Genomic DNA, 57,671 nt, shown 5'->3' on the forward strand with positions numbered 1-57,671 from the left:
CGCCGCCTGGCTGGCCGGGGGCTCCCTGGCCCGGCCGGGCGCCACGCCGTCCCGGCCGGCCGGCACGCCGCCGTCCGGCCGCGCGGCGGCACCCACATCGCCGGCGCCGCGCACGGCCCCGGCTCCCCGTTCCACCCCGGCCGCAGCCGGCACGGCAGCAGCCGGCTCAGCAGCCGGCTCAGCAGCCGGCTCGGCCCCGGTCCCGCCGCGCCAGGTCTCGCCGAACACGGTGTCGGCTCCGGTGATGCCGAACCCGGCCGCGGCAGGCCCGACCTCGGCCCCACCGAGCCGGCCCTCGAGCCAGGGAAGAACGGGCCGGGCCGCCCCACCCGCCGCGGTCATGGGACGCGTCACGGGACCGGTGTCCCCACGATCGGTGCCGGCGCCCGCGGTCCCGGTCCCGAAACCCCCACCGACGGGACGACCATCGGCGACCACGACACGGCGCAAGCGCCGCCGCGTGCTGCTCGGCGCCGGCCTGGCCGTGGTCACCGTGCTGGCCGCCGCCGGGGTGGCGTACGCCCAGTACAGCCGGAACACCTCCGGGGAGGAGAACCCGAACGGCGCCCTCTCCTCCACTCCGCTCAGCGCCACCAGCGCGCCGCCCGCCGACGAGGTGTGCACCGACGAGATCAAGAGCAACCGCCGCTGGGTCTGCCTCACCTCGGCGGTCGTCGACAACGGCAAGATCACCATCGACTACGAGGGCGATCTCGCCGGATCGAAACCGGACGTCAGCGGCGGTTACCACCTGCACATCTGGGGCGGCGACGGCACGTACCCGCCGGACCACGCGATGGGCTCGCACGCGCCGAAAAGCGAGCGGGGCGAATGGTACGTCGAGGATCGCCGGCCGTCGGTGCTCGACGTGGACGACGACCGTTACGTCCGCGCGATCGGCGACGCCCCGAAGGTGTGCGCCCGCATCGCCCTCGCCGGGCACGGCCTGGTCGAGGACAAGTCGGGCGGCTATCAGACCGGCAACTGCGTACCCATCACCCGGAAGTGACGCGGTAGATCGCGCCCGCGGCGTCGTCGCTGACGTAGAGGGCGCCGTCCGGGCCCTGCACGGCCATCACCGGGCGGCCCCAGCGGGAGCCGTCCTCCAGCTGGAAGCCGGTCAGCAGCGTCTGCTGCGGGCCGAGCGTCCCGTCGCGCCAGGCGAAGAACGACACCTCCGGCGGGCGCGGCGGGTTGCGGTTCCACGAGCCGTGGATGCCCACCAGGGCGCCGGGGCCGTACCCGCCGGCCGGACCGGGCGTGGTCGCGAAGCTGAGGCCCAGCGGCGCCGAGTGCGCGCCCATGCCCTGCTCGGTCGGGGGCAGCGCGGCGCAGTCCAGCTTCGAGCCGTCCCGGTTCAACTCGAAGTCACGCGTGTACGGCCGGTTCGTGTAGCTCAGCGGCGAGTCCTTCTCCCCCGGCGAAAGGTCCGGTTCCGGGTTGCAGTACGGGTACCCGAGATCCCGCCCGCGCTCCAGACGGGCCAGCTGCTCGAACGGGTGGTCGTTCACGTACTCCTGCATGACCTTGCCCTGGTCCGGGCCCTCGTGGGGGTATGCCACGTTGTCCCGGTGGTTGACCGCCGTCCACACCCCGCCGTCCGGGTCGACCGCCAGCCCGGTCCCGTTGCGCACCCCGCGCGCGAACGTCTGCGGCTGCCCGCCACCGGCCGGCGCCCACAGGATGGAGGCCCGCTCCGGGCTCGCGTCGCGGTCCTCGGCGGAGATGTTGCCGGTCGAGCCGACCGAGATGTACAACTCGCCGTCCTTGCCGACCGCGACGCTCTTGAGCGCGTGCGCGTAGGCACCGCCCAGCTCGGGACTCTTCGCGTCGGGCAGCCCGCCGACCACGACCTTGCGGCCGGAGACCGCACCCGCGCTGTAGGTGAAGCTGTTCACCTGATCGCTCTCGGCCAGATAGAGCGTGTCGCCGTCGAAGGCCAGCCCGTGCGGCTGGTTCAGGCCGCTGATCAGCGTGTGCTGAGCGGGCGGCTCGTCGCCCTGCCCCGGTGTCAGCTCGATGACATCACCGTGTTTGGGCCGGGAGACGAGCAGCCGGCCGGCCGGCGTCCAGGCGAGCAGCCGTGCGGTGGGCACCCGCGCCCAGACGGTCACGGTCCACCCGGGCGGAGCCTGCAGCTGCCGCTCCCGGTCGAACGGTGAGCTGTCGGTGCCGGGCAGCGCCCGCACGGTAGTGCTCGCCAGCGGCGGCACCTCGGCGGAGACCGAGGTGGACGGCGCGACCGTGGCACGCGGCGCGGAGACCGCCGGCTCGTCGGAGGAACACCCCGCCAGGGTGAGCACCATGCCGCCGGCCACCGCAACCGCCACGATCCGTTTCATCGGCCAATCATGCCCGCCGCCGGCGGCAGCGCAACCGAGGGGAGGGCGTCAGGACGCCACGAGCGGCTTGAGAGCGGCACCCACCTGCGACACCACACCCGGCCGGTGACCGTTGCGAATCAAGTTGATCGTGATGCCGTCGATCCCCGCGTCGAGGACCCGCTCCTTCAACTGCTCGGCGACCTGCTCCGCCGTACCCAAGAAGGCCCGGTTGCGACGATCCTCCGGGATCATCTCGCCCAGCTCCTTGACCTCCTGCTCGTCCTCTCCCACCAGGCCCATCGCCAGGTAGCTGGTGGCGAGCGTCGCCGGGTCGCGGCCAATCTCCTCGCACCGCTCACGCAGCACCGCGACCTTGTGCGCCAGCACGTCGACGTCGCAGATGATGTTCATGTGGTCGGCGAAGCGCGCGGCCAGCCGGAACGTCTTCTGCTCGCCGCTGCCGCCCAGCATGATCGGGATGTTCGGCCGCACGCGCGGGTTGTTCATGGCTCCCCGGGCCGTGTACCACTTGCCTTCCAGCGACGCGGGCTCGCCCTTGAGCATCGGCGAGATGATCGTCAGCGCCTCCTCCAGCCGCTCGAACCGCTGCCCGAACGTGCCGAACTCGAAGCCGTAATCGTGGTGCTCCCGCTCGAACCAGCCCGCGCCGATACCGAGGACCGCGCGGCCGTGCGAGACCACGTCGAGGGTGGTCACGGTCTTGGCAAGAAGGGCCGGATTACGGTACGTGTTCCCGGTGACCAGCGTGGACAACTGGATCGTCGACGTGTGCCCGGAGAGCGCGCCGAGCGTCGTGTACGCCTCCAGCATCGCGTTCTCCGGAGCCCCGATGCCCGGCAGCTGATAGAGGTGGTCCATCACCAGGACGGTGTCGAAGCCGGCGGCCTCGGCCTCCCTGGCCTGCGCGGCGACAGTGTCGAACGTGTTCTCGACCGGGCCGGGGTAGGTGAAGTTCGGAATCTGGTAGCCGAGCCGGATGGTCACGGTGCCTCCGCAATGTAAGAGGGCTATCACTTGCTAATGTAAGAGCCTACTCACATCGGAGGCAAGCGTGTCGGCGAATCGCGGGTACCACCACGGTGACCTACGCGCGGCGCTGATCGAGGCCAGTTTCGGACTTCTCGCCGAGAACGGCCTGCACGGTTTCTCCGTGGCCGCGGTCGCGCGCCGCTCGGGGGTCAGCTCCGCCGCTCCCTACCGGCACTTCCCCGACCGGGACCACCTGCTCAGCGCCGTCTCCGCAACGGCGGCACAGGACATGCGCACGGCGATCGCGTCCGCCGCCGACCAGGCCGGCTCCGACCCGGCCGCCCGCCTGGCCGCGGCCGCCGGCGCCTACGTGCGCTACGTCGCGGCCACCGGCGCCGGCTTCCATGTGATCTTCGCCGCGGGGCTGTACGCGATCGAGGACGACTCCCGCCGCGAACACACCCGAGCCCTGATGGACACCCTGCTGGACCTCGCCACCGCCACCGCTGTCGGCTCGCACACCGAGGCGGTCCGGCTGGTCGAGGCGATGATCGCGGTGGCGCACGGATACACGTCACTGTTCGCCGACGACTTCTTCGCCCGCAACAACAGCACGGCCGACGAGATCGCCGCCCGTGCCGTCGAGGCCACCCGCCTGCTGATACCGGCCGGGACCTGACCGCAATCCCCACCATGCTGGGGTGATGAACATTCCCGGTGGAAAATCCACGGTCACGCCCTACGTCGCGGCCCGCAACGCGGCGCGCTTCCTCGAGTTCGCCGAGGAGGTCTTCGAGACCGGCAAAGCCATGCGCGTGCTCAACGAGGACGGCACGATCGGCCACGCCGAGATCCGGATCGGCGACTCGGTCGTCATGGTGTTCGACTCCCGGCCCGAGTGGCCGGACACCCCCGCCCTGCTCAGCGTGTACGTCGACGACGCCGACGCGGTGATCGCCCGCGCCCTGGACGCCGGCGCCACCCTGCTCACCGAGATCCGCACCTCCGGGATCGTCGGCGACCGGGGCGGCCGGATCGTCGACCCGGTCGGCAACATCTGGTGGATCCAGACGCACCTGGAGGACGTCGGCCCCACCACGATGACCGAGCGGTTCGGCGACCCGGCCGAGCTGGCGATCATGCGATACGCCCAGCAGTCCTTCGACGAGGAGATGCGCCGCCGCGCGTGAGCGTCATCCGGCGGCCGGTGCACCGCGAATCACGTTCATGACCACCGACGAAACCGAGGGTTCCCTCGTCGACTTCTATCGTGACCTGCACGCTCATCCCGAGCTGTCGATGCGCGAGCACCGCACCTCGGCCCGCCTCGCCGAGCGCCTGCGGGCGGCCGGTTTCGAGACCACCGAGGGCATCGGCGGCACCGGTGTGGCCGGGGTGCTGCGCAACGGCGACGGCCCCACGGTGATGCTGCGGGCCGACATGGACGCCCTGCCGATCGCCGAGGAGACCGGCCTGCCGTACGCCAGCACCGTCCCCGACGTGATGCACGCCTGCGGGCACGACCTGCACGTGACCGGCCTCGCCGGCGCCGCCGCCCAGCTGGCCCGGGCCCGCGACGGGTGGTCCGGGACGCTGCTGGCCGTCGGGCAGCCCGGCGAGGAGACCGCCGAGGGCGCGCTCGCCATGCTGCGTGACGGCCTGTTCCAACGGTACGGCGAACCCGACGTGATCCTCGGCCAGCACGTCGGGCCGGCACCCGCCGGAACACTCGGGCACCGCTCCGGGCTGTTCATGTCCGCCGCGCTGGACGCCGAGATCCGGATCTTCGGGCAGGGCGGCCACGGGTCGATGCCGGAGAACTGCGTCGATCCGGTCGTCACCGCCGCCTACCTGGTGACCCGCCTGCAGACGGTGGTGTCCCGGGAGATCGGCGCCCGCGAGCCCGTCGTGGTGACGGTGGGCCGCATGCGGGCCGGCACCAGGGCCAACGTGATACCCGACCAGGCCGTGCTCACCCTCAACCTGCGCGCCCGGGACCTGCACGTCCGGGACCGGGTGCTGGCCGCCGTGCGCCGGATCGCCGAGGCCGAGTGCGCCGCGTCCGGCTGCCCACGCCCACCGGAGATCACCACCTCCGGTGACTTCCCGGCGCTGCACAACGATCCGGGCCTGGTCGGGCGGGTCCGGGTGGCGCACCACGCGGTGTTCGGCACCGAGGCGGTCCTGGAGTACGAGCCGCTGCTGGCCAGCGAGGACTTTCCGCACTTCGGAGCGGGCGGGATCCGGTACGCCTACTGGTTCGTCGGTGCGACGCCGCAGCCGGTGTGGGACGCCGCGCCGGGCGACCGGCCCGAGGAGAAGCTGCGCGGGGTGCCCGGCAACCACACCGCCCGGTTCGCCCCGGACCCGTCGACGGTACGCACGGTCGTCACCGCGATGACCACGGCCGCACACGCCTGCCTCGGCTAGCAGGGCCGGACGCGGACCGCCGGGGTGAAGACGTCGGCGTCGTCCTGCGAGCCGCTGAAGGTGACCCGGACGCCGGCGTACTCCGGGCGCACCCGCCACCGGAACTCGTTGCCGGAGCGGGTGAGCAGCGGCGTGGCGTCGACCTCCTGCCAGGCCCACTCCGGGCCGGTCGACCGGTAGAGCACGTCGTCCTCGATCATCCAGTCCGCGCCGAGACCACCGGTGACCTCGGGAATCCGGTAGCCGGTGGTGGCGTCGCCGTCCGCGTCGATGAAGACGTGGTGGTAGGAGAAAGTCTCGTTGAAGGTCGCGGCAAACGTCGCCGTGGTCCGCGCCGCGCACGCCGTGTAATCCGTGATCGGCCCCTCCGGCGCGGGTCCCGCCACCGTGGCCGTCCGGGACGGAGCCGGCCCGGCGGCCGGGGCCGACGCCGGCGAGGACGGCCCCGAGGGCGAGCCGGACGAGGCGGAGGACGGCGCGGTGGACTCGAACGACGGCGGCTCGACGATCGGGAACCCCTCGGCCGCCTTGTCGGCGGCCGCCGAGTTCCGGCCGAAGCCCAGCTCCGGGAAGGGGAAACTCGCCGCCAGGCCCGCCAGGACCAGCACCGACACGACCCCGGCCAGCACCGGCAGCCAGCGACGCCGCCGCCGGCCGGGCACCCCGGGCGCCGGGGCGGGCGAAGGGGTGGGCGAAGGGGCGGGCGAAGAGTGCACCGGTGAGGAGGACGCGATCACCGATGGCCGCCGCTGCGGGAACATCCGCCGCAACGACGCGGCCCGCTGGTCGGCGAACTCCTCCCCGTCCTCGGCCGGCCGGCCCTCATGCGCAGCGTCCACTCCCACGACAAACTCCTAATTGTCTTAAATGCTTGTCGATGTCCGCGGGCACGGTACACCGGCAATGCGACAATGCGGCGCGCAACCCCACAGAAACAGCGAGGAACACCGAATGACCCTCTACGGACCCGGCGGCGCCGACGCGCGCGAGCCCCGCGGGCGCGGGCTGCATCCCGCCGTGCTCGCCCTCGTGGCCGCGGCCGGCACCATCACGGTCGCCGCGCTCGGCTACTGGGTTCTGCGTGACCCCGCCGAGGCGCCGCAGCCGTCCGCACCCGCCGCCGCGCCGGGCGCCGCGTCGTCGGCCGCGGCGACGACCACCGTGGCGGCCGGCCGCCGGCTCACCACCGGTTCCTGGGTGCTGGCCCTCGCCGCCGACCGCAAGACCCGCCTGAGCGCCGACGACGACTTCGCGGCGATGACCCGCACCGACCCGATGGTGCTCACCGTGGTGCCCGGCCTGGCCGACGAGGACTGCTTCACCTTCCGCGGCGACGACGGCAAGTACCTGCGGCACTACGACTACCGCCTGCGCTTCGACGACCTGTCGGACGAGGACCTGTTCCGCGCCGACGCCACGTTCTGCCTCGAGGACGGCCTGCCCGCGGGCACCGTTCGCCTGCGCTCCAAGAACTACCCCGGCCACGCCCTGCACCGCCGCGACGAGAAGCTCTACATCGACGAACCCGACGGCACGAAGGACTTCAGCGCCGACAGCACCTTCACCATCCAGGAGCCACCCAACTCGTGAGTGTTTGGTTCGCGCAGGCGGGGCAATCAAGCAGGGTATGAAGCGGGGTCTACGAGCGGCCGTGGCCGCTGCCGGTTCGGCTGTGGCGGCGGTGGCGGTGCGGGATCTGCTGCAGCGCGACCACGCGCTGCTGCGCAACTTCCCGGTGGTCGGGCACGCCCGGTATCTCATCGAGGCGATCGGGCCGGAACTGCGGCAGTACGTGGTGGCCGGGAACGACGAGGAGCGTCCGTTCACCCGGGACCAGCGGCGCTGGGTGTACGCGTCGGCGAAGCGCGAGAACAACTACTTCGGGTTCGGCACGGACAACGACATCGAGTACACGTCCGGATATCCGATCATCAAGCACCGCACGTTCGGCCGGGCCGTACCGCCGTCCTCGCCGCAGGCCGGGTACGAGGCGCACGTGCCCTGCGCGAAGGTGCTGGGTGAGGCGCGGGACCGGGCGAAGCCGTTCCGGCCGGCGTCGATCGTGAACATCTCCGGCATGAGCTTCGGCTCGCTCTCCGGCGCGGCCGTGGAGGCGCTGAACCGGGGTGCGGCGCTCGCCGGCTGCCTGCAGAACACCGGCGAGGGCTCGCTGTCGGCGCACCACCGGCACGGCGGCGACCTCGTGCTGCAGATCGGCACCGCGTACTTCGGCTGCCGCGACGAGCAGGGCCGCTTCGACCTGCGGCGGCTCAAGGACCTGGTGGCGTCGGCACCGGTGAAGGCTCTGGAGATCAAACTCAGCCAGGGCGCCAAGCCGAGCCTGGGCGGGCTGCTGCCCGGCGTCAAGGTCTCCGCGGAGATCGCCGCCGCGCGCGGGATCCCGCAGGGCGTGGACTGTGTCAGCCCGTCGCGGCACGCCGAGTTCAGCGACACCGACAGCCTGCTCGACTGGGTGGAGATGCTGGCCGCCGAGACCGGTCTGCCGGTCGGCATCAAGTCGGCCGTCGGTGACCTGGAGTTCTGGGACGAGCTGACCGGGCTCATGGCGAGCACCGGCCGGGGCGTCGACTTCGTGACGATCGACGGCGGCGAGGGCGGCACCGGCGCCGCGCCGCTGATCTTCACCGACTCCGTGTCGCTGCCGTTCCAGGTGGGCTTCACGCGGGTCTACCGGCTGTTCGCCGAGCGCGGCCTGCACGAGAAGGTGGTCTTCGTCGGCGCCGGCAAGCTGGGGCTGCCGGACAACGCGATCGTGGCGTTCGCGCTCGGCTGCGACATGGTCAACGTGGGCCGCGAGGCGATGCTGGCGCTCGGCTGCATCCAGGCGCAGAAGTGCCACACCGACACCTGCCCGACCGGCGTGGCCACGCAGAACCGCTGGCTCACCCGCGGGCTGGACCCGGCGCTGAAGTCGGTGCGCGCCGCCAACTACGTCAAGACGCTGCGGCGGGACCTGCTCAAGGTCGCCGAGGCGTGCGGGGTGGAGCACCCGGGGCTGATCGAGGCCACGTCGGTGGAGATCCTCGACGGCCGCACCGCCGCGACCGGTCTGGATCAGGTCTACGGGTACCGGCCCGGCTGGGGCCTGCCGTCGCCGGCCGACCGGGAGACGGTCATCGCGCTGATGACCGCCACCGAACCGCAGGGCGGCAGCGCGCCGCCGTCACCGCAGGCCGCGGGCGTCTCCGGCTGATCTTCTAGGATGCCTGGGTGATCCTCGGGCGCGGTGCGGAGCTGGCAACAGTGGAGGCTTCGCTGACCGGCGCGGCGTCCGGGCGAGGCGGGGCGCTGGTGGTCCGCGGCGAGGCGGGGATCGGCAAGTCGGCACTGCTCGAGCACGCCACCGGACGGGCGAGCGACCTGGGGTTCCGCGTACTCGGTACGGCTGGGGTGCAGGCCGAGGTGCTCATCGCGTACGCCGGGATCCATAGGCTGCTCCGCACCGCGCCGGACCTGGCCGATCAGGCCGCGACCATCCTGGATCTGCCGGACACGCTGCCGTTCCGCGCGGCAACCGCCCTGCTGGACGCCGTGGCCGCGGCCGGTGGACCGATTCTGATCACTGTCGAGGATCTGCAGTGGCTGGACGACGCCAGCTGGGACGCGCTCGCCTTCGCCGCACGCCGGCTGGGATCGGAGCGCGCGGCGATGCTGCTCACGGCACGCGACGGGGAGGACGTCGGGCGCCGGCTGGCGGGTGCGGGGCTTGCGGAGGTACGCCTGGAGCCGCTGAACCGCGAGGACTCGCGCGCCCTGCTCGATCGCGTCGCGCCCGGCCTCACCCCGGCTCTGTCCACGCGTGTGCTGGACGCCGCCGAGGGCAACCCGCTCGGCCTCGTGGAACTCGGTGAGGCCGCGGCCCGGTCCGGCGCCGGCGCGCTGCTCCCCAACTCCCTGCCGCTCAGCGAACGGCTGGAACGAACGTTCTCTCTGCTCGTCGGCGAACTCCCCGAGGTCACCCGGACCCTGCTGCTCGTGGCCGCTCTCGACGACGGCGACGACCTGGACGAGATCGTCCGCGCGTGCCGGCTCCTGGAATCCGCGACCGCCGGGCCGCAGGACGTGGACCCGGCAGTGGCGACCCGTCTGGTCACCGTGGACGACCGGTTCCGGCTGCGGTTCCGGCATCCGCTGCTGCGTTCCGCGCTCTATCAGTCGGCCTCCGCCGCCCGCCGCCGCGAGGTGCACGCCGCGCTGGCCGAGGCGCTGACCGCGGAGCCGGACCGCACCGTCTGGCACCGGGCCGCCGCCGCGAGCGGCCCCGACGAAGGGCTCGCCCGGCAGCTCACCGAGATCGCCACGCGGGCCCGGCACCGGGAGGCGGCCGGGATCGCGCTGACCGCTTTCGAGCGTGCCGCGAGGCTGAGCCAGGATCCCGCGGCCCGCGGCTACCGGTTGCTCGCGGCCGTGGACATGGCCTCCGAGCAGGGCGACACCGCGGCGAACAGCCGCCTGCTGGCCGAGATCAGGCCGCACGAGCTGACCCCGGCCGACCGGGCGGTCCACGAGATGCTCCGGGAGGTGCACCACGGCACCCACTGGTCGGGCAGCGACCGGCTGAACCGGATCGCCGGGGCCCTCGAGGCCCTCGCCTCGGCGGGTGACGCGGAGAAGGCGATCCGCCTGCTCGACACGATCGCGCTGCGGACCTTCTACTCGGAGCCCGACCCGGCCGTCCTCGCCCGGGTGACCGCCGCGGTCAAGCAGCTCATGGCCGTCTCCGACGATGCGCAGCTGCCCGGGTTCCTCGCGCTGATCGCACCGGTCAGCCACGGCGACGAGGCACGGCGGCGGATCCGGGACCTGCTGACGGCGGGCGGGACCGACCCGTACACCACCTACCACCTCGGGATCGGGGCGAGCGCGGTCGGCGACTGCCCCACCTCGTGCGAGCTGTCGGCGGTCGCCGTGGCCGGGCTGCGCGAGCAGGGCCGCCTCGGTGTGCTGTACCGGGCGCTGATCACCCACGTCACGAGCTGCATCTTCCTGGGCGACGCCCGGACCGCGCTGGCGCTGCTCCCGGAGGCCGAGTCGCTCGCGCGTGAGCTCGGCGCGCCGAACTGGGTGCTCACCGCGTGGATGGCGGCCGGTGTCGCGGAGGCTCTGAGCGGCGACGTAGCCGCGGCCGAGGCGCATGCCGCCGCCGCGGCGGGTCCGCTGCTGAACTACGGGCGCAACGCGCTGCTCTCCGGCGTCCGGCACATCCGCGGGGTCGTGGCACTCGGGTCCGGGCGGCCCGCGGAAGCGTTCCACGAGCTGCGGCGGGTGTTCGACCGGGCCGACGACGCATACCACCCGAGCACCTCGTTCAAGCTGGTGGCCCACCTCGCGGAGGCGGCGGCGGGGTGCGGCGCGACCGGCGAACTGCGGCGGATCATCGAGGAGCTGAGCCCGGCGGCGGAGGTGAGCCGCGACCCCGCGCTGCTCAACGGCCTCGGTTACGCGGAGGCCGTGCTCACCGACACCGCGGAGGGCTACGAGAAGGCGCTCGGCGACGACCTCGCGCGGTTCCCGTTCGAGCTGGCGCGGCGGCAGCACGCGTACGGTGCCTGGCTGCGCCGCCGCCGTCGCCCCGCCGAGTCCCGGCCGCACCTGCGGGCCGCCGCCACCACGTTCGACGCGCTCGGCGCCACGGCCTGGGCCGACCGCTCCCGCGCCGAGCTGCGCGCCTCCGGCGAGTCGGTGCGCCGCGCCTCCGACACCGGAACGGAGCTGACTCCACAGGAGACCCAGATCGCCCGGCTGGCCGCGCAGGGGCTGAGCAATCAGGACATCGCCGACCGGCTCGTGCTGTCGCCGCGTACGGTCTCCACCCACCTGTCCCGGATCTATCCGAAGCTGGGCATCCGGTCCCGCGCGGAACTGGCCCGGGTGCTGGGGATTACATAGTTATACGTACGCGAACGGCCGCCCCCGGCTCCTAGATTGAGGGCATGCCACTGGGGGAACGGCTTCGCGGGTTCCGGCACACCGCCGGACTGACCATGGAACAGCTCTCCGATTCGTCCGGGGTCAGCGTCCGCGCGATCAGCGACATGGAGCGGGGACACATCCGGGCGCCGCAGCCGCGTACGCTCGCCGCGCTCTCCACCGCGCTGGGCCTGACCGACGACGAGCGCGAGCGGCTCGAGGAGGACGCCCGCGCGCTACGGCTGCACACCGCCGGCGCCCGGCCCCGCTCGTTCGAACCGCCCCGCGCGGTCACGGATTTCGTCGGGCGGGACGCGGAGTTCCGCCGGGTCACCACCGGCTGCGATCCGATCGTGGTGGTGCACGGGCAGCCCGGCGTCGGCAAGACCGCCTTCGCGCTGCGCCTGGCCGAAGCACTCCGCGACCGGTTCCCGGACGGCTGCCTCTATCTGGACCTGCGCGGCCTGGACCCGGAGCCGCCGTCCGCCGGTGAGGTGGCCACCCACCTGCTGAAGGCGTTCGACGTGCACCCGCGCCGGATCGGCGACACCGGCGAGCAGCGGTGCGGCCAGCTCCGGGCCCTCCTGCGGGACCGGCGGTGCCTGCTGGTGCTGGACAACGCCGCCGACGAGACCCAGGTGCGCCCGCTGCTGCCCGGCGGCGGTGCGGGGCGGACCGTGGTGACCAGCAGGCGCGCGCTCGCCGGTCTGGAGAGCGTTCTCCGCGTCCCGCTGAAACCGCTGGAACCGGCCGAGTCCGCCGAGCTGCTGAGCTCGATCGCCGGCCGGGACGACGACATGACCGCGGTGGCCCGGCTGTGCGGGCACCTTCCCCTCGCTCTGCGGATCGCCGGCACCCGTCTGGCGAACCGGCCCGCGTGGACGGCCGGCCACCTGGCGTCGCTGCTCGCCGACGAGGACCGGCGCCTGGCCACGCTGCACATCGGCGACACCGGGGTGGCGGCCGCGTACGCGCTCTCGCACGCCCAGCTCTCCGGTGAGGGCCGCGCGCTGTTCCGGCGGCTGGCGCACCTGCCCGACGACGACTTCGGAGCGCCGATCGCCGCCGAGCTGATCGCGGCCGATCCGCACGACGCGGGCGACCGCCTCGACGAGCTGGTCGAGCTGGGTCTGCTCGAACACTCCGGCGCCGACCGGTATCGCCTCGCCGGCCTGCTCCGGATCTACGCCGCCGAGCGGCTGCGCGCGGAGGAACCGGCCGCCAAGCGGGCGGCGACCCGGCTGCGGATCGAAAAGTTCTGCAGGTCGTCCTGCCTGGTACCGGTACCGGCCCGCTGATTGCATCGGGGCATGTCAACTCATGTTCCCCGGCGCACCGTCCTGGCGGGCGCCGCGGCGGTTGCCGCCGCCGGTGCCGCCGTCGCCGTCAGCGGGTCGCCCGCCGCCGCCACCGGCAACGGCCCCAAGCCCACCATCGTGCTGGTGCACGGCGCCTTCGCCGACGCCACCGGCTGGTCCGACGTGATCACCCGGCTCACCCACGCCGGCTACCCGGTGATCGCGCCGCCGAACCCGCTGCGCGGCGTCGCCTCGGACTCCGCGTACCTGCGGGACTTCCTGACCACGGTGACCGGGCCGGTGGTGCTGGCCGGTCACTCGTACGGCGGCGTCCTGATCACGAACGCGGCGACCGACAACGCGAGCGTCAAGGCCCTGGTCTACATCGCCGCGTTCGCCCCGGACGCCGGCGAGACCGTGTTCGGCCTGCAGAACCAGTTCCCCGGCACCCTGCTCACCCAGGACCAGCTGGAGTTCCGGCCCTGGCCGGGCGGGATCGACGGGTACGTGCGCAAGGAGGCGTTCCGGGCGGTCTTCGCCGGTGACCTCCCGGCCTCGACCACCGACGTCATGTGGGCGGCGCAGCGCCCGGGCGACACCTCCAGCCTCCAGGAGGCGTCCGGCGCGCCGGCCTGGAAGACGATCCCGTCGTTCTACCTGGTGGCGAAGGAGGACAGGCTCATCCCCGCGGCCGCGCAGCGCTTCATGGCGCGGCGGGCCGGTGCGCACACCGTCGAGGTGAAGGCCTCGCACGTCGCCATGATCTCCCAGCCCCGCATCACCGCCGACCTGATCCGGAGGGCCGCCCGATGAGCTTCGTGACCACCGCCGACGGTACGCAGATCTTCTACAAGGACTGGGGCACCGGCCGCCCGGTCGTGCTCAGCCACGGCTGGCCGCTGAACTCGGACAGCTGGGAGGCGCAGCAGCTGTTCCTGGCCGACAACGGCTACCGGGTCATCGCGCACGACCGGCGCGGGCACGGCCGGTCGACGCAGACCTGGGACGGCAACGAGATGGACACCTACGCCGCTGACCTGGCCACGCTGATCGAGCACCTGGACCTGCGCGACGTCACCCTGGTCGGCTTCTCCACCGGCGGCGGCGAGATCACCCGCTACATCGGCAACCACGGCACCGGCCGGATCGCGCAGGCGGTGCTCGTCTCCGCCGTCCCGCCGCTCATGGTCCGCCGCGACGACAACCCCGGCGGCGTGCCGATCGAGGTGTTCGACGGCATCCGGGCCGGTTCCGCCGCGGACCGGTCGCAGCTGTACAAGGACCTCGCCGACGGGCCGTTCTTCGGCAACAACCGCGACGGGGCCGAGATCTCCGAGGGCATCCGCGCGGCGTTCTGGCTGCAGTCGATGGCCGCCGGGCACCGCAACGCCTACGAGTCGATCGCCGCGTTCTCGGCCACCGACTTCCGCGACGACCTCGCCAAGTTCGACGTACCCACGCTGGTCATCCACGGCGACGACGACCAGGTCGTCCCGTTCGAGGTCGGCGGCAAGGCCTCCGCCGCACTCGTCAAGGACGCGCGGCTCATCGTCTATCCCGGTGCGCCGCACGGCATCACCGACACCCACAAGGAGCAGCTCGGCAACGACCTGCTCGCCTTCCTCAAGGAGATCTGATGGCGACGATCGTCCTGATCCACGGCCTCTGGGTGACACCGCGCAGCTGGGAGCAGTGGATCCCGTACTACGAGGCGAAGGGCCACACTGTCGTGGCGCCGGCGTACCCCGGTTTCGAGGTCGAGGTGGAGGCGCTTCGGGCGAACCCGGAGCCGATCGCCACCGTGACCGTTCCGGAGACCGTCGCGCACCTCGAGAAGGTCATCGCCGAGCTGCCGGAGAAGCCGATCCTGATCGGCCACTCGTTCGGCGGGACGCTCACCCAGCTGCTGCTCGACCGCGGGCACGGCGCGGCCGGTGTGGTGATCGACTCGGCGCCGCCGGAGGGCATCCGCGTCACGCCTCCGTCGCAGATCAAGTCGCTGTTCCCGATCCTCAACAACCCGGCGAAGCGGCACCAGGCGGCCGGGTTCACCGCCGAGCAGTGGCACTACGCGTTCGCCAACACGCTCTCCGAGGAGGAGTCGCGGGCGTCGTACGAGCGGTACGCGATCCCGGCGCCGGGCAGCTGGGTCTGGTCGTACGGGCTGATCGCCAACTTCAAGCCCGGTAAGCAGGAGACCTGGGTCGACTTCCGCAACAACGACCGGGCACCGCTGCTGTTCATCGCCGGCGGCGCGGACCACATCATGCCGCCGTCGGTGAACCGGTCCAACGCCGAGCACTACAGGGCGCCGGACACCGTCACCGAGTACTACGAGTTCCCCGGCCGCTCGCACTGGACCTGCGCCGAGCCCGGCTGGGAAGCGGTCGCCGACAAGGCCCTCGACTGGGCCCTGGGCCACGCGCGGTAGGTGACGCGCCGGACGAGGGTCTCGAACGGCCCTCTCCGGCGCATCCGCCCGGCGATCAGCACGGTGGCCGCCCAGGCCGCGGTCGCCAGCAGCGCGGTGGTGGTGACCGTGAGCCGTCCGGAGAGGTCGAGCAGGAACGGCGTGAAGACGATCGCCCAGGTGACCGACTGCGCGAGGTAGAACGTCATCGACCGCTGCCCGAGCGCGATGATCGACCTGCTGCGCCAGCCGGCCAGGGCGAACAGCGCGGCATATCCGAGACCGCCCAGCGTGCCGGTCGCGCTGTGCAACGCGGCCGCCGGCTCCGGATTCGGCAAACCGGAGACGCCCGACAGCCACAACGCGATCGGCTGTGCACCCAGCACCGCCGCACCCAGCCCGGACACCGCCACCACGGCCAGCAGGCGCGACGGGCGTTCGAGCAGGCGCCGCCGGCCAGCCCACAGCCCGATCGCGAACGGGCACAGGAAACCGAGCGGCCCCAGCAGCGCCACGACCGCCGCCACCGGCAGACGGGACGCGATCATCGTCGCCGGATCCGGTGGCAGCATCGACACATCCGGCCCGGCGAGGCTGATCGTGGACGCGTCGCCGCTCGGCAACGCGGTGATCACGAAGAACACCGTGGCGGCGCCGAGCAGCCAACTGTCCTTCCACCGCACCATCCAGGCGCCGATCACGAGCAGGACGCCGTACGCCGCCAGGATGTCGCCGACGTAGAAGAGCAGGGCGTCGGCCAGGCCGACGACGATCAGCACGGCGCTGCGGCGCCAGAGCAGATGACGTACGCCGGCCGCGCCCCGTGGTCGCTGCCGGCGCACGATCTGCGCCACCCCGTACCCGAAGAGCAGCCCGAACATCGGGAACGCCCGCCCGTCCACGAACGTCGACAGCAGCCAGATCACCACCCGGTCCACGACCGTTCCGTCCTGCGGGTAGCCACCCCGGACCTCGGCCGCCGGCAGGAAGTAGTGGGTGTTGGCCAGCGCGATGAACAGCAGCATCACGCCTCGTGCCAGATCGGGCCCGGGTGCCCGGTCGGCTGTCGCGGTGGGTCCTGGCAGGCTCATGCCCCGACGCTACGAACGGCGGCGCCCGCACACAGCGGCCGTGAGTCGACGCCGGGGTCTACTAAAGTCAGATGTTGATCTTTATGCTCCGTCCGTGTCACAGCATCCCGACGTCGTCTTCGAGGCCGGCGCCGCCTATCCGGCCCTGGTGTCGCTGAAGTCCGCGCTGGCCCGCCACGACTGGCCGGGCGCCCGCGCGGTGCTCGACGCCGCGACGCCCGGCAGCCGCACCAGCCTCATCGATCTCGCCGCCGACGAGGCACCCCGGGACTTCCTGGAGAACGTGTTCCGCGACGATCCGGCCGACGGCGCCGCGGGTGCCCTGCTCGGTGCGCACCTGACCAGCGTCGGCTGGAACATCCGCGGGTCGGGCCGGGCCCGCAACGTCAGCCGCGAGCAGTTCGCCGCATTCCACGAGTGGCTGCGCAGGGCCGAGCAGGTGCTGATCGAGACGACCGCGCGCTGCCCCGGCGACCCCGCGGGCTGGTCGCGCCGGCTGACCACCTCCCTCGGACTGCAGACCGGCGAGGCCGAGTTCCGCCGCCGGTACGACCGGGTCGCCGAGGCGGACCCGCACCACTGGCCGGCGCAGACCAGCATGATCCAGCGGTTGTGCCCGAAGTGGGGCGGCTCCTGGGAGAAGGTCCACCGGTTCGCCCACGAGGCGTCAGCCGCCGCGCCGCTCGGGTCGCTCTCCGGTTCCCTGGTCGCCAAGGCCCACATCGAGCACTGGTTCTCGCTGGTGGTCGACGACGAGGCCGCGGCGATCGCCTACCTGCGCACCCCGGCAGTACGGGACTCGATCTACGACGCGGCCCGCCGTTCGGTCGGAGCCCCGCAGTTCCGCCCGGAACTCGGCTGGGTCCGGGCCGCCAACGAGTTCGCGTTCCTCTTCAGCGAGCTGGGCGACCGGGGCGCCACCGCCTGGCTCTTCGGCGGCCTCGGCACGCTCGCGACCCGGCTCCCCTGGCAGTGGGTGCGCGGCGACGCGGTCGAGACCATCCGAGCACGGCGGGAGTGGGCCCGATGATCCAGCGGTTCGACGTGGACGGCGTACCGGCGCTGTTCACCCCGGTGGACGGGCAGCTGCACGCCGGCCTGGCGTTCCGGGCCGGCCTCGCGGACGAGTCGCTGGCCCGGCTCGGCATGACCCACCTGGTCGAGCATCTGGCGCTGAGCTTCCACGGCGTCGCCGACAACCACAGTTACAGCGCGGCCGGCGACGAGATCACCCAGTTCCACATCGGCGGTTCGGAGACCGACGTCGTCGCGTTCCTCAACGGCGTCTGCGCGGCCCTGAGCGACCTGCCCCTGCACCGCCTGGCGGTCGAGAGGGACATCCTCACCGTCGAGCAGCACGGCCGGCAGCCCTCGATCGACGAGCCGCTGGCGGGTCACCGGCACGGTGCCCGCGGTTACGGCCTGCGCGGTTATCCCGAGATGGGCCTGGCCTCGATCACCCCGGACGGCGTACGGGCGTGGGCGGCGCGGTTCTTCAACCGGGCCAACGCGGTGCTGTGGATCGCCGGGCGCGGCGTGCCGGCCGGTCTGCGGCTGGCGCTCCCGGACGGGCAGCGGCAGCCCGTCCCGGTCGCGTCGTCGGCCCTGCCCGTGCGGCCGGCGTACGTCACCGGGCCGGACGGGGTGCTCGCCTGGAACGCGGTGGTCCGGCGCCGGGCCGCCGCAGGGGTCTTCGCCGGTGTCCTCCAGCGAGCCATGTTCCGGTCGCTGCGCGGGCAGGCGGGTATCTCCTACGTCGCCGGCGCGACCCATGACGACCGGGGCGACGGCACCACGGTCGTCACGGCAACCGCCGACGCGCTGCCGGAGAAGCAGAGCGCGGTGGTGGGCGGATTCGTCGACGTGCTCGCGACGCTGCGATACGTGGGCGCCGACCCGGCCGAGGTGGCGGCCGTCGTGCAGCAGCGGTGTGAGGGACTCGCCGGCGCCGGACGGGCGGGACGGCTGCTCCCGGGGCAGGCGGCCGACCTGCTGACCGGTCATCCGGTGCGCACCGCCGAGGAGGCCGGCGCGGACCTCCGTACCGTGAGCGCCGCTGACGTGCGGGAGGTGGCCGCCGAGGCCTGGGCCGACGGCCTGCTCATGGCACCGGGCGGGGCCAACGCGGGCTGGACCGGACTCGCCGCGGTGCCCACCCGCTCCCCCTTCGCGGTCACCGGCACCGGGTACCCGGCGCTCGGCGACGACGAGATCCGCATCGTGGTCGGCCGGCCCGGCGTCAGCCTGATCTCCGGCGACGAGGAGTGCGTGACGGTCGCGTTCGACGAGTGCGCCGCCGTACTCGCCCGCCCGGACGGCGGGCGGACGCTGATCGGCAACGACGGCCTCACCGTGACGATCGAGCCGACGCTGTTCGAGAACGGGCCCGCCGCGGTGGCGAGGGTCGACGCGCACGTCCACCCCGGCCTGCGCATCGACCTGCCGGCCCGGGACCCCGACTCGATCCCGCAGCCGCCCGAGACCGAGGAGTGCTGCGACGACGACTGCTGTGACAGCGACTGCTGCGACGGGGACTGCTGTTCCGACGACGACTGCGCGGGCGAGTGCTGCGAACAGTGCTGCGACGACGACTGCTGCGGCAGTGACTGCCGTGACGGGGACTGCTGCTCGGACGACGGCTGCCCGGGACCGTGCTGCACCGGCGGTCGCGTCGGCCGGGCCCTGCGCCGCCTGCGCCGGCGGTGAAGAAACTCAGGTTCCTGGGAGCGCTGCCGATCTGACACATCACAGGCGCAGGCAGCGAAGCGAAGGAACCCCGGGTTTGATGCCACAGTTGCCCCGGCCGGGCCGTACGGTCAACCAGCTCGTCGTCGCCGTGCTCGGCGCGGCCCTGGCGACGGCGGCCCTCGGCGTGCTCGGCACCTGGGTGGCGCTGCCGAACTGGGCGCTGTGGCCACTCACCGTCGGCGGCGTGCTCCTCGCCGCCCCGGCCTGCCTGGTCGCCGCGAACACCGGGACGGGTGCCGGCCGGTTCTTCTGGCGGCGCCTCTGGCTCGCGGTGACGATTCTCGGGGCGGGCTCGCTCAGCCAGTGCTTCGACAAGCTCCACGATCCCGGCAAGGCCGTCGCGATGAGCCCGCTCACCGGCGTCCTCTATCTGACCGCGATCGGCGTCGCCACGGTGGCACTGCTGCGCCTGCCCGGGCAGCGGCGCACCTGGCGTGCCACGGTCGCCCTCGGGCTCGACGTCGCCGTCGTCGGCGCCGCCGCGGCCCTGATCATGCTCCAGGTGCTGACGATCCTGCCGGTGCCGATGATCGACGGCGCGGTCGCCGCCGCGCTGCGCGGCATCATCCTGGCGACCGCCGCCGCCGCGGTGCTCGCCGTCATCAAGGTCGACATGAGCGGCTCCGGGCCGGTCAGCGGGCGGGCGCTGTGGATCCTCAGCCCGGTCGGCCTGCTCGCGCCGGTGTCGTTGCTGGTCGCGCCGGTCGCCGTGCAGTGGCACCACCTGAGCGCCACGGCCGTCGTGCTGCCGCCGTTCGCGGTGATGGTCACCCTCGCCGCGCGGGCGCAGACCCTGGCCAACCTGGCGGGACCGGCTGCCGAGACGCTGGCCGGGACGCGGCCGCACCGGCGTACGAGCGCGGTGCCGTACGTCTCGGTCGGTCTGACCGCGACCATGCTCCTCGGCGTGACCATGCACCTGGGCTATCTGCCCGCCGGCCACGCGGCCGGCACCGTGGTCCTGATCCTGCTGGTCGTCGTCCGCCAGCACGCCGCCCTCGCCGACAACACCCTGCTGCTGGACCGCCTCGCCGACCAGGCCCGCTACGACGATCTGACCTGCCTGCCGAACCGGCGGTACTTCACCGACGCCCTGCACCAGCGGACCGCGTCCTCGGTCGTCGCGGTCTGCGACCTGGACGACTTCGCCGCGCTGAACGACCGCCTCGGTGACGACGCCGGCGACGCGGTGCTGCGCCAGGCCGCCGAGCGGATCACCCTCACGGTCGGCGGTGACGCCCTGGTCGCCCGCCTGGCCGGCGACGAGTTCGGCATACTGCTGCCGGGCGAGGCGGACCGTGCCGCACTCGCCGACACCCTGCTGCACGCCTTCCGGGCGCCGCTGTCGGTCGACGGCCACGACCTGCTCGTCACGGTCACCGTCGGTGTCGCCGCCGGGGACGAGGACACCGTCGCGGACCTGTTGCGCCGCGCCGAACTGGCCCTGCAGGCCGCCCAGCGGGTGGGCGCCAACCGCTCGGAGTCCTACAGCGCCGGCCTCGACGCGACCGCCCAGCATCACGCGCACCTCGCCGCCGCGCTGCGCCAGGGGCTGGAGAACGACGAGTTCCGGCTCGTCTACCAGCCGATCGTCGAGTTGCCGGAGGGCCGGATCCGGGGCGTGGAGGCGCTGATCCGGTGGCATCCGGGTGGCGGCGACGCGGTGTCGCCGGCCGAGTTCATCCCGGTGGCCGAGCAGACCGGCCTGATCATCGACCTGGGCGCGTGGGTCCTGGAGACGGCGTGCGCCGACGCGGCGGCGTGGCATCGCACGTACGGCGGCGGCGCGCCCCGGGTCAGCGTCAACGTGTCCGCCCGCCAGCTGCTCGACCCCGAGCTGCCCGGCCTGGTCGCGGCCGCGCTGCGGCGGCACGGCCTGCCGCCGCACATCCTCACCTGCGAGATCACCGAGACGGCGGTCTTCGTCGGCGGCGCGGCACTGACCACCGTGCACGCGCTGCGCGAGCTGGGTGTCGGCATCGCCCTCGACGACTTCGGCACCGGCCACTCGTCGCTCACGCTGCTGCGTACCTGCCCGGTCACGACGCTGAAGGTGGACAAGTCGTTCATCGACGAGCTCAACGGCAGCCCGCAGCAGGAGGCGATCGCGGCGTCGCTGAGCGGCATCGCCGACACGCTCGGACTGGGCGCGGTCGCCGAGGGCGTGGAGACCCGCGACCAGGCCGAACGGCTGCACGAGCTCGGGTACCGATACGCGCAGGGCTTCTTCTTCGCCCGCCCGGTGCCGGCCGGCCAGATCGACGCGAAGCTCGGGGCACCGACCACGGTCGCATGACATTTGTCATCGCCTCCGCGTGCAGCCGCGCACCGGAACCGGTGTGTGACGGCACTGCCCGGCGCGCCCGGCCGCCGACAGACTCGAAGCATGACGACAACGACATCGGCGGCGGTCGAGGTGACCGGGGTGCACCGCCGATACGGTGGCCCTGACGGTTTCGAGGCGGTGCGCGGCGTCTCCTTCGAGGTTCGGCGCGGTGAGCTGTTCGCGCTGCTCGGCACGAACGGCGCGGGCAAGACCTCCACGATGGAGCTGGTGGCCGGTTTCACCCGGCCGCACGCCGGCACCGTGCGGGTGCTCGGCCATGACGCCTTCGCGGAGCGGCCCGTGGTGCGCCCGCAACTGGGGATCATGCTGCAGGAGGGTGGCTTCCCGCCAGACCTGACGGTGGCGGAGACGGCGACGATGTGGGCCGGCACGCTGAGCGATCCGCGCCCGGTCGGCGAGGCCCTCGAGCTGGTCGAACTCGGGCACCGGTCCGGCGTGCGCGTCCGCCAGCTCTCCGGTGGTGAACGCCGCCGCCTGGATCTCGCTCTCGCCGTGCTCGGCCGTCCCTCGGTCCTGCTGCTGGACGAGCCCACGACGGGCCTCGACCCGGAGAGCCGCCGCAACGCCTGGCGGATGATCCGCGGCCTGCTCGCCGGCGGCGTCACCGTGCTGCTCACCACGCACTACCTGAACGAGGCGCAGGAGCTCGCGGACCGGCTGGCGATCATGCACGAGGGCCGGGTGGCGACGTCCGGCACGCCCGCCGAGATCGTCGCCGGGCATCCGGCGCGGATCACCTTCCGGCTGCCGGGCGGTGCCGGTCTCGCGGCGTTGCCGGCGCTGCCGGGCCTGCGCCCGGACAGCGAGGACGGTGGTCCGGGCCGGGCGGTCACGATCCGCACGGACGGGCTGCAGCGCACGCTCACCGAGTTGCTGGGCTGGGCGGCGCGGCACGAGGTCGAGCTTTCCGGCCTCGAGGCCAGGCCGGCCTCGCTCGAGGAGGCGTTTCTCGCGGTTGCCGACGATCAAGAGCCTTTGGGGGTACGGGCATGAGCACGGTGATCCGGATGAGCCGCTTCCGGTCGGTCAGCCTCGCGGAGCTGCGCCTGTTCGGGCGCAACCGTACGGCCATGTTCAGCGCGCTGGCCATCCCGCTGATCCTGGCCGTGGCGGTCTCCAGCGCCGGTATCGAGGAGGGCGGGGTGCCCGTGGCGGCGATCGTCGTCACCTCGCTGCTCGGCTACGTCCTGCTGGCCGCCGTCTACTACAACCTGGTCACCACGTACGTGACCCGCCGCGAGGACCTGGTCCTCAAGCGCCTGCGCGCGGGCGAGCTGTCCGACGGCGAGATCCTCACCGGCATCGCCACCCCGATGGTCGCCGTGGCGCTCGCCCAGATGGTGGTGTTCGTCGTGCTCGGCGCGGTGCTCTTCGGGTTACCCGTACCGGTCAACGCCCTCGTCCTGGTCGCCGGCGCACTCGGCGGTGTGGTGGTGTTCGTGCTGCTCGCCGCGGTCTCCACGGAGTTCACCAGGACGACCGAGTCGGCACAGGTCACCACGCTGCCGGTGATGCTCGCCTGCCTGATCGGCTCGATGATCTACTCGTCGCTGGACGACGCGCCGGAGATCGTCGTCGCGGCGCTGCGGGCGCTGCCGCTGACACCGGTCGTCGACCTGATGCGGCTGGGCTGGCTGGGCACCACCGGCGAGCCGGACCCCGTCGGGTTCACCGAGGTGTTCGGCGAGGCCCTCGTCCCGGCCGGGATCCTGGCGGCGTGGATCGTGGTGTGCCTGATCGCAGTGCGGCGCCGCTTCCGCTGGGAACCGCGACGGTAAGTTGAAGATCATGGTGTCCCGGGCGTCCCGTGTGGACTGGTACATGCGCGGCTCGCTCTACGTGCTCTACGCGGCCCTGCCGCTGGCCATCGGCAGCACGGTCGGCGACGGGTCGCCCACGTGGGCGCTGATCGCCGCCGCGCTGTCGGTGGGGCAGGCCGTCGCCTGCGTCCTGCTGATGCACCAGGCGATCGACTTCCGCCTCGGCCGGGGCCCGCGCCCACGCCGGCGAGTCGCGGTGGCGGCGGCGCTGTCCGTGGCCACCGCGGTGGCCGCCTGGCCGTCGTTCACCGAACCCGGCTCCTACGGCTTCGTCGTCGCGATCGTGCTGACCGGGTTCCTGGTCGCCCTGGCTCCCGCGGTGTCCACCACGATCTCACTCAGCCTCGCACTCGTCTTCTGGCTGGTCGCGGCGGCGCCGGCGATCCACCGCAGCGGCGAGGAGTTCTTCCAGCAGCTGGGACTGTTGCTCCTGCTGCTGGCGATGCTCGGCACCGGCCGCAGCACCGTCTGGATGCTCGACGTCATCTGGCAGCTGGACGACGCGCAGCAGGTCAAGGCCGACCTGGCGGTCGCCGAGGAGCGGTTGCGCTTCGCCCGGGACCTGCACGACGTCGCCGGGCGGGCCCTGTCGGTGGTCTCCCTCAAGGCGGAGCTGGCCGCCAAGCTGGGCGAGCGCGGCCGGCCCGAGGCGGTCGAGGAGATGCTGGAGGTACGCCGGATCGCGCAGGAGTCGCTCGCCGAACTCCGCTCGGTCGTCAGCGGCCTGCGCACCGCCCAGCTGGACGAGGAGCTCGCCGGCGCCCGGTCGCTGCTGGCCGCGGCGGGCATCACGTGCCGGGTGATCGGCGACGCCGACGGGCTCGGCGCCCGGACCCGGACGGCGCTCGGCTGGGCGGTCCGCGAGGCCACCACGAACGTGCTGCGGCACAGTGAGGCACGTGAGTGCACGATCATGCTGGACCGGAACACTGAGGGCATCACCCTGACCATGACCAACGACGGCGCCGGGGTCTCCCCCGAGGGCCGGGTATTGTTCGGCAACGGGCTCACCGGGCTTTCCGAGCGCATCGCGGCGCTCGGGGGAACCGTCGCTGCCGACCGCGTGCCGCCCGACCGCTTCCGGGTCGAGGTGCGGCTGCCGGCGGCGACCGAGGAGGCCGCGTGACCATCCGGGTGCTGCTCGCCGACGACGAGCACCTGATCCGCGGCGCCCTGGCCGCGCTGCTCGCCCTGGAGGACGACATCGAGGTGGTCGGTCAGGCCGCCACCGGCGCCGAGGCGATCGCCGCCGCCCGGGCACTGCGCCCCGACGTGGCCGTGATCGACCTGCAGATGCCCGATCTCGACGGCGTCGCGGTCGCCCGCCGCCTGCAGACCGAGGTTCCGGACTGCCGCACCATGATCGTGACCAGCCACGGCCGTCCCGGTCATCTCAAGCAGGCGCTCGCCGCCGGCGTCCGCGGCTTCCTGCCGAAGACCGTCTCCGCCGACGACCTGGCCATGGTGGTGCGCACCGTGCACGGCGGCGGCCGCTACGTCGACCCGCACCTGGCCGCCGAGGCGATCAGCGCCGGCGACAGCCCGCTCACCGCCCGCGAGGCCGACGTGCTGCAGCTCGCCGCCGAGGGCGCCCCGGTCGACGAGATCGCCCGGCGCGCATCCCTGTCACCCGGCACCGTCCGCAACTACCTGTCCTCGGCGGCCGGCAAACTGGGCGCTTCGAACCGTCACGAGGCCGCCCGCACCGCCCGCAAGCACGGCTGGATCTGAGTCACCTCTCCCCCGCCCACGCGCGCAGCAGGTGACCGCCGATGGAGTCCACCGGCCCGGAGCCCGGTCCCGCGGCGAGCCGCTCGCGGACCTCGGCGCGGGTGAACCAGCGTGCCTCGACGAGCTCCTCGCCGTCCACCGCGATGGTCTCGCCGACCGCTTGCGCGCCGAATCCCACCATCAGGCCCGCGGGGAACGGCCATGCCTGCGAACCCCGATAGGCCACCTCGCCGACGTCGACTCCCGCCTCCTCGGCCACCTCCCGGCGCACCGCTCCCTCCAGGCTCTCGCCGATCTCCACGAAGCCCGCGATCAGCGCGAACCGGTCGGCTCTCGCACCACGGTGCCGGGCCAGCAGGCAGCGCGGCTCGGGACCGGGTGCCTCCACCAGCACGATGACCGCCGGCTCGATGCGCGGGAACAGTTGCCTGGCGCAGTCCGGCCCGGTGCACTCCCGGAGGTGCCCGGCGGCCGTGCTGCGCGCCGCCGACCCGCACGACCCGCAGAACCGGGTCTGCCGGTGCCAGTAGAGAAGCCCGCGGGCGTACGCAAGCGTGGCCGCCTCCGCATGCGGCAGCAGCGCTGCCAGTGACCGCATGTCGGCGCTGCTCTCCGCCTCCGCCGAGCTCAATGCCGCCTCCTCCGGGCCGTCCAGGTCGGCGGCGAAGACGGGCGCCCCGTCAGCCAGTCCGAGCAGCACGGTCTGGCCCGCCGCCGCCCGCACCGCCGCACCCGCCGCGCCGTTCAGCACGACGGGCCGGCCGTCGCGGACCAGGCAGCGGTCCCGCCACATCGGGACGACCCGGGCGTCCGGGCGCGCGGACTGCGCCTCGACCCACTCCTGGTCGTCGCGGCGGTTGCCTGCGCGGTCGTGCGGCGTGTGCGTGTAGGACAAGCCCTCGAAGGTCATGGTCCATCTCTACCGCAGCGGGTCAGACGCAGCTGCCGCAGGCGGGCCGCCAGCCGCTGCCGCCCGGTATCAGCGGCACCCCGTCGAAGCGGGGATCGTCGATCGGTATCGGCACGCCGACGGTTCCTCCGGCCGGATCCCGGCCGATGCAGGCGACACGGTTCACGGTGAAGAACCCCGGGTGCTCGGCGGAGGGTTCGGCGTGGTTGACGACGCAGGCGGCCCAGGTGTCCGCCAGGCTGTAGGTGTACCTCTTGAAGAGGAACCGGACCCCCGCCTCGCCGTACGGCTTCCGGGCCGCGAGCCAGCTGGAGCCGCCGTTGCGGTACTGCGCGACGGTCCAGCGGGCCTGCGGATCGTCCGCACCCGGGCAGGCGCTGACGACACCGGTGAACTCAAACGTGTACGGCGACGCGTTCCCCATGTACGCGCCGCCGAGCTGAGCCTGCGTGCAGATCGACACGGGCGGCCAGACGTACTCCATCAGCCCGGCGTGCGCCCGGCCCGGCGTGACCAGGAGTACTACCAGGACGGCAAGGACCGAACAGAACCGGCGGGACATCAGGACTCCCCGGTGGCGGACGGGCCGGCCGCGCGCATCGTGCCGAGGGCGAGCCCCAGCTGGAAGCGGTTCTCGACAGCGACCCGGTCCATCAGCGCGCGCATCGTGCTGGTGACCGTACGAGCGCTGATCCGCAGTTCAGCCGCGGCGCTGACGTCGGTGTGGCCCTGGGCCAGCAGGTTGACGAGCTCCAGCTCGCGTTCGGACAGCGTGATACCCGGCATGCCATGCTCCCGCGGGTCGACGGCCGAGGCCCAGTGACGTTCGAAGAGGGCGACGAGGGACCGCACCATCGCGGGATGGCTCACCTCGAGATAGCCGCGCTCGAGGTCGCCCGGATCCGCCGGGAAGAACGCCACCCGGCGGTCGACGACGATCAGCTTCAGCGGCAGCTCGGCCGCCTCGCGGTAGCCGTACCGGGCCGCGTCCAGCAGCGTGGCGTCCACGTGCAGGTCGCGGTCGGCCGGCGGCACACCGAGGATGCGCAGCTTGACGCCACGGGTGACCAGGTCGCGGTCGAGTGGTGCGGCCGCCCGCGCGGAGGCCGCGTCGAAGGCCGGCTCGGGATTGATGCTGAGCTGCTCGTGCCGCTCGATCGCGACGAGACCGGCGAGGCGGCGCCGGGTGTCCTCCCGGGAGACCAGGTGGCGAACGCCCTCGCCTACGTAGTCGCGCGCCGCGGCGGCCACTCGCGGAGCGGCGCGCCCCGGGACCTCCCCGGTACGCATCCGGCGGGCGCGCAACCGCGGCACCACCTCGCCGGGCGGTACCGCGGTCCAGATCGGACGGTGTGCGACGGCACCACGCCAGGATCGGCAGGTGGCGGCGCCGGCCTCGTGCAGCTCGGCGAGCGCGGCGTGCACCCGGCGCGCCGTCAGTCCGAGCTCGGTCACGAGTTCCGGCGCCGTCCGCTCCCCGAACGTGGCCAGGGTGCGATACACCAGGTCACCGTCACACGTCAGCCCCCACCGTACGAGTGACGGAACCGGCACCCCCACCGGCAGCACGTCGACCATCACGACCTCCCCCGTAGTGCTGCGGGACATGGAACCACGCATCCCACCGGCACGCGGCTCGCGGTTGCGCACGTGCGCAACGGCCGGTCCGGCTGCGGTATCCGGCAATCGGCCCTCACAAAACGGGCACCCACATCCCCTTTCCGGTTGCCGGTGATGCGATCCCCCGTACCCGATCAAGCCTTTGAAAAAGAGGGGGAACGACGTGGCACCCAATCCGAATCCATCACGGATCACCGATGCCTCCTGGTGGCTGATGGAGCAGCTGCTCGCGCTCCAGCCCGGCACCCAGAACGGCGGCATCTACGCCAACAAGTCCGGCTACCACAACACCCGCGCGGCCAACCAGGCGAGCTGGCCGGGCAACTACTCGATCAGGGACGCGGAGGACCAGGGCGGGCCGAGCGACAAGGCGGCGGCATACGACTGGACCTTCCCGGACGCGCAGGGCGGCAACTACGCGACGATCGCCCGGTACAGCGGACGGCTGCTCGCCTCCGGCCGCGACCCCAACGACCCGCGGCTGAACGGCTGGAAGGAGTTCTTCGGCCAGGTCGACTCGGACACCGAGGTGGAGGGATGGGACTTCCGCCGCGACGTGGCGTCCAGCTCGGACAGCTCCCATCTGTGGCACATCCACCTCAGCGAGGACCGCGACAAGGTCACCGACCTCGGCAACAAGAAGGCGCTGCTCAGCGTCCTCCGCGGGGAGACCGTGGCGCAGTGGCGTGGCGGCGCGGGGGCGCTCACGGGAGCACTGTCCGACATCAACGGCGACGGGCACACCGACGTCGTCGCCCGCTTCTCCGACGGCGCCCTCTGGGTCTACCCCGGTACCGGCAACACCGGCATGAGCACCTTCGGCGACCGGTACCAGGTCGGCACCGGCTGGAACGACGCCACCTCGATCATCGCCGCCGACATCAACGGTGACGATCATGTGGACGTCCTGGCCCGCTTCGCCGACGGCACCCTCTGGGTCTACCCCGGCACCGGCAAGACCGGGATGAGCACGTTCGGCGACCGGTACCAGGTCGGCACCGGCTGGGCCGACGCGACCGCGGTCGCCGTCGCCGACCTCAACGGTGACGGCCACCTCGACATCCTGGCCCGGTTCTCCGACGGCGCCCTGTGGGTCTATCCCGGTACGGGCCAGACCGGGACCAGCACGTTCGGCGAGCGATACCAGGTCGGCAGCGGCTGGAACGACGCCACCGCGATCATCGCCGCCGACCTCAACGGCGACGGGCACACCGACGTCCTGGCCCGCTTCTCCGACGGCGGCCTCTGGGTCTATCCCGGGACAGGCAACACCGGCATGGGTACGTTCGGCGACCGCTACCAGGTCGGCACCGGCTGGAACGACGCGTCCGCGCTGACCGTCGGCGACCTCAACGGCGACGGCCACCTCGACATCCTGGCCCGCTTCTCCGACGGCGCTCTCTGGGTTTACCCCGGTACCGGCAAGACCGGCCTGAGCACGTTCGGCGACCGCTACCAGGTCGGCACCGGCTGGAACGACGCCACCGCCCTCACCTGATCTTTCTTCCGGAAGGAGACCAGAAATGCCAGCATCGAAACCGTGCTCGCCGGGCGGCCCCAGCGCCGCCGACGTCGCCGTGGCCGACCGGGTCCGCCCGCGCATGAACGGCCCGCGCCTCGGCCGCCAGATCGCCGGCGCACACGTCTGCTGCGCCCGCGTCATCATCAACACCACGAAGGGCCGCGGCCTGCACCCACGCGCCGCCGTCATCGCCGTCACCACGGCGATCGCCGAGAGCACCCTGCACAACTACACCGAGGCGGTCGACCACGACAGCCTGGGCCTGTTCCAGCAGCGGCCCTCACAGGGCTGGGGCACACCCGCCCAGCTGACCGACCCGGTGTACGCCACCAACGCCTTCCTCAACGCGATGCTCCGCAAGTACCCCGACAACCGCTGGATGACCGGCGACATCGGCGCGATCTGCCAGAAGGTCCAGGTCTCCGCAGTGCCCGACGCGTACGGCAGGGAGGCCCACGACGCCCAGCTCCTGGTGGACGCGATCTGGCCCGGCCTGGGCGCCCTGACCGGCACCCTGTCCGACGTCAACGGCGACGGCCACACCGACGTCCTCGCGCGTTTCCCCGACGGCGCCCTCTGGGTCTATCCCGGGACAGGCAACACCGGCATGGGTACGTTCGGCGACCGCTACCAGGTCGGCACCGGTTGGAACGACGCCACGGCCATCGTCGCCGCCGACATCAACGGCGACGGCCACACCGACGTCCTGGCCCGCTTCCCGGACGGCGGCCTCTGGGTCTACCCCGGCACCGGTGGCACCGGCATGGGCACCTTCGGCGACCGGTACCAGGTCGGGACCGGCTGGAACGACGCCACCGCCCTCACTGTGGCCGACCTCAACGGCGACGGCCGTCCGGACATCCTGGCCCGGTTCTCCGACGGCGCTCTCTGGGTCTACCCGGGCACCGGTGGCACCGGCATGAGCTCCTTCGGCGACCGGTACCAGGTCGGCACGGGCTGGAACGACGCCACGGCCGTCGTCGCCGCCGACATGAACGGCGACGGCAACGTGGACGTCCTCGCCCGCTTCCCGGACGGCGGACTGTGGGTCTACCCCGGCACGGGCAACACCGGCATGAGTACGTTCGGCGACCGCTACCAGGTCGGCACCGGCTGGAACGACGCGACCGCCCTCACCGTCGGCGACCTCAACGGCGACGGCCACACCGACGTCCTGGCCCGCTTCCCGGACGGCGCCCTCTGGGTCTATCCGGGCACGGGTAAAACCGGGCTGAGCACGTTCGGCGACCGCTACCAGGTCGGCACCGGCTGGAACGACGCCACCGCCCTCACCTGACGGGCACGGACCGTCCCGGCCCCGACTTCCGTGCCGGGACGGTCCTACGCCGCGTTCACATAGGCGAGTGCGAAACCGATCGTCGGGATGGCGAAGAAGGCCGAGACGACCGCCATGCGGGGGATGGTCGGGCGCCGGGTGAGCACGGCGTAGGCGGCGATCAGCACCGGCACCGTGAACAGCTGCGGGACGAATGTGGAGCGGGGCACGACCACGTCCAGGCCCGCGCACACCACGCACAATGTCAGCGCCGCCGCCCACAGGCCGACGCCGAGGAGGTACGCCACGGGCGCGCCGAACCGAACCGCGAAGGTGGTGTCGCCTGCGCCGCGGTCGGCGGGCAGGTCGGTCACCGTGGTCGGCACGTAGAGCGCGGCGGCGAACAGGAACCCGATCAGCCCGAACTGCCAGGGAAACTCCCACGGCGCCCGGGTGATCGCCCAGCCCGCGGCCGGCGACAGGACACCCACGACGAAGGCGTTGACCGCGACGTCCCAGCCCGGCCGGGTCTTCAGGCGCAGCGGCGGCACACTGTACGCCCACCCGAGCAGCAGCACCCCGGCGACACCGAGCACGAACAGCGGCCCGACGAGCAGCGCGCAGCCCAGCGAAAGCCGCGACCGCCGCCCAGTACCAGCGGCGCAGGCGGGCCGCCGAGACCGTACCGAGAACCAGCGGCGCCGTCGCCTTGCGCGGGTTGGCCCGGTCGCTGGGCAGGTCGTTCAGGTCGTTCTGCGCGAGCACCGCCGCCCAGACCAGCGGCCCCAGCACGAGCAGCGCCATCAGCGCCCGCGGCACGTCACCACGGTCCGGCAACCACGCGTGCCCGGCCAGCACCGTCCCCAGATAGGCCGGAACCCACGACACCGGCCAGAACCAAGGCCGCGAAACCCCAGCCAGCACCACCGCCGTCGCCGCCGTCATGCCCGGATCATGACCGCTCACCGCTGTGCGCGCGCTGTGAGGTCTGGTCTTCACCGGTGGTACGCGGGGCCGTGCGGTCGCGGATCGGCCGGCGCACACGGCTCAGTTTCCGCATTCCGATGCCAGCACTCATCGAGGTAATCCTGCAACGACTCCTGGTGGAACTGGTACAGCGCCCCGTCGCGGCGCAGCACCCCATGCTCGTGCAATGCCTCGAAGAAGGTCCCGAACCGCCACGGAAGGTGCCCGCCCAGAAAGAGGAACAGGTGGTACACGAAGAATGCCGGCCACGCGGTGTAGGCACAGGCGATGACGAGCCCGAGACTCAGCCCGAACATCAGGCCGTGGTACCACGCGACCGTCAACCCGGACGCGACGACCGGGTCCGCGGCGCGCAGCACGTCACCGAAGGCAACGATCGAGAATGTCGAGGCGAGACCGACCGCCGCTATGCAGGTGAGCGCGACCGAACGGTCGTTGCGCAAGGACGACAGTGGAGCGATCGCCGGGAATTCGGTGGTCGCGGGAATGTCGGTGGTCGCGGGAAAGTCGGTGGTCGCGGTACGAATCCAGCGGATCGCACCCCCGACGAGGCCGATCGGGATACCTGCCGTCACTCCGAAAACCAGCGCGACGGCGACACCGTAGGAGATGCTGCGTTGCTGTATCGCACCAGCTACGCCACCGGCAACACCCACCGGCACGCTGGCGACGACGCCGGTGATCAGATCCGCGGGTAGCCGGTCCCATCGCCGGCGCCCGCCGAGGGTGACGCGAGACGGCTGTTGAGGTGTACTCGGATCCGACAGGAGACGAAAAGCGAGTACTGCCACTCCGAGCCCGAGCGTGGTGGACAGAAGCACACCCAGAAAACCGCGCTCCGAGCGAATGCCGGCGAGGATCGTGAGTTCGACGGCGGCAGCGGTCAGCAAACCGATCGACAGGATCCGGATGAGCGTCGCCCATCGGCCCGTCACCAGGTGTTCCTTCCATGCCACGACGAAACCCACCGCCACGGTGATCTGCGCGATGTCAGTGACGGTTCGCGGCAGCCCGATCACCGTCGAACCGATCAAGGCCACGACGGGCAGAGTGCAGGCCGCCGCAATGATCCCGCTGGCCGCGGTGGTGGAGATTCCACGGAGCATGCCGAGGCAGACGCCCGCGGTGCTTCCGATCGCGAACCCGCGGGTCAGCCCCTGCGGCAGGTGCAGGGCGAGTTGGTAGGCGGGTGCGACCGACAGACCGACGAAGGCCATCAGCACCCAGTTCGGGAGTGCCTCATACAGGCGCCACCAGGCGACGTTGCGGACGCCGAGCTTCTGCATCTTGTGTGCTACGTACTGCAGGGACTGGATCGCTCGCGGGAACCTGGCTATCGCCTCGTCCTCGCACTTCGCACGCAGGAAACGATCGTGCAGGGTCGAGACGATCTCGCGCACGGGCCGGTCAGCGATCGAGAGCAGTTGCTCCGGTGTGTTCTCGGGGGCGCTGTACACCTCCCAGGCGAGGGTGGCGTGCCAAGGCGTGGCGAGTGCCTTCGCCAGTCCGCCGCCCGGCTCCTCACGCAGTCTTTCGATGACCGGAGCCCACGCAGCTGTGCTGCCCACCTCTTTGGCACGCGAGGTGAAGAGGGCGGCCACGGCGTCGGCTTGACAGTCCTCGAGATGCAGCACAACGGGCGAGCGCCGCAACGACTCGTGAGCTCGGTCATCGGTGAAACGGGAGAAGAGGATCACTCGATGCTTCAGCTCGGGGAAGAATTTGCTGATCTCCTGTACCAGATTCTCCCGAGACTGCGCCGGCACCGCGTCGAAATTGTCCAGCAACACGGTCAATGACGCGCGGTAAACGAGCTGCCGGGAGATGCTCTCCTGCGCGTCTCCGAGCAGGCGCAGCGACGGATACGACTGGACCAACTGCCGTTCGAGCCAGTCGTCGATGGTCTGGACGCCGTCCCATGTGTCGAGCTGCAGCAGGAGGATCGCGTCGTCCTTGTCCCGGTTTTCGAGCAGCCCCGCCGCCACCATGAATGTCGTGGTGGTCTTACCGGAACCAGGCTCCCCGAAGACAATTGCCCGTGACTTCGGCTCGAGGGGCAACGAAGCAGCCGTCCGCTCCTGCACGTCCTTCGAGGACCATGTCGTTGCCCCGTTGCGCCCGACGGCTCGACGCCGGTTCCTGGACGGAGCGGCCGGGCGGATGCGCAACGGCAGAAGCGCCTCACGTTCGAGCCCGCGCATGTGCAGCTCAGCGTTCACGTTCATGCTCAGCTCGCCGGCGTACTGCTCCAGCACCTGGTGGAAGGTGAGGCCGGCAGGGAGCCGCATCGCGCGGAACGTCGCCACGCCGGACACGAGACCGCAGATCGCCGCGATGACGCTGGCCAGCTTGTCACCGGCTTCCAGGTCGAACAGCGTGATGATCAGGAGCAGTATGACCACTGCCCCTACCAGCGCCGCCACCACGGCGAACAACCATCGCCGACCTCGGGGGGTATCGATCACGGAAACACCTGCGTCGGGAGAGGCCGGCCACTTGGTGTGCGCGGGCAATGTCCTGTCTTGGAGCGACCTCGCGCGCCGACGAATACTCCATCACGGTCCCGTTGATCACAAGTCCACCCCATGCCCGGGATTGACGCCGCTACGTGGTGGCCACGAAGTCGTCGTAGAGGTTGGTCACCTCGAGGACCATGCGGACGACCGGGCCGGGTTCGCGCAGGTGGAGGGTGGCGCCGCGGGATCGGGCGGCGCGGCGGGCGGCTACGAGGATGCCCAGGCCGGAGGAGTCGAGGAAGGTGACGGCGCTCATGTCGATTTCGACGTGGGTGCAGTCGCCGCGGTCCAGGACCTGTTGCAGCACCTGGCGCAGGAGAGCGGCGTTGTCGATGTCCAGGTCGCCCTCCGGTGAGACCACGATGGTGTCGCCGCTGCGCTCGATGGTGTAGTCGAACGACATGACCGCTCCTTCCGCCCTTGATCAGCGCGGCACCCCGTACCCATTGATGTGGCTCGTAAAACCGGAGGCGCGCCCGATCTTGGCGGATTAGCGTTGGGCGCGAGGTCACACGACGGGGAAGGAACGAGAGACGATGCAGCGCGTCAACGACCGGCTGATCAATTGGGCGAGCCTCATCGAGGACGACACCCTGCGGCAGGCCGAGAAGGCGTCGCAGCTGTCGTTCATCCATCCGCACATCGCGTTGATGCCGGACGCGCACCTGGGCAAGGGTGCGACGGTCGGCTCGGTCATCCCGACGCTCGGTGCGATCATCCCGGCGGCGGTGGGTGTGGACATCGGCTGCGGGATGGCGGCGGTGCGCACCCGCTATCAGCACGAGGAGCTCCCGGCGAAGCTGAGCGACCTGCGGGTGGCCATCGAGCGGGCGGTCCCGCTGTCGGCCGGCGGATACAACACCCGGCTCACCGAGTCGGCGCGCCAGCGGGTGGATCTGCTGGAGGCCGAGGCGGGTTTCGACCCGGCGGCGTACGCCGGGAACTGGAAGCTGCAGCTCGGTTCGCTGGGCAGCGGTAACCACTTCATCGAGGTGACCCGGGACGAGACCGGGCGGGTGTGGCTGTTCCTGCACTCCGGTTCGCGCGGCGTCGGCAACAAGATCGCCAGTCACCACATCAAGGTCGCGCAGGACATCATGGCCCGCGAGGGCATCAGCCTGCCGGACCGCGATCTCGCGTACCTGACCGAGGGCACCGAGGAGTTCGACACCTACATCCGCGAGCTGCGGTGGGCGCAGAACTTCGCGCTGGCCAACCGGGACGAGATGATGGACCGGGTGATCGCGTGCTTCGGCGAGTTCGTCGGTGGCCCGGTCGAGCAGACCGAGCGGGTGCAGTGCCACCACAACTACACCGAGCAGGAGACCCACTTCGGCGAGCGGGTCTGGCTGTCCCGCAAGGGCGCGATCAACGCGGCCAAGGGTGTGGCCGGCCTGATCCCCGGCTCGATGGGCGACGCGTCGTACGTGGTCGTGGGCAAGGGCAACGAGCAGGCGCTGAACTCGTCGCCGCACGGCGCCGGACGGCAGTTCTCCCGGTCCAAGGCCCGCAAGACGTTCACCCGCGAGCAGCTGCGCGAGGCGATGAAGGGCATCGAGTACCGGGACACCGACGCGTTCCTCGACGAGATCCCGCAGGCCTACAAGCCGATCGACGTGGTGATGAAGGACGCGGAGGACCTGGTCGAGATCCGGCACACGCTGCGCCAGATAGTGAACGTCAAGGGCGACTAGCTTGTGATCCGTGGCGACTTCAGTGCTCTACATGTCGATGTCGGTGGACGGGTACATCAGCGGTCCCGGTGACGGGCCGGACAATCCGGGCGGTGACGGGTTCGGGCGGCTCCACGACTGGTTCGTCTCGCCGGAGGGTGAGTTCGTGGAGCCGCCGGGCGCGGCCGGTGACCTCGTGCGGCAGGTCTTCGCGACGCGCGCGGTGCTGGCCGGGCGGCGGACGGTGGAGCAGGTGGACCACTGGGGCGGCGATCACCACGGCCGCGGTGTGCGGATCTTCGTGCCCAGTCACCGGCCACCCGGGCCGAGTGTGGCGAACTATCCGCTGGTCACGTACGTCGCTGACGGCATCGCCTCGGCGATGGCCCAGGCGAAGGAGGCGGCGGGCGACGGCGAGGTGCTCGTCCACGGTGCCTACACGGCGCAGCGGGCGATCGAGGCCGGTGTGCTCGACGAGATCCAGATCCACCAGATCCCGGTGCTCTTCGGCGGCGGCACGCGCCTGTTCGACGTGCTGCCTTCCCGGACAGAGCTGGAGATCGTACGAGTGATCGACACGCCCGACGCCACCCACATCCGCTACCGCGTGTTGACCGTGTGACCACAATCGATCACATGAACACGTGGGACACGCCGGGTGGCGTACGCGATCTGGATCCGGCCCGGCTCGCCGGCTGGTCGGCGTTGATCTCCTCCTGGGTCGACCGGATGATCGAGCGCACCGCCGGTCAGGTCGGCGGCGCTGAGCACGTGCGGTTCTTCAACCCGCTGACCACTACACCTCCCGGGCCGCTCGCCGAACGCCGGATCAGCTGGGACGCGTTCCCCCGCCCGGTGAAGGTTCGCTTTCCCGGGGACCCGGCCGGGGCACGACGGGCCGCCGACGAGTTCCGCAGTCTCGGCTCGTACTACGGCGTGACGTTCTACGCCGTGCGCGACGGCGAGGCCGAGGAGATCGTCCTGCGGTACCGGCCGCAGGACGAGTACTGCGAGTGGTACGCCGACCGCGACCCGGAGACCGGCCGGATGACCCGCATCGTGTTCACGTCGGAGGGTCACGAGTACTGGCGGTTCCTCGCCGACGGCACCGCCGCCTTCCCCGACTCCGGCGCGGCGCCGGTCGACGGTGACCGCGAGCTGCTGCTGCGCCTCTACCGGGAACTGGTCGGGCCGCAGGTGCGCGAGGAGGACCTGTACTTCGACTCCGACATCGCGTACCGCACCGAGCCGGGCGGCCCGCTGCGCCTCTTCCAGCGGCGGGGCGACTACAACCCCTACAACGTGTGGAACACGACGTCCGGCCTGGCACACCTGACCCATCCCGAGAACAGCCTGTACGGCGAGATATCCCTGGCCGCGGCCGCGAGCGTGCCCCGCGCCGGCGACGACGGCACGCCGGTCACCGACGCCGGCCGTCTGGTCTGCTGCGCCGGGCTCGGCGACCCGAACCGATTCAGCGACCCGACGATCAGCACCGACGTCAACGACCTGGTCCGCCAGGGGCTGTCGGTGACGCTGCGCGACCCGGTGGGCCTCTACATCACCGCTTTCGACGACGCGGCGGTCTCCGGGCCGGGTGGTGAGGACGTGTCGTCGTGGTGGCGCCCGATTCGGGGCGCCGGCGGGCTCACCCTGCGCGCCGAGTTCGCGCCGCCGCCGGGCGCCGCGTTCGGGCTGGAGGACGTGCTGGTCAACGGCCTGCCCCTGACGTCGGGTGGGCAGCTGGCCGAGGTGATGACGATGTCGCTGTTCGGTGCGGCGGCGGATCTCGGTCAGGGGCCGCCTCCGCCGATACCCTGCGACCAGCGGTGCTGTGCCGCCGACGAGAACCCGGATGTGCTGACTCTCGTCGCGATCTCGGCGGCATGCCCGCCGGGCTGGCACGCCGCCTTCACATCCGGACCCGTCAACGCACCGGGTCTGGCGCTGCCTCAACATTCGCCCGCTTTATCGCTCTCGCCTGCTTCACCCTCGTATATCCGAAATATCCGTCTTGCGCCTGGCCCGATCGCGTGACCGCCGAACCGCGGCTCGACCTGGACGACATCCAGGCCCACGTCGTGCCCGGTTTCGTTCAGGAACACCAGCGCTTGCTCGGCTGGCGCCTCCCGGACGACGACCCGGCGACAGCAGCCCGCGCCCTCCTCGCCACCGTCACCGGCCGGGTCACCTCCGCGTCCGCCGGCCTCACCTACCGCGCCGCACGCCAAGGTCTCGCCACCGCCCTGGCCGTCTCCCTCTCGCCCCGCACGCTCCTCGCACTGGGTCACGCCGACCTGGCCTCGATCGACGAGGCGTTCGCCGTCGGCATGTCCCGCCGCACCTATCTCCGCGACCCGCCCGCCGCCCGCTGGACCGTCGGCGGGCCCGGCCGCGAGATCGACATCCTGATCATCCTGGCCGGCGACGACACCACCCTCCTGGACGACGCCACCGCCGAGATCCTGGACAGCCACACCGGCTGCGACCTCGTCCACGACCAGGCCGCCCGCCGCCTGCCCGGTGACGTCGAGCACTTCGGCTTCCGCGACGGCGTCTCCCAGCCCGCCCTGCGCGGCGTCATCGACGAGGCCGGCACCCCGCTCGTGCCCCGCACGCCCATGCCCCCGATGCCCGACCATCGCGAGTACGCCCGCCCCGGCGATGTGCTCGTCTGGCCCGGCCAGTTCCTCTTCGGACTCCCCCGGCAGTCCGAAACCGATCCGGTACGCCCGGCAGCCGCCCGCCCCGTACCGGCCCTCGCCCGCAACGGCTCCCTGCTCGTCTACCGCAAGCTCGAACAGGACGTACCCGGCTTCCTCGCCGACACCGCCCGCATGGCCGCCGAGCTCGGCATCGACCCCGCCGATCTGCGCGCCCAGCTGGTCGGGCGCCATCCCGACGGCCGGCCACTGGTCAACCCGGCTGCCACCACACGCGCCGAGCTCAACGACTTCAACTACGACGCCACCGACCCCGACGGCCTCCGGTGCCCGCTGTCCGCACACATCCGCAAGGTCAACCCCCGCGACCAGGAGACGGACAAGGGGCCACCTGCCGCGACGCTGACCTTCGCGATCCTCAGGCGCGGCATAACGTACGGGGAACCGCACTCCCCGGAACGCGGCCTGCTGTTCCTCTGCTACCAGACCGACGTGACCCAACAGTTCGAACTGCTCGCACAACGCTGGGCCAACAATCCCGAACGCCCCCGCCAGGGCATGGACAACGGCATGGACCTGATCATCGGCCGCACCCGCCCCGGCACCACCCGGCGCGCCCGCCTCCTGGACGGCGAGGTCTCCACGATGGCCGATTACGTTCACCCTCTGGGCGGCGCCTACCTCTTCACCCCGTCGATCTCAGCGCTGCGGGCCCTGACTACTCCCGAATCTCCACACCCTCCGCCGCCCACTGCTCGATGATCGCCCCCACCGCCGCCGGATCGATCTCGTGGAGCAGGCACAGCGCGCTGTCGAGTCCGCCAAGCACGAGTTGGTCGACGACCGTGGAGAGCGCACCGCTCCGCAACGCCAGCATGATCACCCGCCCGGCACGCCGCTGGTCTCCGGCCCGGCTGACGCCGATGACGATCCTGGCCAACTCCTCGATGCGATACAGACTGTTCTGGATCTCCAGAGCGACCGCCTCGGCACGGTCCCACTCACCGACCTCCGTCAGCGCCGACGCCAGAGTGCGCAGGGGGTCGAAATCCACACGCTCCCCATCCGACCGGGCGATCTGTTCGGCCCGCTCGTACTCACCGATCAGCGTGAGTGGCCTGATCAGTGAGAGCCGCGCCGGCAACAGCGCTTCGATGTCGGAGATCAGGTGCCGGGCCCGTTCAGGATCGCCCCGCCGGGCGGCGGCCACCGCACCAGCGCACCTGATCTCGGCCCGCTCGGCGACATCGTCGATCGCGAGATCCGCGTCGTTCTCCCGTCCCGCCGCGATGCGGGCACGTGCCAGCGTGTACTCCTCCGAGGGGTTCGGCCCCGGGCCGTACGGCGGGTCCGGCGGTTGCACGACGTGGAGAACATCGGTCAGGATCTGCCGCCGGAGGCTCTCGGTGGCGTCCTCCGCCGCTCCGGCGAGGTCTACCAGCAGCCGCGTCCAGGACCACGGTGCCCAGTCGGGGCCGGAGTCGTGCAGGGGGTCCGCCAGCGCCATCAACCGCAGAGCCCGGTCCTGGTCGCCGAGCTTCGTCGTCACGGCGGCGAGTTCAAGGAGCGAGAACGTCCGCCGCCCTCGCGGCCTGATCGCCTCGACCGCGGCCTCCGCCGACGCCACCAGTCGGAAAGCCCCCTCGGAGTCGCCGGCACTCCTCGCGGTCCGGGCCAGATTCACGATCAGCTGCGCCCGCGACTCCGGATCCTCGACGGCGGCGGCGGACTCCTCGGCCGCGGCCACCAGACGGAGGCCCTGATCCCGGTCGCCGGCACTCAGCGCCGCCCGAGCCAGGATCGCCAACAGTCGTGCCCGCGACGCCGCCCCCTCCGTCAAGCAGGCGATCCTCTGCGCGCTGTCCCGATCACCGGCGCGAACGAGAACGGCGAGCACCCGGGCCACGATCTCCTCCGCCTCGTGGCCGCCGAAGGCTCTCGCCACCCTCGCGGCCCGGTCTGCCGCACCCGCCAAAGCGGTGGCCTCCACCAGAACACGACGAGAACCGGAGTTCCCTCCGATCGGCCGGACCGTGCGCGCGAACTCCTCGGCCCGGACAGCGAGCCGCTCCGCCCGCTCCTGGTCGGCGTGGCAGGCCGCGGCCCAGGCGAGCTCGGTGAAAGCCTGTGCCCTCGGCCGCGGGTCCCCGATGGCCTCGGCGAGTGCTTCGGCACGCCCGGCCTCGCCGATCACTGTCAGCGCCTCCGCCAGAAAATCCCATCGCAGCCCCGCCCCTGCCGCAGCGGCCCGGTCGCCCGGCCGAGCCGCTGCGGCTGGCCGGCCGGCCAGCCCAGCCAAGGCGGCGGCCCGGCCGGCCAGCCGCAGCGCGCTTTCACGGTCGCCGGCCGCCGCAGCGGCGGCCGCCAACTCGCAGAACGTCCCGGCCTCCCGCCCGGGTTCCGCACCACTGTCGACGGTCGACTCCACGTACCCGATCAAAGTCACGGTCCAGGCGCGGTCGCCGGCCCGTCCAGCCGCCGCCGCGGCGCGACTCAGGGCGTCCATCCGAACACCGGGAACGCGGATCGCATCACCGAGTCGCCGAGCCCACTCGAACCGGCCCGCCCGGGCGCCGATGACCACCAGGTCGGCACGGAGCCGGGACGCGCCGAGGGGACCTTCGGTCCGTCGTACCAGGGCTTCCGCACGCTCGAACTGACCGGCGCGAGCCAGCGTCATCACCACCTGCCGGCCGATGCCGTCCACCCACCCGCGAGTGACGGCCCCGGTAACCACGTCGACCCTGTCGAAATGGCCGGCACGTGCGGCGGCCAGGGCGATCGCACCCCGCGCCAGCTCGCGCGGATCCTCGCGCAACCGGCTGCCGCCGGGCAACGGTTCCGGTATCGCCGAGGCGGCCACTTCCGCCTCGTCGTAGTCACCGTTGTCCGCCGCTGTCCCGGCGATCATCGCCAGCGCCTGATCGCGTCGTTCCGGCATCGCGACGGCCAGGCCGCGGGCCCGCTCGTAGTCACCGGCCGCCGCAACAGCCTCGACCCGTGTCCACCAGGCCCCGGGCGAATCGTCGCCAATCAGCTGCACCTCCGCCTCCACCGCGGCGGCGAGCCGCGCCCTATCGGCGCCACCGGCGCGCGCACTCGCCCGCGCGAGGGCGCAGAGCGCGGACGCCCTGTCCAGAGGGTCGGCCACGCTCCGGGCGACCACCTCGGCTCCGGCATGATCGCCGTCGGCGTGAAGGGCCACGGCCACGATCCGAAGCGCCTCAGCCTGACGACGGCTGTCGGCTGTCGCCCGCGCGACCGCCTCGGCCCGCAGCAACCGACCCGAGCCGGTCGCCTCGGCCCGCAGCAACCGACCCGAGCCGGTTGTGTCGGCCTGCGGGAACCGGCGCACGCCGGTCGCCTCGGCCCGCGGGAGCCGGCGCGCCCCGCTGATCGCCCGGACCACGGACACGAGTGCCTCGGCCTGTTCCGCCGGATCGGCGATGCGGTGCGCCAGCGCCTCGCCCCGGACGTCGTCGCCGGCGGCGGCCATCGCGACGGCGATCTCCCGTAACAGGCCGTCCGGACTCCGGTTCCGCTCCCCGGTCGTGAGCACGAGCCGTTCTGCCCGCTGGTGGTCGCCCGCCTCCACGGCGAGCTTCGCCAGCCGTCCGAGCGACGCCGCGTCACTCCGGCTCGCGGCGATCGCCATGGCTTCGGCCCGCCCGTGCGCCCCCAGCCGGGCCCACACCGCCGGCAGGAGCGGCGGTAGATAGGCGTTCCGCCTGTCGAGCGCGCTCCGGCGGATGTTCAGCCGGCACATCGCGGCCAGCTCGGTTCGTTCCCCGCTCAGCAGAAGATCCTCGGCGAGCGTGATCTCGTCATGGGCGGCGCTGTCGCCGCCGGTGAGTGCCAGCATTCGGTCGTGGCGGCGGGGGTCGGTGACCAGAGCGACCAGGCGGTGCGCGTCGCCCGCGTCGGCCAGCATCAGTGGGTAGCCGCGCAGCAGGTAGGGCGGTGTGCCGTCGGGCCAGGAAGCCTCCCGGTAGGTGTCCGCCCAGGCGTGCAACCGCGACCGGAACCCCGACAGGGACGTGCCGAGGTAGTCGACCGCGGTCTCGCGCAGAGTTTCGTGGGCGAAGGTCAGCGATCCGGCGAGTTCGGTCACCGTGCGGCGGAAGAGGCCGCCGAACAGGGCCTTCACCCGGAACAGGGGCTCGCCGGTGAGCTCGGCCAGGTCGGCGAGGCGCAATCCGCCACCGCTTGTCGCGATAAATCCGATCATATCGAGTTCCAGGGCTGAGCCGTGGAGCAGCGTCTGCAGCTCCGCGCCCGCGCGCGCCGCGATCTCCACAGCGTCCGGTGACGACTCCAGGACCCGGACGGCACCGGGACCGCGCAGTGGATGGCCGGCGGGCACGTCGTCCGGCAGTGACCAGGTTGACCGGCCCGAGACGATCACCCGCAAGCCGTCACCGCAGGCGCGCGGGAGGAGTGAGGCGATGCTCGGCGTACCCGATCCTGGGCGGCCCCCACGATCCTCGTCCAGGCCGTCGACCACCAGGACCAGGCGCCGGCCGTCGCGGTGGAGGCGGTCGGCGATCTCGGTCAGCAGGGCACGCCGGGAAGCGTCGCGCGACCCCGGGCCGAGCCCCGCCGGAATGCTCTCACCGGCCAGAGCGGACAGCTGATCGATCAGCATGTCGGTGAAGGCGCGGGCGTCCGACTGTTCCGCCAGCCGCGCCGTGACAAAGAAGGACACCACGTCGACCTGTGGCGGAGGGTGCAGCACAAAGGTCGACAGGAGGGCCGACTTGCCCGCCCAGGGACCGGCTCGCAGGAACAGATAGTGATCGTCGCCGGCGCAGAACGCGGCCAGGTCCGCCAGGTCGCCGTCCCGCCCGATCAACTCGGCCGGGGCGATGTCGCGGACCTGCTCGACGTAACCCGACCGGGTCCACGAGGGCGGGCGGCCACCGAAGACGTTCACCTGGATCGAGCCGTCCCCGACCTGGACACCGGCGGCTCCCCGCAGGTCCACTGTGCCGCCTGCGGGTTCCTGCGGCTGCGGGTTGGCCGTCATGCTCGATCGAAATCCTAAGCCCCGAGCGCAGTCAGTCGTTCGCGGTCCACCGGGCCAGGACGCCCGCGGCCCGCACTGTCTCCGGATGGTCCGGCCCGAGAACTCTCGTCAGGTCGGCGACCACCTGTGTCAGGAGCGCGGCGGCGCGGTCCGGGCTGCCCACCTGCCGGTAGTGCTGGGCGAGCGAACCCCGGGCGATCAGCGTGTCCGGATGGTGGTCGCCGAGAACCCGCTCACGATCCGCCAGCGCCTGCTGGTTGAGAGCAATACCCTCCTCGGAGCGGCCGGCCCGCAGATAGGACTCGGCGAGATTGGCGCGGGCAATCATCGTGTACATGTGGTCGCGGCCCTGGGTCCGCTCGCGATCCGCGAGGACGTCCTCCTCGATGGCGATCGCTTCGGCGAGCCGGCCCGAGTACGCGTAGGAGGCCGCAAGATTACCCCGCGCGGTCAGCGTCTCCGAGTGGTCGGTCCCGAGAATCCGCTCGCGATCCGCCACGACCTGTTCCTCGATGGCGATGGCCTCGTCGGTGCTGCCCGCCTTCCAGAAGGACTCGGCGAGGTTGATGCGGGCGCTCAGGGTCTCCGGGTGGTCAGTACCCATGATGCGCTCCCGGCCGGCCACCACCTCCCGCTCGATGGCAATCGCCTCGTCGGTGCGGTCCAGCTCACGGAGACATCTGGCGAGATGACCCCGGGCCACCAGCATCTCCCGTTCGGCGGAGTCACCCAGCGGTTCCAGGGCGGCGATGACCTTCTCCAAGGTGGCGATGGCCGTGGCGACGTTGCCCTGATAGTGCTGGTAGACGGCGGCGTCGTCCTGCAGCTCGAAGAAACTCGTGTACTCGTGGCCGGGCGGCAGATGATCGGACAGCGCCTGCACGTGCGGCAGCAGCGCGGACCACATCGGGAATCCGGTGACGTTGGAGATGGGCTCCGGCGGCGCGGCCTCGGCCAGGAGGTCGATCGTCCGTTCGGGAACATCGGCGGTGGCATGACCACGGGTGACGGCTTGGACGAGCCGGTGCACGGTGACCGAACCGGCACGCCGCTTGATCATGGAATAGGAGGCGAGGAGCGCGAGAGCGTCCTTGACCTCGGCCGCGTCGCCGGCCAGCGGGTACAGCACGGACTCGGGCAGCGGGTCGGCGCCGAGCCACCCCATGACGTCCAGCACCGTCGCGGCCAGGGCGTTCCGCTCGGCCACCGACGCCATCGTCACCGTCCAGACCGCGGCGACGGTCTGCCGGGTGGACTCGCCCTCCCCGGGGTCGCCGGCGGTCCGGAAGAACTTCTCGGTGAGCAGCACGATGTAGTCGTCGAAGCTCATCCCGTCGTGCTGGCTGATGTACGCCGCCGCCTGCTGCAGACCGAGCGGCAGGTCACCGAGCCGCGCGGCCAGCCGGCGCGCGCCGTCCGGGTCGTCGAATCCGGTGAGTTCCAGCAGCAGCCGTACGCTTGCCGGCCTCTCGAGAACCTCGAGGTGCAGCGCTCTCATCCCCAGTGCACGCCACCGCGCGCCCAGGTTGCGCCGGGTCGTCACCAGCACATGACCGCGACCGGTCACCAGCCCGAGCAGCCCGGTGATGTCGTCGAGACTCTCCACGTTGTCCAGCACGAGCAGCCAGCCGGTGTTGGACTGCAGCCAGCCGAGCGCCCACTCCCGCGCGTCGGCGAGGGTGGCCATCGGGTGCAGGCGCTTCGTCAGCGACGCCAGCCCCAGATCGATGGCCTGCCGGTTCTCCGCGGTGATCCACCAGACCAGCCGGTACTCGGTCAGGTAGGACCTCGCGTACTGATTGGCCAGCTCGCTCTTCCCGATGCCGCCCAGGCCGTGCACCGCCGCCTGACCGACCACCACCCGGGCGTCGACGCCGCCGAGCAGGTCACGCAGGCCGGCCAGGTCACGGCCCTCGAAAACCGCCGTCGCCGCGGGCAGGTTGTGCGGCACACCGCCGCCGACACGCTGCGGCGGCGGGAGTGAACCCGCGTCGACGCCCAGGTTGGTCTGCGAGTTGCCCGACCCGACCTGCACACCGCGGCTGCCGACCACATCGGCCTGAATGGACTCCTCATGAGCCATAAGGGTCACCCCATGTTCCCAGGCGGTCGACCGCCACCACCGTGTACGGGTGTTCCTCACCGAGAATCCGCCGATAGTCCGCGACCACCTGCTCCTGGATGCTGATCGCCTCCGCGTGCCGCCCCGCGTGGTGGTAATAGAACGCCAGGTTGGCGTGGCAGACCACCGTCTCCGGGTGATCGGCTCCCAGGATCCGGTCGTAGTCGCTGACCGATCGCTCCTCGACGGCGATGGCGTCGTCGACGCGGCCGCCCCGGAAGTAGGAACCGGCGAGGTTGGACCGGGTGGTCAGCGTGTGCGGGTGATCCGGGCCGAGGATCCGTTCGAAGTCGGGCAGGACCCGCTCCAGCAGCGCGACCGCCTCGTCGGCCCGGCCCGCCTGGATGAAGTTGGCGGCGAGGTTGCCGCGCGCGGTCAGCGTCCGCGGGTCGTCCGGCCCGAGGACCCGCTCGCGGTCGGCGACCACCTGCTCGTAGATGACGATGGCGTCGTCCAGCCGCCCGGCCTGCCGCATGTAGGTGGCCAGATTGGACCGCGTGGTCATCGTGTCCGGGTCGTCGGCACCGAGAAGGCGCGTCTCGTCCTCCACCAGTCGCGCAAGGACGTCGATTGCCTCGTCGTTGCGGCCCGCCTCGCCGTACGCGACCCCAAGGTTGCAACGCGCGCTGAGCGTGCCCCGATCGCCGGGCTCCCGCATCCGCTCGCGATCACGCAGAATCCCCTCGAAGACGCCGATCGCGGGGCCGATGTTGCCCTGGTACAGCTGATGGGTGGCGGCGCGGTCCCGGAGATCCAGCAGGGCGATGGAGGTGTGCTCGGCGGGGAACCGCTCCGACACCGCCCAGACGTGCGGGAGCAGGGCCGCCCACATCGGGAAGCCCGGCACGTTGTTGACCGGGTCGTCCGGTGCGGCCTCGACAAGGAGGTCGACCGCCAGGTCACGGATGGCGGCGGAGTCACCCACCGCGGCGGCCCGGGCGCGTGTCACCGCCTGGACCAGGCGGTGCACCGACACCGCGCCCGAGCGCCGCGACACCATCGAGTACGACGCCAGAACGGCGAGCGCGTCACCGATGTCGCGCGGATCGTCCGCGAGTGGATCCAGAACCGTCTCGGGAAGCGGATCCGCGCCGAGCCACGCCATCACGCCCAGCGCCGCGGCCGCCAGCCGGTTCCGCCTCGCCACAGCGGCCATCGTGATCGACCACACCGCCGCGACGGTGAGGCGTCCGGTGTCGCCCTCGCCCGCGTCGCCGGCCGCCCGGTCGAACTCCTCGGTCAGCAGCGCCGCATAGTCGTCGAAACTCATCCCCGCGTGCTGGCTGACGTACGCGGCCGCCTGCTGAAGGCCCAGCGGCAGGTCACCGAGCAGCTCGGCCAGCCGGTCCGCGCCGGTCTTGTCGTCGATCTCGGTCAGCCGCACCAGCAGGCGCACACTCGCGGCGCGTTCCAGCACGTCGAGCCGGACCGTCGTCAGCCCGAGCCCACGCCACCGGGCGCCCAGGTCGCGGCGGGTGGTCACCACCACCCGGCCCTGCCCGGACACGATGCCGAGCAGATCCGCGATGTCGTCGACGTCCTCCACGTTGTCCAGCACCAGCAGCCAGCCCGTGTTCGACTGCAGCCAGCCCAGCGCCCACTCCCGCGCGTCCGCCAGCGTCGCCACCGGGTGGAGGCGGGCCGTCAGCGAGGCGAGGCCGAGATCGACGGCCTGGCCGTTCTCCGCGGTGATCCACCAGATGAGTGTGTAACGGTCGAGAGCCGACCTCGCGTACTGATTGGCCAGTTCGCTCTTGCCGACGCCGCCGAGGCCGTGCACCGCGGCCTGGCCCACCACCAGGCCGGCGTCACCGAGCAGGTCGCCCAGCGCGGCGACGTCCCGGCCCTCGAACACGGCCGACACGGGCGGCAGGTTGTGCGGTGTCCCGGTTTCGCCGACGCGCTGCGCGGGAGGCAGCGACCCGGCGTCGACCGTGATGTTCGTCTGGGTGTTGTGGGATCCGATCTGCACGCCGTGGCTGCCGGCCACGTCGGCCTGAATGGACTCTCCATGATCCACCGTGGTCACCGTCCTGTCGCACACAGCTACGAAGACGGTATCTCCCGCCAGGTCCGCAACGCCTCGACCGCTCGGACCGTGTCGGGATGGCCGGGTCCCAGGATCAGTACACCCAGCGCAGCGCCTCCGCCACCTCCTCGTCCGCGACACCCTTGAACCGGGCCGCCTCCGCGCGCCGCACCGCCACCACCGCGTCGAAGAGAACCGAGCCCAGCGCCGCCCGCAGCACGGCGTCACCGGCGAACTCCTCGACCGCGGCGTCCAGGGAGGTGGGCAGCCGCGGTGCGTCCGGCAGCAGCACCGGGTCCCCGGTCACCGGCGGTGGCAGTGGCCGCCGCGCCGACAACCCGCTCATCGCGGCCGCCACCAGGCCGCCGAGGAGCAGGTACGGGTTCGCCGCCAGGTCGAAGCACTTCACCTCGAGGTTGGCCGCGCCGGACAGGCCGGAGGTACCGGGCACGAACCGCAGTGCCGTCTCGCGGGTCTCCACGCCCCAGCAGGCGAAGGCGCCGGCCCACCGCGACGGCACCAGCCGCAGGTAACCGGCCGGCGAGGGCGTACCCAGCGCCAGGAGGGCGGGCAGGTGATGCAGGATGCCCGCGGCCGCATAACCGCCGTCCCGTTCCGGGAATCCCTCGAACAGGTTCACCCCGCCTCGCCAGGCCGACAGATGCACATGCCCGCCGTTTCCGACCGTTTCGAAAACCGGGCAGGGTGAGAACGACACCCGCAGCCCGTGCCGCCGGGAAACCGCCCGAATGGTCTGCCGCACCAGGACGCTGTCATCCGCCGCCGCAACCGGATCGGCGGCCGCGACCGAGACCTCGAACTGCCCCGCCGAATACTCCGGATGCAGTTGCTCGACCTGCACACCCTGCTCTTCCAGCGCGACCAGAATGTCGCGCGCGTAGTCGCTGAACTCGACGAGCCGGCTCATTCCGTAGGCGGAGGCGAAAGTGGGCTCGGGCGGGTCGACCACCCACTCCACCTCGATGGCCATCCGGAACGACACGCCTTCGGCAGCCGCCCGTTCCACCGCGCGACGGGCGAAGCCGCGCTGATCCGCCACCCACGGCTCGCCGTCCTGGGTGAATCGGTCGGCCGGCGCCCACGCCCATCCCGGCTGCGCCGCCAGCACCACGAGGCGGTCCATGTCCGGGCGCATCCGCAGGTCACCGTCCGGGCCGCCGAGCCGGTCGGTGCCGGTCACCGAGTCGTCGGAGAGGAACACGTCGAACACCGGGGAGATGCCGACACCCCAGCGGACCGCGTCGTCGAGACGGTTCACCGGGACCGTCTTCACTCGATTGATCCCGGCCGTATCCACGTACGAAAGAATGACGGCCCGGACCCCACGCTCGCGCAACTCGTGCACCTGGCGCATGCCCATCTGCCTTTCATAGCCGGTAGACCCGCCGCGCGTTGCCGGAACCGACCAGCTCGGCCACCCGCTCGGCGTCGGACGGCGACCAGAGCCCGTCGCGGGTGATCGCGCCGAACGCCTCCCGGAACAGCACCGCGCCAAGGTAGTGCAATTCGGCCAGGCCGTAGGCGTCGGACGAATAGAGCACCTTGTGGAACGGCGCCAGCTCCAGCGACTCGGCCACCACGGCGGTGGCGCGCGCACCGACATGATTGACCGCCAGGCCGACATCGAGATAGACGTGCGGGAATGCTTGTGCGAGATATCCCGCCTGGCGGTGAAAGGGATAGCAGTGCAGGAGCATGATCGGGACGCCGCGGTCGCGGGTGGCGGCGAGAAATCCGGTCATCAGCGCCGGGGCGCAGCGGGCCAGGTCGAGGTCCGGGTCGCCGAAGCCGGTGTGAAATTGCAGCGGGAGACCGCGCTCCAGACCGGCCCAGATCAGGTGGCGCAGCAGAACAGAATCGGTCAACCGCGGCCGACCCTGGCGCAACCATCGGCCGGCCGCGCGGGTAACCTCACGCTTGGTCGGTGGTTCCGGATCAAAGTCCAACCCGATACGGTACGCGATAACCGACTTGTAGCCATATATCCGTTCTGCCGGAAGCGCCTCCTCGAAGGCCGCCGCAAACCCGGCAGCCGTGACCCCGTCGAGCGCCTCAGCAACCGCCTCAAGCCGCACGATTTCCCTTGAATCAGCATATATCGGCATTTCTGGTCCATAGCCGGTGTCCACCAGGAAGGTCTCGACCCGCGCGGCCTCGATCAACCGCCGATTGACCTCAGCCGGACCCAGCGATGCCCGCCGCGCCAGATACTCCCCCGGCGGCGCATGAGCCGGAAGCCCGAGCACGGGCGCACACCATCGCCGCACCGCGAACCCCAGCTGGGAGTCGAACGCCGAACACCCCTCCGGCGCCGCCCGATCAGACTCGGTCAGATAGGCCTCGAACCCGGCCCGGTCGAGCGGCGTTTCCACCGCGCCGTGGCAGTGATGGTCGATCAACCGCACGGCTCAAGCCTGACAGAACCGCCCCAGCTGCTCAGCATCATCCGCATCGATCCACTCGAACGTGCCGCGCAACAGATCGGCCCGCTGGTCGACCGTGACGACCGCCGCCGTCAGCTCGCCCCACGGCATCGCCACGTGCAGGAGCGTGCGCTCGATCCCCGACGGCAGCGACGGGACGCCGTCGTCCGCGGTCGCCCGCAGCAGCAGCCCGTCGATCGAGATGTCCTCCACGTGCCCGCTGACCGCCACGAGCCGGCGCCCCGCGGCCCGGTCGATCTGCGCCGTCCCCGCCGCCGGATACGTACCGGGCCTTCGCGCCGCACCCCGGCGCTGCACCACGTCGGCCGGCGCGTCACCGAGGATCCGCAACAGCCCGTCCCGCAGCTCCGCCTCGGCCCACGTCACGCCGCTCCGTGTCACCAGCTCGACGATCCCGAACCGCCGCTCACCCGGCCCGTCCAGGCTCAGCACCGGAATCGGCGGCAGCTCGGGAAAGAACGGCGCCGACACCTCGGCCAGCGTCACCATGACCGAGTCCTGAGTACCCGGGCAGCGCAGGGTCAGGCTGCTACCCGCCGGCACCGTGATCGCCATGCTGACCAGCATATTGCGGCGGAGCGGCACCGGGCGCCACCACCAGGAACTGCCCCATCATCCCCTCGTCCTCGTGCCGCAGGACGTGGCAGTGGAACATGTACGGCGTCTCCGGATCCGCGAAGTCCGCGAACCTCATGATCACCGTCCAGCCCTCGTGCGCCGGCAGGTACACCGTGTCCTTCCACCCGCTGAGCTGCGGCGGCACCGGCGAGCCGTCCGTCGAGCCGAGCACCTGGAACTGCACGTCGTGAATATGGAAGCTGTGCGGGGTGTCGTGCCCGTTGCGTACCGTCCAGACCTCGGTCGTGTCCCGCGTGACCACCGCGTCCATCCTCCCGTGCTCCATCTTGTTGCCGTTGATGTTGCGCGTGCTGAACTCCATCTCCCGCTTCTGCGCCGCCGTCGCCGGGTCCAGCCGCGGCGTCTCCACCAGCTTCGGCGGCACCACCCCGCTGGGCCGCAGCGTTGCGGCCGCCCGCAGCTCCAGCACGTCGAACCGGTCCCGCCCGCCCTGGAACCGCCCCGTCGCGAAGTCGTCCGCCGGCGCCGGCGGCCCGCTGCGCAGCACCACCCGCTCCCCCGGCTTCATCGCGACGAGCACCTCGGCCCGCTCACCCACCGACAGCGGCAGCCGTCGCAGCTCGTGCGGCCGGTCGAGCAAACCGCCGTCCGTGCCGATCAGCGTGAACGGCCGCCCGTCCGACAGCGAGAAGTTGAAGAACCGCGCGGTGGCCGCGTTCAGCAGCCGCAGCCGCACCAGCGAGGTGGTCACGTCCAGATACGGGCCCGGCGTACCGTTGACCAGCACCGAATCACCGAGGATCCCGATGTCGCTGCCGAGCCGCCACCCCTCGTCCAGCCCACCGCCCGAGGTGAACGACTTGTCCTGCACCATCACCGGCACGTCGTCCACGCCGTACTCATGCGGCAGCCCCGCCACGTCGGTCCCCGGGTCGTCGATCAGGAACATCCCCGCCAGCCCTCGATAGGCCTGCTTCTCGGTCCGCTCATGCGGATGCGGGTGATACCAGAGCGTCGCCGCCGGCTGGTCCACCGTCCACTCCGGAGAGAACGTCGCCCCCGGCCGGATCGGCGCCTGCGGCCCACCGTCCATCCGCGCCGGCAGATGCATCCCGTGCCAGTGCACCGTGGTGTCCTCCGCCAGCCCGTTGCTGACGTTCACGACCACCCTCTCGCCACGCTTCGCCCGCAGCGTCGGCCCGAGATGCGCCCCGTTGTACCCCCACGTCGCCGTACCCTTCCCCCGCCCGAGATCACTCTCCCCCGCCTGCGCCCGCAGATCGAAGACCCTTCGCCCCTGTCCGTCCGTCCGCGACGTCGCCAGCGGCGGCACGGCCAGCTTCCGCTCGAACGCCACCTTCCCCACCGTGTCCACCGCCGGCCGGGTGAGCAGCCAGACGAGACCACCGGCGGCCGCCAGCCCCAGCACGAGCACGACCGCGAGACCACGGAAAATCCACTTACGCATGCCGGAAATCTGCCGCGTCATCCACCGGCAGTTCCAGACCTCCGCGCACATGCCCGGGAAAGCTGGGTGCCTTCCCTCAAGGCCGTCTCAGGGTCTGATGTACGCGAAATCCGGTCCCCGCCAACTAGGGTGGCTCTGCCGCCACTGCGCGACCCCCTGCAACTCCGGACCGCCCGGCGACCGCCGGCCCAAAGGTTTCCCCGGGACGCCGTCAGTCCTCGCGGGCGAGGTCGATGCGCAGCCCGACCGGCGCGCCATCGGCATCGACGTCGAGATGGACCGGAAAGAAGCCGTCCCCGACCGAGGTCATCGCCATCAGCACCTTCGCGCCACCGACCTCGATCACACCGGCCTCGTGCTCGGAGGCTCGGACCAGCTCCATGACCTGCCAATGATGCGAGTGCGGCCGAAAATCGAACGCGAACATCGGCCCGCCGGCCTCGTTGCTCCGAGCCTCGACGGCCAGCCCACGCTGAAACGCCTCCTCGGCCGGCAGATCCACCCACCCGTACCCGCCGTCATTCAGCCTCGGCGCGCCGAACTCCGCAGCGACCTGCTCCTCGTCACGCCCCCAGAACACCAGGTCAGCCAGCCCGTCCAACGGCAGCACATGCTCCCACGAGTTCAGCGCGTCCGCGTCCGCGAACACCAGCCGCGCATGGTCGACCCCCAGCTCCCCGAACACCCAAGAATCAGCCACCGCCGCCTTACTGAACGCAATCCGCATCGACTGCCATCCATATTTTCCAGGAACAGCGGTGACCGGCAGCCCTCGGCCGGACGGCACCTCGATCGCCAGCACAGGCACACCCATCACGATAAATCCGGATTCGCGAGCCGCTACCGCGTGCCGAACCCGCTCCCGATGCGGAACCTGCTGGTCAAACGCGCGCAGCCTCGCGTCGAACCCATGCTCCCGGCAGTGCCCCTCAAACTTCCCGGCGAACTCGGTAACAGCATGAGCGGGAATGTCATACAGCCGAGTGCCCGTCTGACGATCAAAGCTCTCCGCCGCATCCTCGGCATCCAGCCCCACGATCGCGAAGTCGGTCGCCGGACGCTCCTCGTCGTCTGGCACCCGATCCCCGGACCACATCTCGAGATACCCGCCATCGGTGATCACCAACTGCCCGGACGGGCAGGTCACCTCACCCAGCACCACTTCGTCAGCCATGATCGTCAGCCTAGGTCCACACACCCCGGCCAAAACCCACCGCCGGCCACGTGAACGCGGAATTCACGGATGGCCAGAACCGCAGCGACATTCCGCGCTACGGCTCTGCCCTACCGCGGCGCCGGACCCCGGTCGACTACAAAGAGTCTCGCTGGCCGAGCCACTTCAGGATTGCCCGGTTCGTCTCCTCGGGCTTCTCCTGCTGGATCCAGTGGCCGCAGTCCAGACTGACCACCTCCACATCGGGCACGAATTCCGCCAGCCGTGGCGACCGAGCGACCAGATCACGATCGCCGTAGATCATGAGGGTGGGCTGCCGGATGATCGGATCGACGTCCGCCAGCAGGTGCCAGTTGCGGTCCAGGTTCCGGTACCAGTTGATGCCGCCCGTGAACCCTGACGATTCGAACGCGGACACGAAGACGGCAAGCTCACTGTCGCTCATCACCGCTTCGCCGAGTGGCGTCGCCTCCCGGGCGAGATCGATCATCGACACATCCAGCCGAGGAGGAGAGTTCTTCCGGTAGAGATTGCGCAGGAACTGAAATGTGTTCTCCCCGAACACCGCATCCGCAACCCCCGGCCGCCGATTGAAGTGAACGAAGTAGAAGTCCCCGCCCAGCACCTCTTCCATGAACTCGATCCACGGCTTATCACCGCGCTCCTGATAGGGCAGACTGAGATTGATCACCCCATTCACACGGTCCGGATGCAACAGGGTCAAACCCCACACCACCATCGCACCCCAGTCATGACCCACAAAGGTCGCGTCCGAGTACCCGTAATGATCGAGCAGCCCCACCAGATCACCCGACAAATACGAAATGTCGTAAGCTGACACGTCGGCCGGGCGCGACGAATTTCCGTACCCTCGCTGGTTCGGGACGATGACGTGATAACCCGCCTCGACAAGAGCGGGCACCTGATGACGCCACGAAAAGGCCAGCTCCGGCCAGCCGTGGCAGAGCACGACGGGACGTCCCGGCCGCCCCGCTTCGAAGACTTCGAGCTCAACGCCGTTGACAGGGACGAGTGTTGGATCAGACATGGTCATGGCGTCATCGTGCGGACCGAAACCGGTCACCCCATGACCTGTTTTACGTGAAGAGTTGCCGGCGTGCGAGCCGACCGCCTCATGGCCATCCTCCTCCTGGTGCAACGACGCGAACGGGTGACCGCGGCCGAGGTCGCCCGCGAGCTGGAGATCTCCGAGCGCACCGCCCGCCGCGACCTCGACGCCCTGGCCATGGCCGGCGTTCCGCTGTACTCGACGCAGGGCAGGGGCGGCGGCTGGCGCCTCGTCGGCGGCGCCCGCACCGACCTGTCCGGGCTGACCGCGAGCGAGGCCCGTGCCCTGTTCCTCGTCGCCGGACCGGCATCGGCGGCGACGCCGGCCGTGAAGGCGGCGCTGCGAAAGCTCGTCCAGGCACTGCCGGAGCCGTTCCGGCTGCAGGCCGAGGCGGCGGCGTCGTCGCTGGTCATGGACCCGCAGCGGTGGGGGTCGAGCCGGGCCGGACCCGGGGCGCCCCGGTTCCTCGACGAACTCCAGGACGCGGTGATCCGCGGCGTCCAGGTGCGGCTCGGCTACGTCGACAGCAAGGGCGCCGAGACCGTGCGAACCGTCCACCCGCTGGGCGTCGTCGCCAAGGGACCGTGGTGGTACATCGTGGCCGGCACCGAGACCGGCCGGCGGACCTTCCGGATCGACCGTGTGTCGTCCGCCGATCCGACCGGCGACCCCGTGCACCGGCCCGGCGACTTCGACCTCGCCGAGAGCTGGCGCGAGATCGCCGCCGAGGTCGACCGCAGGCGATCACCCCTGGAGATCCAGGCGGTGTGCGCGCCCGACGGGCTGGGCCTGCTCCGGGCGATGCTCGGCGACCGCCTTCAGGTGGGTTCCGCCACGGCCGACGGCCGTACCGAGGTCGTGATCCGCGGCTTCAACGAGTACGCGCTCGCCGGCGAACTCGCCGGACTGGTCGAATGGCTCGAGGTGACCGGCCCGCAGGGCGTGCGGGACCACCTGGCCGCGATCGGCACCGCCCTCGCCCGGCGTTACAGCGGAACCAACGCCTCCCCCACACCGTCGAACACCCTGTGACTCGTTTGCGCATGGCTCTGGCAACGACCGTGGTCCTGCTCCTGGCCGTCGTGGCCGGCTGTGGTTCGGGCGATGTTCCCGGCGACGCCGGACGGATCGATGCCGAGCTGGTCGCGGACCTCGCGCCCGGTGACGCCCGCGCCGTCGGTGAGGCCGTCAACACCTTCGGGTTCGAGCTGTTCAACGAGGTCGCGGGCGGCACACGGGAGAACACCGTCACCTCCCCGCTGTCGATGAGCGTGCTGCTGGCGATGCTTCTCGCGGGCGCCGGCGGGGAGACCTCCGCGGAGATCGGCAAGGTTCTGCATCTGCAGAACCCCAGAGATGTACGCGTGAGCGCACTCCTGCGCGAACTGGCGGACACCGACGACGTGACCCTGGCGGTCGCGAACTCCCTGTGGGCCGACGAGGGCCGCCCGTTCGAGAAGGACTACCTCGACTTCCTGGAGCGGGCGTTCGGCGCGACCCTCGACGAGCGCGATCTCGGCTCGCCGGACGTGGTGAAGGAGATCGACAAGTGGGCGAGCGACAACACCGAGGGCCGGATCGACAGGATCGCCGAGGACTTGGGGCTGCCGAACGCCGACGCGGTTCTCGTACTCCTCAACGCGGTTTATTTTCTCGGTGACTGGAAGACCCAGTTCGATCCGGCGAACACGCGACCGGCACCGTTCACCGGTGTGGGTGACGTGCCGACAATGCACCTCAGCGGGGAGAAATTCGGCTATGCCGAGCGGGACGGATTCCGGATGCTGCGGCTGCCCTACGGCGAGGACGGCCGGTACGGCATGGAAATCATGTTGCCGGACGAGAACGTACCCCCGAAAGAGATGACGGCGGCGTCCTGGCGCGCGGCGGTGGACAGCCTGACCGAGGAGACGATCGACGAACTGACCCTGCCGAAATTCGAGCTCCGCTGGAAGGCCGAATTGGTCGAACCGCTGCGCCGCCTCGGCATCACGGCCGCTTTCGACCCCGCGAAAGCCGACTTCCACCCCATGTCACCGCAGGCACCGTGGCTCTCCGCGGTAGTGCAGAAGACCTACATCCGCGTCGACGAGAAAGGCACCGAGGCCGCAGCCGTCTCCGGCGGCACCATGGCCACCTCAGCCCTGGTCGGCCAACGAGAGTTCCGCGTCGACCGCCCCTTCACCTTCACCATCTCCGACACCCGAACCGGCACGATCCTCTTCCTCGGCTCCGTGACCGACCCCCGCTCCTGACAGCGTCATCGGCGCCCGCCGAAGGTCCAGGGGTGCACCTCCACGGAGGCATAGCGGTCCAGGGTCAGGACGGCGCGTGCCTCATCCGGTGAAGGCGCGACCAGCAGCGACGCCGTGCCCAGCCACGTTTCGCCGTCGTCGGACAGCAGTGGCCCGTACGCGATCAGATTCGACCGGTCCGGCGGCACCTCGATGTCGGCGGCCGGACCCGCGCCGAAGCCGAGCACCAGGAACCGCTCCCCAACCGACGGGGAAACTCCGCCGGGGAACTCCCACATCGTGCGGCCGAGCGCGTTGCGCCACCGCCGCAGTAGCACGTCCCGGTAGACGCCGGCCTGATAGTTGGGTTCGTCGAAGGCGAACGCGCGGGCGGCGGCCGCATCGGGAAGGTCCACGATGTGCAGGCTCCCCGTCGGGGTTTCACCGTCGGGGGACAGCGTCGGGCCGCGGGCGATGAACTCGAACCCGTCCGTGTAGGCCCAATGTGCTTCCCCCAGGTCGAGACGCAACGCCAGCGAGCCTGGCCGGTCGCGGTGGTAGCACAGGAATTCCATGTCTGAAGCCAATCATGAAGCGGCCGGGAACTGACCGGAAATCCCGGCAGGCTGGACCGCATGACCAGCGAGATTCTGATTCCGCCGGACTCTGTTCCGGGTGCCGGCGCCGTCCTCAACCCGTTCGTCATCGTCGACGACGCGGCCGGCTTCCTCGATTTCGTCTGCGGTGTCTTCGGTGTCACCGAGTCCGCCGAGGCGAACACCCCGATGCCCGACGGCAAGCTGATCCACGCCCAGGTCCGCCTCGGCACCGTCGACCTGATGGTCGCGGATCGCCTGGACGGCTGGGCGGCGCGTCCCGGCCTGCTCCAGGTCTGGGTCCACGACGTGGCCGCCGTCCTGGAACGCGCGACCGCGCTCGGCGCCACCGTCGTCACCGAGTCCACGCCGTTCTACGGCGAGACCACCCTGGGCCGGATGCTCGACCGCTGGCAGAACCTCTGGTGGCTGTGGGCGCCGGCACCCGGCCAGCCCGACCCGACCCCGGTCTGGGAGGACGGCGAGGACATCGTCTTCAGCACCATCGACGCGGCCATGAGGTCCCTCGCTGTTTCAGTTGTTTCACCAGGTTCCGGAACGCCGACCGCTTGACCCGCTGATAAGCGCGCGACGAAGCTCATCACAGAACTTCAATCGCTGT

The 57,671-nt window shown here is 71.4% G+C and carries 47 protein-coding genes and 1 pseudogene (1 of these 48 cut by a window edge); 28 read left to right on the forward strand and 20 right to left on the reverse strand.

Annotated features, from left to right (window positions below; genetic code table 11):
- Positions 1 to 1,009, forward strand: partial view of an Hsp70 family protein gene (locus tag AB0M02_RS27310; protein WP_364231525.1) — the 3' portion only. 1,034 nt of this gene lie to the left of the window's left edge; 1,009 of the gene's 2,043 nt are visible here — the last part of the coding sequence; the start codon falls outside the window, past its left edge; its stop codon occupies positions 1,007 to 1,009.
- On the opposite strand, the gene AB0M02_RS27315 is transcribed toward AB0M02_RS27310, so the two are convergent.
- Positions 996 to 2,342: a gluconolaconase gene (locus tag AB0M02_RS27315; protein ID WP_364231526.1), complete on the reverse strand. Its 1,347-nt coding sequence runs from the start codon at positions 2,340 to 2,342 to the stop codon at positions 996 to 998. The genes AB0M02_RS27310 and AB0M02_RS27315 overlap by 14 nt on opposite strands.
- 48 nt (positions 2,343 to 2,390) lie before the next feature.
- On the reverse strand, positions 2,391 to 3,329 hold the full coding sequence (locus AB0M02_RS27320; protein ID WP_364231529.1) for an LLM class F420-dependent oxidoreductase: 939 nt from the start codon (positions 3,327 to 3,329) through the stop codon (positions 2,391 to 2,393).
- 67 nt (positions 3,330 to 3,396) lie between these two features.
- Here AB0M02_RS27320 and AB0M02_RS27325 point away from each other — a divergent pair, with 67 nt between their 5' ends.
- The 3 genes from AB0M02_RS27325 to AB0M02_RS27335 are packed head-to-tail and all read left to right on the forward strand — an operon-like array spanning position 3,397 to position 5,744.
- Positions 3,397 to 3,993, forward strand: coding sequence for a TetR/AcrR family transcriptional regulator (locus AB0M02_RS27325; RefSeq protein WP_364231531.1), 597 nt, complete (start codon positions 3,397 to 3,399; stop codon positions 3,991 to 3,993).
- 25 nt (positions 3,994 to 4,018) lie between these two features.
- Positions 4,019 to 4,504 (forward strand): VOC family protein, encoded by a 486-nt coding sequence (locus tag AB0M02_RS27330; RefSeq protein WP_364231532.1) that lies wholly within the window; start codon positions 4,019 to 4,021, stop codon positions 4,502 to 4,504.
- A gap of 37 nt (positions 4,505 to 4,541) precedes the next feature.
- Positions 4,542 to 5,744 (forward strand): amidohydrolase, encoded by a 1,203-nt coding sequence (locus tag AB0M02_RS27335; protein ID WP_364231535.1) that lies wholly within the window; start codon positions 4,542 to 4,544, stop codon positions 5,742 to 5,744.
- Here AB0M02_RS27335 and AB0M02_RS27340 read toward each other — a convergent pair.
- Entirely contained in the window at positions 5,741 to 6,589 is an 849-nt protein-coding gene (locus AB0M02_RS27340) for a hypothetical protein (protein ID WP_364231537.1), read from the reverse strand. The two genes, AB0M02_RS27335 and AB0M02_RS27340, sit on opposite strands and share 4 nt — an antisense overlap.
- 106 nt (positions 6,590 to 6,695) lie before the next feature.
- Between AB0M02_RS27340 and AB0M02_RS27345 the strand changes: the two genes are divergently transcribed.
- Genes AB0M02_RS27345 through AB0M02_RS27375 form a run of 7 tightly spaced genes read left to right on the forward strand, consistent with a single transcriptional unit; the run spans position 6,696 to position 15,404 of the window.
- Positions 6,696 to 7,334: an AbfB domain-containing protein gene (locus AB0M02_RS27345; RefSeq protein ID WP_364231540.1), complete on the forward strand. Its 639-nt coding sequence runs from the start codon at positions 6,696 to 6,698 to the stop codon at positions 7,332 to 7,334.
- Between the two features lie 37 nt (positions 7,335 to 7,371).
- Positions 7,372 to 8,958, forward strand: a complete 1,587-nt coding sequence (locus AB0M02_RS27350; RefSeq protein ID WP_364231542.1) for an FMN-binding glutamate synthase family protein — start codon at positions 7,372 to 7,374, stop codon at positions 8,956 to 8,958.
- 17 nt (positions 8,959 to 8,975) lie between these two features.
- A complete protein-coding gene (locus tag AB0M02_RS27355) occupies positions 8,976 to 11,654 on the forward strand; it encodes a LuxR family transcriptional regulator (protein ID WP_364231545.1) in 2,679 nt (892 codons plus the stop codon).
- A 44-nt stretch (positions 11,655 to 11,698) separates the two neighbouring features.
- A complete protein-coding gene (locus AB0M02_RS27360; RefSeq protein ID WP_364231547.1) occupies positions 11,699 to 12,973 on the forward strand; it encodes a helix-turn-helix domain-containing protein in 1,275 nt (424 codons plus the stop codon).
- A 12-nt stretch (positions 12,974 to 12,985) separates the two neighbouring features.
- A complete protein-coding gene (locus AB0M02_RS27365) occupies positions 12,986 to 13,786 on the forward strand; it encodes an alpha/beta hydrolase (protein ID WP_364231550.1) in 801 nt (266 codons plus the stop codon).
- Positions 13,783 to 14,610, forward strand: coding sequence for an alpha/beta hydrolase (locus AB0M02_RS27370; protein ID WP_364231553.1), 828 nt, complete (start codon positions 13,783 to 13,785; stop codon positions 14,608 to 14,610). Before AB0M02_RS27365 ends, AB0M02_RS27370 begins: the two co-directional genes overlap by 4 nt.
- The gene (locus AB0M02_RS27375) at positions 14,610 to 15,404 is read left to right on the forward strand and encodes an alpha/beta hydrolase (RefSeq protein WP_364231556.1); all 795 of its coding nucleotides are present in this window, start codon (positions 14,610 to 14,612) and stop codon (positions 15,402 to 15,404) included. Before AB0M02_RS27370 ends, AB0M02_RS27375 begins: the two co-directional genes overlap by 1 nt.
- On the opposite strand, the gene AB0M02_RS27380 is transcribed toward AB0M02_RS27375, so the two are convergent.
- Positions 15,305 to 16,474, reverse strand: coding sequence for a DUF418 domain-containing protein (locus tag AB0M02_RS27380; protein ID WP_364231559.1), 1,170 nt, complete (start codon positions 16,472 to 16,474; stop codon positions 15,305 to 15,307). The genes AB0M02_RS27375 and AB0M02_RS27380 overlap by 100 nt on opposite strands.
- Before the next feature lie 94 nt (positions 16,475 to 16,568).
- On the opposite strand from AB0M02_RS27380, the gene AB0M02_RS27385 reads away from it, so the two are divergent.
- The 7 genes from AB0M02_RS27385 (at position 16,569) to AB0M02_RS27415 (ending at position 25,120) form a co-directional block, all read left to right on the forward strand.
- Entirely contained in the window at positions 16,569 to 17,504 is a 936-nt protein-coding gene (locus tag AB0M02_RS27385; protein ID WP_364231562.1) for a hypothetical protein, read from the forward strand.
- Positions 17,501 to 19,180 (forward strand): insulinase family protein, encoded by a 1,680-nt coding sequence (locus AB0M02_RS27390; protein WP_364231565.1) that lies wholly within the window; start codon positions 17,501 to 17,503, stop codon positions 19,178 to 19,180. Before AB0M02_RS27385 ends, AB0M02_RS27390 begins: the two co-directional genes overlap by 4 nt.
- A gap of 79 nt (positions 19,181 to 19,259) precedes the next feature.
- Positions 19,260 to 21,518, forward strand: coding sequence for a bifunctional diguanylate cyclase/phosphodiesterase (locus AB0M02_RS27395; RefSeq protein WP_364231568.1), 2,259 nt, complete (start codon positions 19,260 to 19,262; stop codon positions 21,516 to 21,518).
- A gap of 90 nt (positions 21,519 to 21,608) precedes the next feature.
- The gene (locus tag AB0M02_RS27400) at positions 21,609 to 22,562 is read left to right on the forward strand and encodes an ABC transporter ATP-binding protein (RefSeq protein WP_364231571.1); all 954 of its coding nucleotides are present in this window, start codon (positions 21,609 to 21,611) and stop codon (positions 22,560 to 22,562) included.
- The gene (locus AB0M02_RS27405; protein ID WP_364231574.1) at positions 22,559 to 23,347 is read left to right on the forward strand and encodes an ABC transporter permease; all 789 of its coding nucleotides are present in this window, start codon (positions 22,559 to 22,561) and stop codon (positions 23,345 to 23,347) included. Before AB0M02_RS27400 ends, AB0M02_RS27405 begins: the two co-directional genes overlap by 4 nt.
- Before the next feature lie 10 nt (positions 23,348 to 23,357).
- Positions 23,358 to 24,515: a sensor histidine kinase gene (locus AB0M02_RS27410; RefSeq protein ID WP_364231577.1), complete on the forward strand. Its 1,158-nt coding sequence runs from the start codon at positions 23,358 to 23,360 to the stop codon at positions 24,513 to 24,515.
- Positions 24,512 to 25,120, forward strand: coding sequence for a response regulator transcription factor (locus AB0M02_RS27415; RefSeq protein ID WP_364231580.1), 609 nt, complete (start codon positions 24,512 to 24,514; stop codon positions 25,118 to 25,120). Before AB0M02_RS27410 ends, AB0M02_RS27415 begins: the two co-directional genes overlap by 4 nt.
- Before the next feature lies 1 nt (position 25,121).
- Here the strand turns inward: AB0M02_RS27415 and nudC are convergent, their stop codons facing one another.
- From nudC to AB0M02_RS27430, 3 genes are read right to left on the reverse strand one after another with little or no spacing between them, the layout of a single operon-like run.
- The gene (gene nudC / locus AB0M02_RS27420) at positions 25,122 to 26,030 is read right to left on the reverse strand and encodes an NAD(+) diphosphatase (protein WP_364231583.1); all 909 of its coding nucleotides are present in this window, start codon (positions 26,028 to 26,030) and stop codon (positions 25,122 to 25,124) included.
- Between the two features lie 22 nt (positions 26,031 to 26,052).
- Positions 26,053 to 26,592: a hypothetical protein gene (locus AB0M02_RS27425; RefSeq protein WP_364231586.1), complete on the reverse strand. Its 540-nt coding sequence runs from the start codon at positions 26,590 to 26,592 to the stop codon at positions 26,053 to 26,055.
- Positions 26,592 to 27,638, reverse strand: coding sequence for a helix-turn-helix transcriptional regulator (locus AB0M02_RS27430; protein WP_364231589.1), 1,047 nt, complete (start codon positions 27,636 to 27,638; stop codon positions 26,592 to 26,594). The genes AB0M02_RS27425 and AB0M02_RS27430 overlap by 1 nt, the downstream gene beginning before the upstream one ends.
- A gap of 178 nt (positions 27,639 to 27,816) precedes the next feature.
- Here AB0M02_RS27430 and AB0M02_RS27435 point away from each other — a divergent pair.
- The 3 genes and pseudogenes from AB0M02_RS27435 to AB0M02_RS27445 form a co-directional block, all read left to right on the forward strand.
- Positions 27,817 to 28,338 (forward strand): annotated as a pseudogene (locus tag AB0M02_RS27435) (hypothetical protein); the annotation flags it as partial.
- On the forward strand, positions 28,324 to 29,148 hold the full coding sequence (locus AB0M02_RS27440) for a VCBS repeat-containing protein (protein WP_364231654.1): 825 nt from the start codon (positions 28,324 to 28,326) through the stop codon (positions 29,146 to 29,148). The pseudogene AB0M02_RS27435 and the gene AB0M02_RS27440, both read left to right, overlap by 15 nt.
- Before the next feature lie 25 nt (positions 29,149 to 29,173).
- Positions 29,174 to 30,469 (forward strand): FG-GAP-like repeat-containing protein, encoded by a 1,296-nt coding sequence (locus AB0M02_RS27445; RefSeq protein ID WP_364231590.1) that lies wholly within the window; start codon positions 29,174 to 29,176, stop codon positions 30,467 to 30,469.
- A 44-nt stretch (positions 30,470 to 30,513) separates the two neighbouring features.
- Here the strand turns inward: AB0M02_RS27445 and AB0M02_RS27450 are convergent, their stop codons facing one another.
- From AB0M02_RS27450 to AB0M02_RS27460, 3 genes are all read right to left on the reverse strand, one after another.
- The gene (locus tag AB0M02_RS27450; RefSeq protein WP_364231656.1) at positions 30,514 to 31,077 is read right to left on the reverse strand and encodes a UbiA family prenyltransferase; all 564 of its coding nucleotides are present in this window, start codon (positions 31,075 to 31,077) and stop codon (positions 30,514 to 30,516) included.
- 366 nt (positions 31,078 to 31,443) lie between these two features.
- Complete coding sequence (locus AB0M02_RS27455) at positions 31,444 to 33,900, reverse strand: hypothetical protein (protein WP_364231592.1); 2,457 nt, start codon at positions 33,898 to 33,900, stop codon at positions 31,444 to 31,446.
- A 139-nt stretch (positions 33,901 to 34,039) separates the two neighbouring features.
- Positions 34,040 to 34,354 carry an STAS domain-containing protein gene (locus AB0M02_RS27460; protein WP_364231595.1) on the reverse strand — a complete coding sequence of 105 codons (315 nt, stop codon included), beginning with the start codon at positions 34,352 to 34,354 and terminating at the stop codon, positions 34,040 to 34,042.
- Between the two features lie 133 nt (positions 34,355 to 34,487).
- Here AB0M02_RS27460 and AB0M02_RS27465 point away from each other — a divergent pair, with 133 nt between their 5' ends.
- From AB0M02_RS27465 to AB0M02_RS27480, 4 genes are read left to right on the forward strand one after another with little or no spacing between them, the layout of a single operon-like run.
- The gene (locus tag AB0M02_RS27465; RefSeq protein ID WP_364231597.1) at positions 34,488 to 35,645 is read left to right on the forward strand and encodes an RtcB family protein; all 1,158 of its coding nucleotides are present in this window, start codon (positions 34,488 to 34,490) and stop codon (positions 35,643 to 35,645) included.
- 10 nt (positions 35,646 to 35,655) lie between these two features.
- A complete protein-coding gene (locus AB0M02_RS27470; RefSeq protein ID WP_364231598.1) occupies positions 35,656 to 36,246 on the forward strand; it encodes a dihydrofolate reductase family protein in 591 nt (196 codons plus the stop codon).
- 14 nt (positions 36,247 to 36,260) lie between these two features.
- Positions 36,261 to 37,661 (forward strand): hypothetical protein, encoded by a 1,401-nt coding sequence (locus AB0M02_RS27475; RefSeq protein WP_364231599.1) that lies wholly within the window; start codon positions 36,261 to 36,263, stop codon positions 37,659 to 37,661.
- Positions 37,658 to 39,049, forward strand: coding sequence for a Dyp-type peroxidase (locus AB0M02_RS27480; RefSeq protein ID WP_364231602.1), 1,392 nt, complete (start codon positions 37,658 to 37,660; stop codon positions 39,047 to 39,049). Before AB0M02_RS27475 ends, AB0M02_RS27480 begins: the two co-directional genes overlap by 4 nt.
- On the opposite strand, the gene AB0M02_RS27485 is transcribed toward AB0M02_RS27480, so the two are convergent.
- The 9 genes from AB0M02_RS27485 to AB0M02_RS27525 all read right to left on the reverse strand — a co-directional run bounded on the left by AB0M02_RS27485 (position 39,006) and on the right by AB0M02_RS27525 (position 54,204).
- Positions 39,006 to 43,313, reverse strand: coding sequence for a hypothetical protein (locus AB0M02_RS27485; RefSeq protein ID WP_364231603.1), 4,308 nt, complete (start codon positions 43,311 to 43,313; stop codon positions 39,006 to 39,008). The genes AB0M02_RS27480 and AB0M02_RS27485 overlap by 44 nt on opposite strands.
- Positions 43,314 to 43,344: 31 nt before the next feature.
- Positions 43,345 to 45,396 carry an FxSxx-COOH system tetratricopeptide repeat protein gene (gene fxsT, locus AB0M02_RS27490; RefSeq protein WP_364231605.1) on the reverse strand — a complete coding sequence of 684 codons (2,052 nt, stop codon included), beginning with the start codon at positions 45,394 to 45,396 and terminating at the stop codon, positions 43,345 to 43,347.
- The gene (locus AB0M02_RS27495) at positions 45,386 to 47,455 is read right to left on the reverse strand and encodes a tetratricopeptide repeat protein (RefSeq protein ID WP_364231607.1); all 2,070 of its coding nucleotides are present in this window, start codon (positions 47,453 to 47,455) and stop codon (positions 45,386 to 45,388) included. Before AB0M02_RS27495 ends, fxsT begins: the two co-directional genes overlap by 11 nt.
- A gap of 103 nt (positions 47,456 to 47,558) precedes the next feature.
- Complete coding sequence (locus AB0M02_RS27500) at positions 47,559 to 48,845, reverse strand: glutamine synthetase family protein (RefSeq protein ID WP_364231609.1); 1,287 nt, start codon at positions 48,843 to 48,845, stop codon at positions 47,559 to 47,561.
- 7 nt (positions 48,846 to 48,852) lie between these two features.
- The gene (locus tag AB0M02_RS27505; protein WP_364231611.1) at positions 48,853 to 49,890 is read right to left on the reverse strand and encodes an amidohydrolase family protein; all 1,038 of its coding nucleotides are present in this window, start codon (positions 49,888 to 49,890) and stop codon (positions 48,853 to 48,855) included.
- A gap of 3 nt (positions 49,891 to 49,893) precedes the next feature.
- Positions 49,894 to 50,484 (reverse strand): hypothetical protein, encoded by a 591-nt coding sequence (locus tag AB0M02_RS27510; RefSeq protein ID WP_364231612.1) that lies wholly within the window; start codon positions 50,482 to 50,484, stop codon positions 49,894 to 49,896.
- The gene (locus AB0M02_RS27515; RefSeq protein ID WP_364231613.1) at positions 50,459 to 51,976 is read right to left on the reverse strand and encodes a multicopper oxidase domain-containing protein; all 1,518 of its coding nucleotides are present in this window, start codon (positions 51,974 to 51,976) and stop codon (positions 50,459 to 50,461) included. Before AB0M02_RS27515 ends, AB0M02_RS27510 begins: the two co-directional genes overlap by 26 nt.
- Positions 51,977 to 52,187: 211 nt before the next feature.
- Positions 52,188 to 53,150, reverse strand: coding sequence for a hypothetical protein (locus AB0M02_RS27520; protein WP_364231614.1), 963 nt, complete (start codon positions 53,148 to 53,150; stop codon positions 52,188 to 52,190).
- Positions 53,151 to 53,286: 136 nt separating this feature from the next.
- The gene (locus tag AB0M02_RS27525) at positions 53,287 to 54,204 is read right to left on the reverse strand and encodes an alpha/beta hydrolase (protein ID WP_364231615.1); all 918 of its coding nucleotides are present in this window, start codon (positions 54,202 to 54,204) and stop codon (positions 53,287 to 53,289) included.
- A gap of 63 nt (positions 54,205 to 54,267) precedes the next feature.
- On the opposite strand from AB0M02_RS27525, the gene AB0M02_RS27530 reads away from it, so the two are divergent.
- Together AB0M02_RS27530 and AB0M02_RS27535 are read left to right on the forward strand one after the other, a co-directional pair.
- Positions 54,268 to 55,251 (forward strand): WYL domain-containing protein, encoded by a 984-nt coding sequence (locus AB0M02_RS27530; protein ID WP_364231616.1) that lies wholly within the window; start codon positions 54,268 to 54,270, stop codon positions 55,249 to 55,251.
- A gap of 11 nt (positions 55,252 to 55,262) precedes the next feature.
- Positions 55,263 to 56,474, forward strand: coding sequence for a serpin family protein (locus tag AB0M02_RS27535; RefSeq protein ID WP_364231619.1), 1,212 nt, complete (start codon positions 55,263 to 55,265; stop codon positions 56,472 to 56,474).
- Between the two features lie 5 nt (positions 56,475 to 56,479).
- Here the strand turns inward: AB0M02_RS27535 and AB0M02_RS27540 are convergent, their stop codons facing one another.
- On the reverse strand, positions 56,480 to 57,028 hold the full coding sequence (locus AB0M02_RS27540) for a YciI family protein (protein WP_364231621.1): 549 nt from the start codon (positions 57,026 to 57,028) through the stop codon (positions 56,480 to 56,482).
- Between the two features lie 60 nt (positions 57,029 to 57,088).
- Here AB0M02_RS27540 and AB0M02_RS27545 point away from each other — a divergent pair, with 60 nt between their 5' ends.
- Entirely contained in the window at positions 57,089 to 57,622 is a 534-nt protein-coding gene (locus tag AB0M02_RS27545) for a VOC family protein (protein WP_364231624.1), read from the forward strand.
- Positions 57,623 to 57,671: the final 49 nt, after the last annotated feature.

Source organism: Actinoplanes sp. NPDC051861, from assembly GCF_040681145.1.
Classification (GTDB): Bacteria; Actinomycetota; Actinomycetes; order Mycobacteriales; family Micromonosporaceae; genus Actinoplanes.

Bases quoted from the DNA above. Each gene is read 5' to 3' on its own strand.
- AB0M02_RS27460 (WP_364231595.1), bottom strand. From the start codon at position 34,354: ATGTCGTTCGACTACACCATCGAGCGCAGCGGCGACACCATCGTGGTC.
- AB0M02_RS27500 (WP_364231609.1), bottom strand. From the start codon at position 48,845: ATGGGCATGCGCCAGGTGCACGAGTTGCGCGAGCGTGGGGTCCGGGCC.
- AB0M02_RS27390 (WP_364231565.1), top strand. From the start codon at position 17,501: ATGATCCAGCGGTTCGACGTGGACGGCGTACCGGCGCTGTTCACCCCG.
- AB0M02_RS27485 (WP_364231603.1), bottom strand. From the start codon at position 43,313: ATGACGGCCAACCCGCAGCCGCAGGAACCCGCAGGCGGCACAGTGGAC.
- AB0M02_RS27380 (WP_364231559.1), bottom strand. From the start codon at position 16,474: ATGAGCCTGCCAGGACCCACCGCGACAGCCGACCGGGCACCCGGGCCC.
- AB0M02_RS27425 (WP_364231586.1), bottom strand. From the start codon at position 26,592: ATGTCCCGCCGGTTCTGTTCGGTCCTTGCCGTCCTGGTAGTACTCCTG.
- AB0M02_RS27375 (WP_364231556.1), top strand. From the start codon at position 14,610: ATGGCGACGATCGTCCTGATCCACGGCCTCTGGGTGACACCGCGCAGC.
- AB0M02_RS27335 (WP_364231535.1), top strand. From the start codon at position 4,542: ATGACCACCGACGAAACCGAGGGTTCCCTCGTCGACTTCTATCGTGAC.
- AB0M02_RS27350 (WP_364231542.1), top strand. From the start codon at position 7,372: ATGAAGCGGGGTCTACGAGCGGCCGTGGCCGCTGCCGGTTCGGCTGTG.
- AB0M02_RS27525 (WP_364231615.1), bottom strand. From the start codon at position 54,204: ATGACCATGTCTGATCCAACACTCGTCCCTGTCAACGGCGTTGAGCTC.
- AB0M02_RS27430 (WP_364231589.1), bottom strand. From the start codon at position 27,638: ATGTCCCGCAGCACTACGGGGGAGGTCGTGATGGTCGACGTGCTGCCG.
- AB0M02_RS27360 (WP_364231547.1), top strand. From the start codon at position 11,699: ATGCCACTGGGGGAACGGCTTCGCGGGTTCCGGCACACCGCCGGACTG.
- AB0M02_RS27410 (WP_364231577.1), top strand. From the start codon at position 23,358: ATGGTGTCCCGGGCGTCCCGTGTGGACTGGTACATGCGCGGCTCGCTC.
- AB0M02_RS27540 (WP_364231621.1), bottom strand. From the start codon at position 57,028: ATGGAATTCCTGTGCTACCACCGCGACCGGCCAGGCTCGCTGGCGTTG.
- AB0M02_RS27345 (WP_364231540.1), top strand. From the start codon at position 6,696: ATGACCCTCTACGGACCCGGCGGCGCCGACGCGCGCGAGCCCCGCGGG.
- AB0M02_RS27445 (WP_364231590.1), top strand. From the start codon at position 29,174: ATGCCAGCATCGAAACCGTGCTCGCCGGGCGGCCCCAGCGCCGCCGAC.
- AB0M02_RS27465 (WP_364231597.1), top strand. From the start codon at position 34,488: ATGCAGCGCGTCAACGACCGGCTGATCAATTGGGCGAGCCTCATCGAG.
- AB0M02_RS27515 (WP_364231613.1), bottom strand. From the start codon at position 51,976: ATGCGTAAGTGGATTTTCCGTGGTCTCGCGGTCGTGCTCGTGCTGGGG.
- AB0M02_RS27510 (WP_364231612.1), bottom strand. From the start codon at position 50,484: ATGGCGATCACGGTGCCGGCGGGTAGCAGCCTGACCCTGCGCTGCCCG.
- AB0M02_RS27365 (WP_364231550.1), top strand. From the start codon at position 12,986: ATGTCAACTCATGTTCCCCGGCGCACCGTCCTGGCGGGCGCCGCGGCG.
- AB0M02_RS27475 (WP_364231599.1), top strand. From the start codon at position 36,261: ATGAACACGTGGGACACGCCGGGTGGCGTACGCGATCTGGATCCGGCC.
- AB0M02_RS27405 (WP_364231574.1), top strand. From the start codon at position 22,559: ATGAGCACGGTGATCCGGATGAGCCGCTTCCGGTCGGTCAGCCTCGCG.
- AB0M02_RS27395 (WP_364231568.1), top strand. From the start codon at position 19,260: ATGCCACAGTTGCCCCGGCCGGGCCGTACGGTCAACCAGCTCGTCGTC.
- AB0M02_RS27520 (WP_364231614.1), bottom strand. From the start codon at position 53,150: ATGGCTGACGAAGTGGTGCTGGGTGAGGTGACCTGCCCGTCCGGGCAG.
- AB0M02_RS27535 (WP_364231619.1), top strand. From the start codon at position 55,263: ATGGCTCTGGCAACGACCGTGGTCCTGCTCCTGGCCGTCGTGGCCGGC.
- AB0M02_RS27330 (WP_364231532.1), top strand. From the start codon at position 4,019: ATGAACATTCCCGGTGGAAAATCCACGGTCACGCCCTACGTCGCGGCC.
- AB0M02_RS27315 (WP_364231526.1), bottom strand. From the start codon at position 2,342: ATGAAACGGATCGTGGCGGTTGCGGTGGCCGGCGGCATGGTGCTCACC.
- fxsT (WP_364231605.1), bottom strand. From the start codon at position 45,396: ATGGCTCATGAGGAGTCCATTCAGGCCGATGTGGTCGGCAGCCGCGGT.
- nudC (WP_364231583.1), bottom strand. From the start codon at position 26,030: ATGACCTTCGAGGGCTTGTCCTACACGCACACGCCGCACGACCGCGCA.
- AB0M02_RS27545 (WP_364231624.1), top strand. From the start codon at position 57,089: ATGACCAGCGAGATTCTGATTCCGCCGGACTCTGTTCCGGGTGCCGGC.
- AB0M02_RS27370 (WP_364231553.1), top strand. From the start codon at position 13,783: ATGAGCTTCGTGACCACCGCCGACGGTACGCAGATCTTCTACAAGGAC.
- AB0M02_RS27400 (WP_364231571.1), top strand. From the start codon at position 21,609: ATGACGACAACGACATCGGCGGCGGTCGAGGTGACCGGGGTGCACCGC.